Origin of the sequence: Methylobacterium sp. GXS13 (genome assembly GCF_001455965.1) — a bacterium.
Lineage (GTDB): Bacteria > Pseudomonadota > Alphaproteobacteria > Rhizobiales > Beijerinckiaceae > Methylobacterium.
Genome location: NZ_LKKO01000027.1, coordinates 1 through 57671, shown reverse-complemented (window position 1 = coordinate 57671; position 57671 = coordinate 1). Strand labels below are relative to the sequence as shown.

44 protein-coding genes, 1 tRNA gene and 6 pseudogenes (1 of these 51 running past the window's edge) are annotated in these 57671 nt (G+C 66.5%); 26 read left to right on the top strand and 25 right to left on the bottom strand.

The features are described 5' to 3' along the window. The 4 genes from AO398_RS28260 to AO398_RS10220 all read right to left on the bottom strand — a co-directional run. On the bottom strand, window positions 1-2017 hold the 5' portion of the coding sequence (locus AO398_RS28260) for an alpha-1,2-fucosyltransferase (RefSeq protein ID WP_152997480.1). It extends 119 nt beyond the left edge of the window; 2017 of the gene's 2136 nt are visible here — the first part of the coding sequence; the start codon lies at window positions 2015-2017; its stop codon lies beyond the left edge, outside the window. Between the two features lie 275 nt (window positions 2018-2292). Continuing rightward, window positions 2293-3945, bottom strand: a complete 1653-nt coding sequence (locus AO398_RS10230; RefSeq protein ID WP_058191952.1) for an SGNH/GDSL hydrolase family protein — start codon at window positions 3943-3945, stop codon at window positions 2293-2295. Window positions 3946-4006: 61 nt separating this feature from the next. Further along, the gene (locus AO398_RS10225) at window positions 4007-5251 is read right to left on the bottom strand and encodes a discoidin domain-containing protein (RefSeq protein ID WP_058191951.1); all 1245 of its coding nucleotides are present in this window, start codon (window positions 5249-5251) and stop codon (window positions 4007-4009) included. A gap of 271 nt (window positions 5252-5522) precedes the next feature. Next, the gene (locus AO398_RS10220; RefSeq protein WP_058191950.1) at window positions 5523-6866 is read right to left on the bottom strand and encodes a hypothetical protein; all 1344 of its coding nucleotides are present in this window, start codon (window positions 6864-6866) and stop codon (window positions 5523-5525) included. A 381-nt stretch (window positions 6867-7247) separates the two neighbouring features. Between AO398_RS10220 and AO398_RS10215 the strand changes: the two genes are divergently transcribed. From AO398_RS10215 to AO398_RS10190, 7 genes are all read left to right on the top strand, one after another. After that, window positions 7248-8219: an ABC transporter substrate-binding protein gene (locus AO398_RS10215; RefSeq protein WP_058191949.1), complete on the top strand. Its 972-nt coding sequence runs from the start codon at window positions 7248-7250 to the stop codon at window positions 8217-8219. A 207-nt stretch (window positions 8220-8426) separates the two neighbouring features. Then, entirely contained in the window at window positions 8427-8666 is a 240-nt protein-coding gene (locus tag AO398_RS10210; RefSeq protein ID WP_058191948.1) for a DUF4926 domain-containing protein, read from the top strand. 83 nt (window positions 8667-8749) lie between these two features. Further along, complete coding sequence (locus AO398_RS10205; RefSeq protein WP_058191947.1) at window positions 8750-9010, top strand: DUF6883 domain-containing protein; 261 nt, start codon at window positions 8750-8752, stop codon at window positions 9008-9010. 302 nt (window positions 9011-9312) lie between these two features. Further along, on the top strand, window positions 9313-11580 hold the full coding sequence (glgX, locus tag AO398_RS10200; RefSeq protein WP_058191946.1) for a glycogen debranching protein GlgX: 2268 nt from the start codon (window positions 9313-9315) through the stop codon (window positions 11578-11580). Window positions 11581-11716: 136 nt separating this feature from the next. Continuing rightward, window positions 11717-11806 (top strand) — tRNA-Ser (locus AO398_RS10195). A 135-nt stretch (window positions 11807-11941) separates the two neighbouring features. Beyond that, window positions 11942-12106: a hypothetical protein gene (locus AO398_RS28810; protein ID WP_160329325.1), complete on the top strand. Its 165-nt coding sequence runs from the start codon at window positions 11942-11944 to the stop codon at window positions 12104-12106. A gap of 404 nt (window positions 12107-12510) precedes the next feature. After that, window positions 12511-13230 (top strand): hypothetical protein, encoded by a 720-nt coding sequence (locus AO398_RS10190; protein WP_058191945.1) that lies wholly within the window; start codon window positions 12511-12513, stop codon window positions 13228-13230. 21 nt (window positions 13231-13251) lie between these two features. Here the strand turns inward: AO398_RS10190 and AO398_RS10185 are convergent, their stop codons facing one another. The 4 genes from AO398_RS10185 to AO398_RS10170 form a co-directional block, all read right to left on the bottom strand. Next, window positions 13252-15102 carry an ABC transporter ATP-binding protein gene (locus tag AO398_RS10185; protein WP_058191963.1) on the bottom strand — a complete coding sequence of 617 codons (1851 nt, stop codon included), beginning with the start codon at window positions 15100-15102 and terminating at the stop codon, window positions 13252-13254. A 318-nt stretch (window positions 15103-15420) separates the two neighbouring features. Next, the gene (locus AO398_RS10180; protein WP_058191944.1) at window positions 15421-16353 is read right to left on the bottom strand and encodes an ABC transporter permease; all 933 of its coding nucleotides are present in this window, start codon (window positions 16351-16353) and stop codon (window positions 15421-15423) included. Beyond that, a complete protein-coding gene (locus tag AO398_RS10175; RefSeq protein WP_058191943.1) occupies window positions 16319-17278 on the bottom strand; it encodes an ABC transporter permease in 960 nt (319 codons plus the stop codon). The genes AO398_RS10180 and AO398_RS10175 overlap by 35 nt, the downstream gene beginning before the upstream one ends. 16 nt (window positions 17279-17294) lie before the next feature. Then, window positions 17295-19085, bottom strand: coding sequence for a peptide ABC transporter substrate-binding protein (locus tag AO398_RS10170; protein WP_058191942.1), 1791 nt, complete (start codon window positions 19083-19085; stop codon window positions 17295-17297). A 220-nt stretch (window positions 19086-19305) separates the two neighbouring features. Between AO398_RS10170 and AO398_RS10165 the strand changes: the two are divergent. From AO398_RS10165 to rpsI, 5 genes and pseudogenes are all read left to right on the top strand, one after another. Beyond that, window positions 19306-20718, top strand: a pseudogene (locus AO398_RS10165) (M20 family metallopeptidase); the annotation flags it as partial. Between the two features lie 415 nt (window positions 20719-21133). After that, on the top strand, window positions 21134-22438 hold the full coding sequence (locus AO398_RS10160) for a nucleotide sugar dehydrogenase (protein WP_058191941.1): 1305 nt from the start codon (window positions 21134-21136) through the stop codon (window positions 22436-22438). 226 nt (window positions 22439-22664) lie between these two features. Next, window positions 22665-23267, top strand: a complete 603-nt coding sequence (locus AO398_RS10155; protein ID WP_058191940.1) for a CoA-binding protein — start codon at window positions 22665-22667, stop codon at window positions 23265-23267. A gap of 217 nt (window positions 23268-23484) precedes the next feature. Then, the gene (gene rplM, locus AO398_RS10150; protein ID WP_007565855.1) at window positions 23485-23946 is read left to right on the top strand and encodes a 50S ribosomal protein L13; all 462 of its coding nucleotides are present in this window, start codon (window positions 23485-23487) and stop codon (window positions 23944-23946) included. Window positions 23947-23948: 2 nt separating this feature from the next. Then, on the top strand, window positions 23949-24434 hold the full coding sequence (rpsI, locus tag AO398_RS10145; protein ID WP_058191939.1) for a 30S ribosomal protein S9: 486 nt from the start codon (window positions 23949-23951) through the stop codon (window positions 24432-24434). Window positions 24435-24840: 406 nt separating this feature from the next. Here rpsI and AO398_RS10140 read toward each other — a convergent pair whose 3' ends face one another. After that, complete coding sequence (locus AO398_RS10140; RefSeq protein ID WP_058191938.1) at window positions 24841-26247, bottom strand: amidase; 1407 nt, start codon at window positions 26245-26247, stop codon at window positions 24841-24843. 125 nt (window positions 26248-26372) lie between these two features. On the opposite strand from AO398_RS10140, the gene AO398_RS10135 reads away from it, so the two are divergent. Next, the gene (locus AO398_RS10135; protein WP_058191937.1) at window positions 26373-26936 is read left to right on the top strand and encodes a TetR/AcrR family transcriptional regulator; all 564 of its coding nucleotides are present in this window, start codon (window positions 26373-26375) and stop codon (window positions 26934-26936) included. Between the two features lie 33 nt (window positions 26937-26969). Here the strand turns inward: AO398_RS10135 and AO398_RS29040 are convergent, their stop codons facing one another. Then, window positions 26970-27206, bottom strand: coding sequence for a hypothetical protein (locus AO398_RS29040; RefSeq protein WP_058191936.1), 237 nt, complete (start codon window positions 27204-27206; stop codon window positions 26970-26972). Window positions 27207-27703: 497 nt separating this feature from the next. Here AO398_RS29040 and AO398_RS10125 point away from each other — a divergent pair, with 497 nt between their 5' ends. The 9 genes from AO398_RS10125 to AO398_RS10085 all read left to right on the top strand — a co-directional run bounded on the left by AO398_RS10125 (window position 27704) and on the right by AO398_RS10085 (window position 35147). Continuing rightward, on the top strand, window positions 27704-29164 hold the full coding sequence (locus tag AO398_RS10125) for a helix-turn-helix transcriptional regulator (protein WP_058191935.1): 1461 nt from the start codon (window positions 27704-27706) through the stop codon (window positions 29162-29164). A 311-nt stretch (window positions 29165-29475) separates the two neighbouring features. Continuing rightward, window positions 29476-29820, top strand: coding sequence for a CsbD family protein (locus tag AO398_RS10120; protein ID WP_058191934.1), 345 nt, complete (start codon window positions 29476-29478; stop codon window positions 29818-29820). A 40-nt stretch (window positions 29821-29860) separates the two neighbouring features. Further along, complete coding sequence (locus tag AO398_RS10115) at window positions 29861-30781, top strand: hypothetical protein (protein WP_058191933.1); 921 nt, start codon at window positions 29861-29863, stop codon at window positions 30779-30781. Between the two features lie 290 nt (window positions 30782-31071). Beyond that, complete coding sequence (locus AO398_RS10110; RefSeq protein WP_058191932.1) at window positions 31072-31560, top strand: YidB family protein; 489 nt, start codon at window positions 31072-31074, stop codon at window positions 31558-31560. 78 nt (window positions 31561-31638) lie between these two features. After that, window positions 31639-32589: an N-acetyl-gamma-glutamyl-phosphate reductase gene (argC, locus tag AO398_RS10105; protein WP_058191931.1), complete on the top strand. Its 951-nt coding sequence runs from the start codon at window positions 31639-31641 to the stop codon at window positions 32587-32589. A gap of 177 nt (window positions 32590-32766) precedes the next feature. Then, on the top strand, window positions 32767-33309 hold the full coding sequence (locus AO398_RS10100; protein ID WP_058191930.1) for a sigma-70 family RNA polymerase sigma factor: 543 nt from the start codon (window positions 32767-32769) through the stop codon (window positions 33307-33309). After that, entirely contained in the window at window positions 33306-34073 is a 768-nt protein-coding gene (locus tag AO398_RS10095; protein WP_058191929.1) for an anti-sigma factor, read from the top strand. Before AO398_RS10100 ends, AO398_RS10095 begins: the two co-directional genes overlap by 4 nt. 85 nt (window positions 34074-34158) lie before the next feature. After that, the gene (locus tag AO398_RS10090; protein ID WP_058191928.1) at window positions 34159-34836 is read left to right on the top strand and encodes a helix-turn-helix transcriptional regulator; all 678 of its coding nucleotides are present in this window, start codon (window positions 34159-34161) and stop codon (window positions 34834-34836) included. Window positions 34837-34919: 83 nt separating this feature from the next. Next, complete coding sequence (locus AO398_RS10085) at window positions 34920-35147, top strand: hypothetical protein (RefSeq protein ID WP_058191927.1); 228 nt, start codon at window positions 34920-34922, stop codon at window positions 35145-35147. A 43-nt stretch (window positions 35148-35190) separates the two neighbouring features. On the opposite strand, the gene AO398_RS10080 is transcribed toward AO398_RS10085, so the two are convergent. Together AO398_RS10080 and AO398_RS10075 are read right to left on the bottom strand one after the other, a co-directional pair. Beyond that, window positions 35191-35856 (bottom strand): NUDIX hydrolase, encoded by a 666-nt coding sequence (locus AO398_RS10080; protein WP_244498721.1) that lies wholly within the window; start codon window positions 35854-35856, stop codon window positions 35191-35193. 31 nt (window positions 35857-35887) lie between these two features. Next, window positions 35888-36772, bottom strand: coding sequence for a PhzF family phenazine biosynthesis protein (locus AO398_RS10075; RefSeq protein ID WP_058191925.1), 885 nt, complete (start codon window positions 36770-36772; stop codon window positions 35888-35890). Between the two features lie 154 nt (window positions 36773-36926). On the opposite strand from AO398_RS10075, the gene AO398_RS10070 reads away from it, so the two are divergent. Continuing rightward, window positions 36927-37406, top strand: a complete 480-nt coding sequence (locus AO398_RS10070) for an OsmC family protein (protein ID WP_058191924.1) — start codon at window positions 36927-36929, stop codon at window positions 37404-37406. 27 nt (window positions 37407-37433) lie between these two features. Here the strand turns inward: AO398_RS10070 and pdxY are convergent, their stop codons facing one another. Then, entirely contained in the window at window positions 37434-38282 is an 849-nt protein-coding gene (gene pdxY, locus AO398_RS10065) for a pyridoxal kinase PdxY (protein WP_058191923.1), read from the bottom strand. Between the two features lie 166 nt (window positions 38283-38448). On the opposite strand from pdxY, the pseudogene AO398_RS10055 reads away from it, so the two are divergent. Then, window positions 38449-39528 (top strand): annotated as a pseudogene (locus AO398_RS10055) (IS3 family transposase); the annotation flags it as partial. A 179-nt stretch (window positions 39529-39707) separates the two neighbouring features. Here AO398_RS10055 and AO398_RS28805 read toward each other — a convergent pair. Together AO398_RS28805 and AO398_RS10050 are read right to left on the bottom strand one after the other, a co-directional pair. Further along, window positions 39708-39881, bottom strand: coding sequence for a hypothetical protein (locus tag AO398_RS28805; RefSeq protein ID WP_160329324.1), 174 nt, complete (start codon window positions 39879-39881; stop codon window positions 39708-39710). Window positions 39882-40502: 621 nt separating this feature from the next. Further along, on the bottom strand, window positions 40503-41111 hold the full coding sequence (locus AO398_RS10050; protein ID WP_058191921.1) for a PAS domain-containing protein: 609 nt from the start codon (window positions 41109-41111) through the stop codon (window positions 40503-40505). Window positions 41112-41629: 518 nt separating this feature from the next. Here AO398_RS10050 and AO398_RS10045 point away from each other — a divergent pair. After that, window positions 41630-41842 carry a hypothetical protein gene (locus AO398_RS10045; RefSeq protein WP_058191920.1) on the top strand — a complete coding sequence of 71 codons (213 nt, stop codon included), beginning with the start codon at window positions 41630-41632 and terminating at the stop codon, window positions 41840-41842. 344 nt (window positions 41843-42186) lie between these two features. Here the strand turns inward: AO398_RS10045 and AO398_RS10040 are convergent. The 9 genes and pseudogenes from AO398_RS10040 to AO398_RS10000 form a co-directional block, all read right to left on the bottom strand. Next, window positions 42187-43680: pseudogene (locus AO398_RS10040) on the bottom strand (IS1182 family transposase). Window positions 43681-43956: 276 nt separating this feature from the next. Further along, window positions 43957-46071: a PAS domain S-box protein gene (locus tag AO398_RS29340; protein ID WP_058191919.1), complete on the bottom strand. Its 2115-nt coding sequence runs from the start codon at window positions 46069-46071 to the stop codon at window positions 43957-43959. Between the two features lie 453 nt (window positions 46072-46524). Further along, window positions 46525-47596 (bottom strand): annotated as a pseudogene (locus AO398_RS10030) (IS630 family transposase). A 426-nt stretch (window positions 47597-48022) separates the two neighbouring features. Beyond that, window positions 48023-49087 carry a hypothetical protein gene (locus AO398_RS10025; RefSeq protein ID WP_244498720.1) on the bottom strand — a complete coding sequence of 355 codons (1065 nt, stop codon included), beginning with the start codon at window positions 49085-49087 and terminating at the stop codon, window positions 48023-48025. A gap of 104 nt (window positions 49088-49191) precedes the next feature. Continuing rightward, a complete protein-coding gene (locus AO398_RS10020) occupies window positions 49192-50148 on the bottom strand; it encodes an antibiotic biosynthesis monooxygenase (protein WP_058191918.1) in 957 nt (318 codons plus the stop codon). Then, a complete protein-coding gene (locus tag AO398_RS10015; protein ID WP_058191917.1) occupies window positions 50145-52853 on the bottom strand; it encodes a molybdopterin cofactor-binding domain-containing protein in 2709 nt (902 codons plus the stop codon). The genes AO398_RS10020 and AO398_RS10015 overlap by 4 nt, the downstream gene beginning before the upstream one ends. Beyond that, a complete protein-coding gene (locus AO398_RS10010; protein ID WP_058191916.1) occupies window positions 52850-53665 on the bottom strand; it encodes an FAD binding domain-containing protein in 816 nt (271 codons plus the stop codon). Before AO398_RS10010 ends, AO398_RS10015 begins: the two co-directional genes overlap by 4 nt. A gap of 987 nt (window positions 53666-54652) precedes the next feature. Next, a complete protein-coding gene (locus AO398_RS10005; RefSeq protein ID WP_058191915.1) occupies window positions 54653-55618 on the bottom strand; it encodes a helix-turn-helix domain-containing protein in 966 nt (321 codons plus the stop codon). Between the two features lie 92 nt (window positions 55619-55710). Then, complete coding sequence (locus tag AO398_RS10000; protein WP_058191914.1) at window positions 55711-55968, bottom strand: hypothetical protein; 258 nt, start codon at window positions 55966-55968, stop codon at window positions 55711-55713. A gap of 283 nt (window positions 55969-56251) precedes the next feature. On the opposite strand from AO398_RS10000, the pseudogene AO398_RS09995 reads away from it, so the two are divergent. Then, a pseudogene (locus AO398_RS09995) lies at window positions 56252-56590 on the top strand (transposase); the annotation flags it as partial. Between the two features lie 271 nt (window positions 56591-56861). Here the strand turns inward: AO398_RS09995 and AO398_RS09990 are convergent. Further along, window positions 56862-57671: pseudogene (locus AO398_RS09990) on the bottom strand (IS110 family transposase); the annotation flags it as partial.

Genomic DNA, 57671 nt, shown 5'->3' with positions numbered 1-57671 from the left:
CCGATCCAAGGTACGCACTCCACCATGAGAAGCTCGAGTTACTTATAGCAATTCTTCGAGATCGAGATAGCATATAGAAATCCATAAGGGGGTCATTGGTGTCCATCATCACAATTCTTCTCTTCAGCCCAGTTTTCCGGAAGAGTTCCGAAACAAAATCTCTTTTGTCAGTCGCGACAAAAAGTGGAATCGTGTCATTGAGGCGCTGGATGGCGGCAATAAAATATTCTTCCGGCAGTCGTTCCATATCTCCGAAGCCGATATCGCGGGTAGGATGTAAATAATTTCTAACGTGCAAAGCATCGAATATTCTGCAGTCGTATTTTTCAATAAATTTATCTAACCGAATCTTTATCTCTTCGGGTTCTGAAAACAAATCTTTGATTTGAGCTCGCGCGTGAAAGAAGTATTTTTCGGATTGAAAGCTTCCCTGAAGATCTACATGATCTTTGTATGGTATATCGTTGTAAGCATAGTTTTTTTCATAAAAAGGCTCAGCAAGCGGTTGCTGCCCATAGTATGCTTGAACTTTCGGAAATTTGGCCCCGTGATCCTGTTCACTCATCACGCAGTGCCAGCGCGGAAGAATGACTTGTGAGCCATACTTTTTTGCGTAACCGAAAACCGCCGCAATTTGGAAGAGCTGATTACCAAATTGCCCCCAGCGACCGAGGATGCTACATGATATCGTTCCGCCGCTTAGAATGTCCTTATTGTCTATAGATTGAATTAAGTTTTCTTGGCCGTGAGCAATTGCTTCGGTTCGATTGCCGGCTCGAAATGCTAAGCTTGCGCCATACCTTTTCACAAGCGACTCTAAGTGGGGGGGGCGAAAACCTGAGAAATTGCAAATCATGTCTCCGTCGGACCAAATTTTACCCTCCAGCACTGTTGAAGAAAGGCCTTTTTCTCGCGGCTCGCTATTGAATTTCTTTGAATCTTTTTCGATATTTACTTTTCGGCGTACGCAATCATATTTATTCAGCAAATAATTCAGTGCGTCTTCCTCCGATCCTATAGCGGCGGCATGACGTTGGAGTAGCCACATTAAATTTAATATAATCTTCGAATCAGCGCAGTTTTTGACTGCGAATACTGTCAGATCTACGCCAAGCTCATTCTCCGTAACTACGAAGCATGCTTTGTTTGATTCAAACGAGCCGGTCAAAGATTCGATGCGTTTATTAAGATTAGTAAACATTGCTGAGGAGGCTACAAAAAATACCGTTTCGAAGCCTTGGTTGAGCAGCGAAAAAATCAGCGAAATTTTGTTAGATGAAGGATTAGTAAGCTGATGGATGGGCTGTTGATTTTGGAGATAGTAAGCGTATCCATGATTTTGCGCATAATTTTTATGACTCTCCAGGCAAAGCTCAACCTGTCGTCGATCTTCCTCATTAGAAATTGTCGAGATGATTGCAGTATTGTTGTTAACTTTTTGAATGACGAGTGTGGGCCTCACTAGTTCAATGCAGCGCTCGAATTGATAAGCATTGTCAATTTTATTATTCTCTAGATTCTTGCCGAATGCATTAATATAAGCATCGATTAGCGGGTCGGACTGGATAGAAATTGTCGAGATGGTTCGAAGGGCGGCATCTTGAGTGCGGCTAAGCGTATCGATCTTCGAGAAAATCTCATTCATAGTTGAGCGAATAGCATAACTCATTTGCAGATTTTCATTCTGAATGTGTCGTGAGTCATGAAGTATGCTTCTAGTGTCTCTTTGGATTGTCTGCATTTCTGAGAATATAGCAACGGCATTGCCCAAATGATTGGCGTCGCCAAAATGATTTGTTTCAGTTTTTTGAGTTTTTTCTGGTTCATTGTCAATTTTAAATCCGACGTGGTTTGGCATGTCCTCAATAATAAACAAAATTTTTGCTAGATGAGAATGCAGACTATTATTGATTCGATGAATTGCAAATAAAATTGCGGCCGCAAACACAACTAATTGTAAAATGACTGCGCTCATACAGAAAATGATCAATTCGCCTGAAATATTTGGTGAGTTCATTTGGAGATGCCTTAATCTATACTGAATTTATTAGGGCTTCGATGTTGCAAGATTGTTGGTATGCCAGAGGGGCTTCTACACTGGTTGGAGCAATAGCTCCAAAACACGTGAAAGACAATCGCCCAATGTGATGGCCTCTTTGTAATAGCAATCTTTGGTGGCTCGGATCGACGAAAAGCAACATTCATATGCAGTCGGCATTTAGACACCAAGTTGCATTACCGTGTCGAAGCCGCATTCATTATTTGCAAAAATAATTGTACGGCTTGGTCAACTTAGTGTCGCAGACCCCATAGCAGCTGCTTTAGCCGCGCGAACGGCGTGCGGGGCCGGTCGAGCACCTTCGCCACCTCGGCGGCCAGTCGCGCGGCGACGATCTCGCGGGCCGGATCGTCATAGTGGACGATGTCGTAGAAGGTCCCCGCCTCCCGGTCGCGGAAGATGCCGCTGAGGTCGAGCGCCGTGAAGGTGCTGCGGTAGGGCCGCCGCGCTGCGAGTTCGGCGGTGAACGCCTCCAGCTTGCCGTACTGGCGGTCGAGATAGGCCAGGAACGCCCCCGAGGCGACGTTGCGCTCCACCTCGGTGAGGTGGCGTTTGCGCAGCACCGTCGGCTGCAGGACGCTCACGATCGGCACGGCATGGTCGTGGGACAGCTTGGTGAGGCGGTGCGCGGCGAGCCGGTAGTGGTGGACGATCGCGCTCTCCCAGCCGGGGGTCTGCCAGCCCACCTCCGCGCGCAGGCGCTTCAACTCTTCGTAAATCAGGGTGACCAGCGCGTCGTAGGACAGGCCGTCCTCGCGCGCCCGGGGATCGTGCGTGTCGAAGAAGTGGTCGTAGAGACGCTCGGTGATGAAGGCGTTGTACGGGTAGCCGGGCCGCGGATCGTAGGTCCAGGGCTGGAACAGGTCGGTGCTGCCGCTGACCACCACGATGGCGTCGGGCTGGTAGCCCACGAGCTTCGACCAGATCAGGTGGGTCATCTGCGTGAGGCAGCTCGACATCACGCCGAAATTGTAGACCCGCACGGCCGCAAGCCCGTCCGCCCGCAGGATCCGCTCCAGGCGCCCCGGCAGGGTGTTGGCCAGCGTGCCGCCGTCGATGGTGGTCGAGTCGCCGACGACGAAGATCCGGGTCTCGCCGGGGGGCTTGTGTGCGGTGATGGCGGTGGCGTTGAGGAAGCCCTGGGCATCGAACGGGACGCCGTAATGGCTCGCCCCCGGCTTGCCGGCGAACTGGATGTAGGGGCTCGGGTGGCGGGTGTTCGAGTCCAGATAGCCGAAATGGTGCAGGAACTTGCGCCGCCGCGCCGCGTCCTCGCTCTCCGGCGGCGGCCAGATCTGGTCGACGCCGAGCGCGGTGAGCGCCGCCAGCATCGCGGCCTGGAGTGCGGCGTTGCCGGCGGCGTTGAGGCTCACGCCGTCGTCGCTGAATTCGGGCTTGAGCCCGCCCGCCGCGGTCGCCAGGACGCGGTCGTGGTCGATGAAGCCGGCGCCATATTCGTGGACGTGGTCGCGCAGCCACGCATTCACCTGCGCGATCAATTCCAGGGGGCGCCCGGCAACGGCCGGTGAGGCCGGGTCGACCGGCGGGATCGAGCCGACCCAGCTGCGCACGTACAAGTCGCGCGTGTCGCTGAGCATCGCCCGGATGTCGGCCACGATGCCGTCGAGCGACACGCCCGGGGCGCCGTCCAGGATAATGTCGCGGCCGCAGATCAAATGCAGGCCTCGGGCGCCGTAGAGGGCGATCTCGGAGCGGAGCCGGCGCGCCATGTCCCGGGTCGTCTGGCCGGCGATCCCGCGCGCCACGGTCTGCGGCCCGGAGAAGGCGCCCGGCATCTGTGCCGTCCAGGACGCGGTCACCGAATCGCCGAAGAACAGGATCGGCCCGAACGGGAAGAGCGGCCTGTCGCCGGCCGGCGCGCTCATGCGGTCGCCTTCGTCATGCGTGTCGTGGTCCGTGATGCGGGGTATCCTCCGGCACGCCCATTCAGCCGGCCGCGAAGATCTCGATCCCGTCGAGATGCAGGACCTGCTCCTCGTCGAGATCGACCTTCAGGTAGCGGAACCGGGTAGTGTCGAAGCGGAGATGGAGCGGGAGGCCGGGATGCCAGTCGGCATCCACCGCGTCGAAGACGAGGCGGTAATCGGCTTCCGCTTCGCCGAGCCAGACCCGCATCATCTGGGCACGCTCGCTGAGCTGCCCCCAGCGGTTGTAGAGCCGGATCTCCGAGATCCGCTCGACCGCGCCGAGATCGATCACGAACCAGGGATTCGGCTCCAGCGCCGTGTGGAAGAAGAACGACGGGTCGCCGGTGGTCCGCTCGCCGTAGACGCCGCTCGTCCCGGACCAGGGCGAGGCGGAGCTGGCGCGCCAGGTCTTGCCCAGCGCGAGGTTCTCGGACGGCCGGACCGAGACCAGGGTGTCCATCTCCAATTCGCCGATCAGCGTCTTGATCTTCTTCGAGGCCTCCCGCAGGGGCGGGATCTCCAGGTCGAGCTTGTAGATCAGATTCGACAGGATGCTCTGGTCGAAGCGGTGGTCGATGAACCCGTCGAAATCGGCTAAGCCCATCTGGTTGGGGATGTCGGTGACGACCCGCTCGTCGCCGGCATAGCGCAGCCACTCGGCGACGAGGTGGCGGGTCTCGGGGCTGACCATGAAGGCGATCCAGGTCGCCTGGATCTGGTCGGCGTTCCAGTAGCGCTCGGTGTCGCAGTCCATGAGCACGAAGCAGTCGCGCTTGGTCCAGACCCGCTGCGGCTTCCCGTGCAGCACGCCCACCGCGACCCGGCGTCCGGACCCGACGAGCCAGGTCAGGAGCGGGGTGACCGGCGGCAGCGGATCGTCGTCGATCGCCTGCATGCCGGTATCGGTGAACACGATGAAGTCGCCGTCGCGGCTCTGCGCGAGCGCCTCGGCGATGATGTAGGGCTTCCAGGCCCAGTTCCCGGCGCCCCGCGACCGGTCGAGGATCTGCCTGTGCGCCGCGTAGAACGGTGTCCCGCGCAGCCGATCGGGCGACCAGCTCTCGATCGTGTCGAAATCCCCGGTGGCGGCGGCCGCGGCGACGAGACGGCGCTGGCTGACCACGTAGTGGTACTTCGCGGCGAAGCTGACCAGCGTCTTGCGGCGGTCGCGCAGGCGCCGCCGCTGCTGCATCAGGATCTCGGCCCGGTGCAACGGGAAGGCGTTGACCCTCAGGGCTTCCGAGGGCTGGACAGCGCTGGCCAAATCGATCCTCCCGGACGGCTGAACCCGCTGGCGATCCGCATAGCCGCAAGTCCGGATTCCCAAAGGGCTGAGCCCTGTGGCGGGGCTCGGGGCAAGGCCTCTAGGACTTGGCCCACGAGCATCGGGCGAGGCCCAACACCAGGGCTCCGCCCTGGACCCGCAAAAGGTCACGGACCTTTTGAATCCAGGATTCTTTTCGGCGTGCAGGACCGACTCAAGGTTTTCTCGGGCGCTTGTCACCGAGTTTCCCGCCTTCGGCAAGGGCGGCGGTTCAGGCATCGTCGAAGGCGAGGTTCTCGATCGGGTAGTCGAGCATCAGCGCGCGCCGCTCGGGCGAGTTGTCCCACTCGCCGACCTTCGTGTAGCCGCCGGCCACATCCAGCACCTCGACCACCGTGCCGATGGTCGGGATGCTCTTGAAGTGCTGCGGCCAGCCGGAGGCGAAGTAGAACACCTGCTCGACCCGGTCCGAGAGCTGACACACCCCGGGCCCGAACGTGCCCAGCCCGAACACGAGGTAGCGCCCGTTCATCAGCGCTGCGACGTCGTCCGTCAGCGCGCCGCTCTGGGTGGAGAACGGTATGCCGCGCGCCGCGATCCAGGCTTCGAGCGCCGGGATCACCGGGTTGAGTCGGTTCTCGAACACCAGCTTGATCGAGGCGATCCTGCCCTCCGCCAGCAGCCGGTCGATGACCATGCGGTAGAAGGCCAGCGGCGGCTGCGGGTATTGCGGCGCGACCCAGGTGCCGAAGATGTCGCCCGAGCGGATATGGATCAGGAGCTCGTCGTCGGGCTTGGCCGGGATCTGCGCCGGCAGCCGGTTGAACAGCGGCCGGATATAGGTGCGCACGATCTCCCGCGTCTCCTCCGGGCCCAGCGTGCCGGCGAGCTGCTGGATCCCGAGGTCGAAATACATACCCGACAGGTAGGACCCGTCCGGCGGCAGCGGCTCTGACCCGGGGATGAAGGTGATGCCGCCGAGCGTCACCGGCCCGGACAGGGCGATCACCGCGCTGCGGTCGGCAGCCGGGAGCTTGATCGTCTTGAGTTTGAGGTTGCGGGCGATGCCGATGGCCAGCAGGCACTGGATCAGGCAATTGCCGAAGGCGCCGCATTCGTAGAGCGCGAGCCCGACGAGCGCGCGCCGCCGGGGCCGCGCGGCGCTGACGAGGCTGTAGGTGACGTAGGGGTTGGTCCCGGGCCTCTCGCCGGCCATGTCGAAGGATGCGCCCAGCACGTGCCGCAGGGTGATCAGGTCGAATGCCGCGCGATCGCACCAGATCTGCACCGCCTGGACGTCGCACCCGACGGGACGGTTTAGGCGGACGTAGCGCGCCCAGGCGCCCTCCCCGGGCTCGACCAGCACGGGACCCTGACCCTCCGGACGCGCCTTGAGGGTGGGTTCCGACCAGACCTGCCCGTCATCCGAGACCGCCAAGCCTGGGAATTCTCCGGCGCCCGAGACGGCATGGATCGGGACGCGCAGTCCGAGATCGACCTGCAGCCGGGCAACCCCGGTGGGGTCGGGGCGTCGCGCCTCTATATCCAGACGGTGCCAGGGCCGTCCCGCCGCCAGATCGATCAGCTCGTCCGTCCCGCCGAGTGCCGCGCCCATAACCCTTGGATCCTTCCGACCGCCGGGGGATCCTCTACCGGAGCCGGTGGCGATCGTCCCGCGCTACGCGAGCCGATCCCGATCGCGTTGCCCGGCGTGACACGACACGGGCTCGCCGGGTCCTGATTGGCGTCCTTCCAACCCAATCCCCGCCTCCCGAGGCGTTCGCCTCGCTCCGTCGCCTCAAGATGCGGGGATGGGACGGGCGCCCCGCCGCAACGAGGCCGAACTTCTCGCAGCGGCCGCTCGCGCGAAGCACTCTCACCCGAAGCGCCCACAATACAGATCACCGTTTCCTTGTACGCCGACGGCGCTTCCATAGACTTGGGCCCTCCGCTGGACCGCTCGCGCAGGCTGCGCCGAGCCCTACCGACAGGCCCCATGCCCATCCGCTCCCACGCCCCCCGCCTCACCCGCCGGCGCGCGGCCGCCGGGCTCGCCGCCCTGATGCTGGCGGCGGCCGTCCCGGCGCGCGCGGCTGAGCCGGTGGTGCTGCGGGTCGGCGACCAGAAGGGCGGCAACCGCTCGCTGCTCGAGATTTCCGACTACGGGAAGGACCTGCCCTACACCATCGCCTGGTCGGAATTCCCCGCCGCCGCGCCGATCCTGGAGGCGCTCAATGCCGGCGCCCTCGATGTCGGCTATACCGGCGACCTGTCGCTGCTTACCGCCTACGCGGCCGGTGCCCCGATCAAGGCGATCGGCGGCACCCGGTCGGACTCGAAGACGCAGGCGATCCTGGTGCGCCAGGATTCGCCGATCCGCTCGGCCGCCGACCTCAGGGGCAAGCGCCTGGCCGGCACCCGGGGCGGTTGGGGCCAGTTCCTGATCAACGCGACCCTGGAGAAAGCGGGGATCAATCTGGAGGACGCCACCTTCGCAGCCCTCAACCCCGTGGACGCCAAGGTCGCCCTGGTCGCCGGCTCGGTGGATGCCTGGGCGGTGTGGGAGCCCTACGTCTCCTTCGCGACCCTCAGGGACAAGGCCCGGGTGATCGGCGATGGCGAGGGCCTGACGCCGACCCTCACGTTCATCGTCGCCTCCGACAGCGCCATCGCCGAGAAGCGCGTCGCCGTGCAGGACCTGCTGGACCGCCTGAACAAGGCCCGGCTGTGGTCCCTCGACCACCTCGACACCTACGCTCGGAGCACCGCCGCGCTGACCCGGCTGCCCGAGGACGTGCTCCGCGCGGCCTACAGCGCGCAGCGATCCAGCCCGATCGGCATCGACGACGGCGTGGTGCAGGAAACCCAGGCGGCGGCCGACCGCGCCACGCGCTACGGGATCCTGAGCAAGCGGCTCGATGTGACCCGGGTGCTCGACCGCAGCTTCACGGCGGCGGCCGCGAATTAAGCGGCCTGCTTTCGGCATGGACGGACCCGTCGGAAGCGGGCGGACGTAGCACGCTTGATGCGCGTCCGGACGTGCCGGCGGGATGCTTTCACCCGCGGCTTCCCATGACTTTGAAGCCGGGTTGCCATCCCTCTGCACCGGCAAAACTCTGCGCTCGTCGGGGGCGGGCGGCTTGCGGACAACCCGGCTGTACGCCAGATTTGGCTCATGTCCTTCGAGACGATGCACACGTTGCGCCGCGACCCCGAGGTTACGCCGCTCTTCCCAGAGCTGAGCGTGGTCGTAACCCTGTGTGACACGGTGACGGACGATGGGCTTTCCGTTGCCGCCGGATCGCGTGGAACGATCGTTGAGGTCTATGCCGGTGGCGAGGCCTATGAGGTCGAGTTCGCACGACCGGTCATCGGCAACGCGACGATTCGAGCCGAAGCTCTCAAGGCAGCCTGACCCGATGCCACGTCCGGGCGGCCGGGTGCCGGTACCCTGCATCCCGGACGTCAAGATCGGCGGCTATCTCCTCGACGTGGGTCATGCCGAAGGGGGGGCCAAAAGCCGCGTTTTTTCTCGCCCGCGGTTTTGCACGCGAGGATCCCCGCCCCTTCATCGCTGCGCTTCTCGATCACGGCCGAAGCGACAATTTTTCCCGTGCAGCCGAGAATAGGTTTGTCACCAAATACATCTACGAAGGGGCGATGCAGATGCCCGACGGATCGAGTCATCGTATCAGATCCGTCTGGAAGCTTGTCGACGATGGTGCCTTCATGGCGCTCGTGACCGCATACCCGATCTGAGCTCGCCCGATCTGAGCTTGCGACTTCGAGGCTGAGCGGAATTCCATCGTTATCCGTGCACCGTCCAGGACGGACCGCTCATGAACAGGCCTACGAGATCGAGGATTCCCTACGCCTGATCCCGCTGCTCACCCGCGCCCGCCGCGACGAAGGCGGCTTCACTCAGCGAAGCGGCATGAGCCCCACAGGACGAAGACGGCAGCGATTTTTGCGGCACCGCGGGAGCTTCGCCGTTGCCAGCACGTTCACTGGACGCTCCCCGCACCGGCACGTGGCCGTGCGGGTCGCGTTCCGGAGTGTCCATGTCTGATTCCCGACGTCCTGCTTCACAGGCCCGCGCGACCCGCACGCGCATCCAGGAAGGCCAGCCCTATCCCCTCGGCGCCACCTGGGATGGTCTGGGCGTCAACTTCGCCCTGTTCTCGGCCCACGCCACCAAGGTCGAGCTCTGCCTGTTCGACGACCAGGGCGAGCAGGAGATCGAGCGGATCGAGCTCCCCGAATACACCGACGAGATCTGGCACGGTTACCTGCCGGATGCCCGCCCCGGCACGATCTACGGCTACCGGGTCCACGGCCCGTACGAGCCCAAGGCCGGCCACCGGTTTAACCACAACAAGCTGCTGATCGACCCCTACGCCAAGGGTCTCGTCGGCTCGATCACCTGGAATCCGGCCCTGTTCGGCTACCAGATGGAATCGGGCGACGACCTGACCTTCGACGAGCGCGACAGCGCCCCGTTCAACCGCCGCTCGCGGGTGATCGACCCGGCCTTCACCTGGGGCCGGCACCGCAAGCCCAGCGTGCCGTGGGAGAAGACGATCTTCTACGAGGCCCACGTGAAGGGCATGACCAAGCTCGACCCGCGGGTGCCGGAGAAGCTGCGCGGCACCTATGCCGGGCTCGGCACCCCGGACGTGCTCGACTACATCAAGAGCCTCGGCGTCACCTCGGTGGAGCTGCTGCCGGTGCATTCCTTCGTGCAGGACGATTACCTGCAGCAGAAGAACCTGGTGAATTACTGGGGCTACAACACGATCTCGTTCTTCACCCCCGCCCGGCGCTACGCGGCGGTGCCGGACTTCGCCTTCTCTGAGTTCAAGGAGATGGTCTCGCGCTTCCACGGCGCCGGCCTCGAGGTGATCCTCGACGTGGTCTACAACCACACCGCCGAGGGCAACGAGAAGGGCCCGACCCTGTCGTTCAAGGGCGTCGACAACGCCTCCTACTACCGGCTGATGCCGGGCGAGCCGCGCTACTACATCAACGACACGGGCACCGGGAACACCTTCAACCTGTCGCATCCGCGGGTGCTGCAGCTCGTGACCGATAGCTTGCGCTACTGGGCCACCGAGATGCGGGTCGACGGCTTCCGGTTCGACCTCGCCACCATCCTCGGCCGCGAGCCCTACGGCTTCGACGAGGGCGGCGGCTTCCTCGATACCTGTCGGCAGGACCCGGTGCTCAACAACGTCAAGCTCATCGCCGAGCCGTGGGATTGCGGCCCGGGCGGCTATCAAGTCGGCGGCTTCCCGCCCGGCTGGGCCGAGTGGAACGACCGGTTCCGCGACGACGTGCGCGCCTATTGGCGGGGCGATCCCGGCCTGCTGCCGGACCTCGCCGCCCGGGTCTCGGGCTCGGCCGACAAGTTCAACAAGCGTGGCCGCAAGCCCTGGGCCTCGGTGAACTTCCTCACCGCTCATGACGGCTTCACCCTGCACGACACGGTGGCCTACAACGAGAAGCACAACGAGGCGAACGGCGAGGGCAATCGCGACGGCCACTCGCACAACCTCTCGTACAATTACGGCGTCGAGGGCCCGACCGAGGATCCGGAGATCAAGGCGGTGCGGCTGCGCCAGATGCGCAACATGCTGGCGACCCTGTTCCTGTCCCGCGGCACCCCGATGCTGCTGGCCGGCGACGAGTTCGCCCGCACCCAGAACGGCAACAACAACGCCTATTGCCAGGACAACGAAGTCTCCTGGCTGGACTGGGGGGCGATCGGCGACGAGCAGCGTGACCTTGCCGAGTTCACCCAGCGGCTGGTCATCCTGCGCAACGCCCTGCCGATCCTCAGCCGCGGGCGCTTCCTCACTGGCCAGTACGACGAGGAGCTCGGCGTCAAGGACGTGACGTGGCTGCGCCCGGATGGGGGCGAGATGGCCAGCGAAAACTGGTCCGAGGGGGAAGCGAAGGCCTTCGCGGTCCAGCTCGACGGGCGTGCCCAGGCCACCGGCCTGCATCGCCGCGGCGGCGACGCCACGCTGCTGATCATGCTCAACGCCCACCACGACCTGGTGACGTTCACCCTGCCGGAATCGCCCAACGGCATCGCCTGGACCCGGCTCCTCGACACCAACTTGCCCGACAGCCAGGACGTGGAGAGCTTCAAGTTCGGCACCGGCTACGACGTGACCGGGCGCTCGCTCCTGATGTTCGTGCTGAAGCCCGAGGACACCCCGGGCGACGACGCCACCGAGATGGAGCGCTCCTACCAGCACGTGATGCAGGCCTTCGAGCGGGCCAATGTCGAGAGCGTGCACTTCCACCTCGACCCCGAGGCGTAAAACACCCGGGCGGGACGGTTTTCGTCCCGCCCGGGTACCATTGCCTTGCGCCGGGCGACGCACCCGGCTAACAGCACCCCACCGCGCGGCTCTGGTCGCGCCCGGCGCCTTGCGCCCGGGCGCCCAGTCCGCGGCCGGAGGGGTGGCCGAGTGGTTGAAGGCGCACGCCTGGAAAGTGTGTATACGGGAAACCGTATCGCGGGTTCGAATCCCGCTCCCTCCGCCATCTGACCGGCCAATCGCGAGATCCATCAGCAGGTTCGCGCAGCCGCGCGCCACCCTGCCCGGGATACGACCGGCGCGCTGCCTGTTCGGGATGCGCGGGCGGCCCCCGCGGCATCCTCGCCCCGAGGAGGATGCCTTGGTCTACGTAATCATCAGCATGCTGGCCGGATCCGGCTCCGCGATCGGCTCCGTCGCGTTCAACACCAAGGATGCCTGCGAGACGGCCGCCAAGGCGATCGCCAAGGCCGACCGCCCCTATGCCGGCGCCTCTGCCATCAGCGTATGCGTGGCCAAGGGATAGGCTTGCACGGCCTGCGCCGGGATGGTCACGCGTCTGAGCGTCTGGTCCCAGGCCCTTCCGGAAAGGCGCCGCCTCCCGCTGCCCCTCTCCCACATGCCTGAGGCCGACGCACGCTGCGTTCGGCACCGCATGCCCGACGGGTTAGGGCCGCACGGAGTGGCGAAGGGAACACGCCAGACGCGTATGCCACAGCCCGACGTCGGCCTCGTCAGTGTCGCGACCCTCGATGATCCGATCGTCACGCGACAATTAAGCTCGACGAACCGGCAGGCATGCGAATGAATAGTGCAGGCCTGCCCTATAATTGCATTTGACCTTCGGCGATAATTCGTATCTACTCAATATTATCGAAAAATTACACTTGTTATAAAACGTGAAGTGTTCTACTCGATAGAGGCGCTTCCATGAATTTCATCAACAGAGACCCATCCGGGACGATGGCGGCCGCACTGGCGGCGCAAATCAATGCGAATGGTTACGCCGTGATCGACGATTACGTCGATCCGGATCTCTTATGCGCTGCACAAGCCTTCGTCGCGGATGCCATTACAGCCAACAACGGCGAGTATATCGGATTCACGGGGACGGAACAACTCGGCGGAACATTCCTGGCCAGCTTGCCCAAGGATCCGAACTTTGTGTCTCTCTGCCGCCGTATCTATGAGAGCGAGGTCGGCAAGCCTGCCCCGGAGAGCGGCTTCTACCAGGTCCTGCGCTGCCTTTCCGGACGTGGCGTCCAGAAGCACTCGATGCGCTTCCATTTCGACTCCTATGTCCTGACGGCGCTGATCCCCATTGCGGTTCCCGAGCACGGCAATCCGGGCCGGCTGATCATCCACCCCAACACCCGCGGCCTGCGCCGGACCTATCTCGGCAACCTCCTCGACAAGGTGCTGGTCGACAACCGGGTCTCGCAGGCGCTGCTGAACGCAGCCTATCGCCGGGGCAGCCGGCGTATGATCCGGCTCTCGCTCAAGCCCGGGAGCCTGTATTTTTTCTGGGGCTACCGCTCGCTGCACACCAACGAGCCGTGTGACGCCGACGCGATCCGCGCCACGGCGCTGCTGCACTATGCCGACCCGCATGCGGACAGCCGGGTCAAGCGAGCGCTGCGCCGGCACTGAGCCCTCAGACGGCGGCCCCCGTCACGCCGCCGCGACCCGCGTCGTCGCGGCCTCCCAGTCGGCGCCCCATTCCTGCACGATGTGGCCCGGGGAGACCTCCCGGTAGAGGCGCTCGGGCGCGACGTAGTCCGGCGGCCGGATCGGGCTGCGGATCTCGTCGTCCGGCAGGGCGTGGCGGTCCCGGCGGCGGGCCGGGTCGGGGACCGGGACGGCGGCGAGCAGCTTCTTCGTGTAGGGATGCTGCGGGTCACCGAACACGGCGGCGCGCGGGCCGATCTCCACGATCTCGCCGAGATACATCACCGCCACCCGGTGGCTCACCCGCTCGACCACGGCCATGTCGTGGGAGATGAACAGGTAGGCGAGCCCCATCTCGGCCTGCAGGTCGAGCATCAGGTTCACCACCTGCGCCTTCACCGAGACGTCGAGCGCCGAGACCGCCTCGTCGGCGACGATCAGGCGGGGGCGCAAAGCCAGCGCCCGGGCGATGCAGATGCGCTGGCGCTGGCCGCCGGAGAATTCGTGCGGGAAGCGCCCGGCGGCCTCGGCCGGCAGCCCGACGCGGGTCAGCAGCGCCTCGGCGCGCGCGCGCGCCTCACGGGCCGTGGCGAGGCGGTTGATCAGCAGCGGCTCGGCCACCGCGGCGCCGACGCTCATGCGCGGGTCGAGGCTGGCGAACGGGTCCTGGAAGATCATCTGCATCCGCTGGCGGCGCGTGCGCAGGGCTTTGGGGTCGAGGCCCGCAATGTCCTCGCCGTCGAGCAGGACCGAGCCGGCAAGCGGCTCGACCAGGCGCAGGATCGAGCGGCCGGTGGTGGACTTGCCGCAGCCGGATTCGCCGACCAGCGCCAGGGTCTCCCCGGCCGCCAGGCTGAACGAGACCCGCTCCACCGCGTGGACCCGGCCCGTGACCCGGGCGAACAGGCCGGAGCGGATCTCGAACCGCGTGGTCAGGTCGCGGACCTCCAGGACCGGGCGCTCGGCGGCCTTGACGGTGTCGGGGGTCTCGGGCGTCGGCTCCGCCACGCCGGTGGCGCGATCGATCACGGGAAAGCGCATCGGCCGGGCGCGGCCCGCCATGGCGCCGAGCCGCGGCACGGCGGCGAGCAGGGCCCGGGTGTAGGGATCCTCGGGCGCGGCAAAGATCCGGGCTGTGGGGCCGGCCTCCACGGCGCGGCCGCGATACATCACCACCGTGCGGTCGGCGATCTCGGCGACCACGCCCATGTCGTGAGTGATGAACAGGACCGACATGCCCTCCTCGTCCTGGAGGCTCTTGATCAGGTCGAGGATCTGGGCCTGGATCGTCACGTCGAGCGCCGTGGTCGGCTCGTCGGCGATCAGGAGTTTTGGCCGGCAGGCGAGCGCCATGGCGATCATCACCCGCTGGCGCATACCGCCGGAGAACAGGTGCGGATATTGATGGATCCGCGACCGGGCGCCCGGGATCCGCACCTTGTCGAGCAGCCGGACCACCTCGGCCTCGGCGGCGGCCCGCGACAGGCCCCGGTGCCGGATCAGCGCCTCGGCGATCTGGAAGCCCACAGTCAGGACCGGGTTCAGGGAGGTCATCGGCTCCTGGAAGATCATGGCGATGGCATCGCCCCGGACCCGCCGCATCTCGGCCTCGGAGGCGGTGAGCAACTCCCGCCCCTCGAAGCGCACGCTGCCGCCGATGCGGCTCGCGTCCCGGGCGAGCAGGCGCATGATCGACATTGCGCTGACGCTCTTGCCGGAGCCGGATTCGCCCACCAGCGCCACGGTCTCCCGGGGGCCGATGTCGAATGAGACGCCGTGCACGACCTCCCGCCAGCGCCCGTCGGAGCGGAAGGCAGCGGTGAGGTCGCGCACCGACAGGATCGGATCCGTCACGGGGGTCACTCCTCACCCATCCAGGTTTCAAGCTGCCAGCACCGTTGCGGGCTGGGGTGGACGGGTGACCACCCGCGCCTCTCCCTCCCCCCTCTGCGGGGGAGGGTGGGCCGGCCGTCAGGCCGGGTCGGGCCGGGACGAAGTCCCGCAAGAGGGGAACCCGGGTTCAGGACAAGGCGCGACCGGCATGACGGGCGAAGCCCTATCCTGCACCGTCGCTCCCCTCTCCCGACCCCCTTCGGGGGCCACCCTCCCCCGCAGAGGGGGGAGGAAAGCCGCGCGGCTTTCTGGCCGCGATCAGATCCGTGCAGCCCCACGTCAAAAAACCCGGCGCGGGTCGAGGGCGTCGCGCAGGCCGTCGCCGATGAAGTTAATCGACAGCACGGTCAAAAAAATCGCGCCGCCGGGGAACAGCGCCCAGTGCGGGGCGACGTCGAGATGGTCCTTGGCGTCGAACAGCAGGCGGCCCCAGGTCGGGATGTCCGGGGGGAAGCCGAGGCCGAGGAACGAGAGGGTCGATTCCGCGATGATCGCCGCCGAGACCTCGATGGAGGCGGCCACGATCACCGGCCCCAGCGCGTTCGGCAGGATGTGGCGGCGCACGAGGTGCCCGGTAGTGGCACCCTGCGAGCGCGCCGCCTCCACGAACTCCTTCTCGCGCAGCGTCAGGAACTGCGCCCGCACCAGCCGGGCGACCGGCATCCAGCGCAGGCCCCCGATCACCGCGACGATCATGAAAAAGACGCCGCCCTGGACCCCGAACATGGCCTTCAGGCTGTCGCGGAACAGGTAGATCACCAGCAGCAGCAAGGGCAGCTGCGGCAGGGACAGGAATAGGTCGGTCAGCCACATCAGGGCGGGGTCGAGTAGCCGACGCGACATGCCGGCCAGCGCCCCGACCACGACCCCGATCAGACTCGCCACCGCCATGGCGGCGAAGCGGACCGCCAGCGAGATCCGGCCGCCGTAGATCATCCGGGCTAGCAGGTCCTGGCCGAGATCGTCGGTGCCGAACGGGTGCGCCCAGGACGGGCCCTGGAGCTGGGCCGAGAAGTCGATGTCGTCGATGGCGAGCGGCCAGATCAGGCCGCCGAACAGCACGCCGCCGACCAGCACCGCCAGCACGGCGACGCTGGCCAGAGCCAGCCGGTGCCGGCGGAAGCGCCGCCAGGTCTCCCGCCCGGGCGAGGCCGGTGCGCGCGGGCGGGGGGGCGCCTCAACGGAGGGCGATGCGAGGGTCGAGCCAGCCATAGAGCAGGTCCGCGACGAGGTTGAACAGGACGACGAGGCCGGCGAACACGAAGGTCACGGCCATCACCACCGGGGTGTCGTTGGCCAGCATCGCGTCGATCAGCAGGGAGCCGATGCCGGGGATCCGGAAGATCTGCTCGGTGACGATGGCGCCGCCGAACACCGCCGGGATCTGGAGGGCGACGAGCGTCACCACCGGGATCAGGGCGTTGCGGGCGATATGCCGGCGCGTCACCGTGCCCTCGGTGAGCCCCTTGGCCCGGGCGGTGGTGACGTAGTCGAGGCGGGCGACGTCCAGCGCCGAGGCACGCACGTAGCGGGTGTAGGAGGCGGCTTGGAAGAAGCCCAGCACCGCCACCGGCATGATGGCCTGCCGGATGTTCTCCCAGGCCCAGGCGAGGCCAGTGCCGGGGAGATTGGCTTGGTAGACGAAGGGCAGCCAGCCGAGCTTGATCGAGAACAGCAGGATGAACAGCAGGCCGGTGAAGAAAGTCGGCAGCGAGAAGCCCACGAAGGCCAGGGTGTTGGCGACCTGGTCTGCCAGCGAGTAGGGCCGGCGGGCGGCGTAGAGGCCGACCGGCACCGCCACCAGCAGGGCCAGGACCTGCGAGGAGCCGACCACGAAAAGGGTGGTGGGCAGCCGCTGCAGGATCAGTGTGTCGACGTTCACCCGGCTGGCGAAGGAGAAGCCCCAATCCCCGTGCAGCATGGCCCAGAGCCAGCGCAGGTAGCGGGTGAAGATCGGGTCATCGAGCCCGAACTTGACCCGCAGCGCCGCGCGCACCTCCGGGGGCACGTTGGGATTGGCGGCGAGCTCGCCGAAGGGATCGCCCGGCGCGAGTGCCAGGACGACGAACAGGATCAGGCTGATCCCGAGCAGGCTCGGGATCGCGATCAGGAGCCTGCGCAGGATGTAGGCGCCCATGGCGCGCGGCTCCCGCTCAGGCCTCCCGGCTCCATTCGGGCAGGAACGACAGGTCGTTGTCCCAGCCGCTGCGCGGCGCCACGAGCTTGGCGGAGACCCCCGAGACCTCGGCCCGGTGGATCAACGGCAGGATATTCTCCGAGACCGCGAGATCGTTGGTCTTGATCAGGAGGGCGGCGCGCTTGACCGGGTCGAGCTCGGCTTGGGCTGCCTTGTAGGCGGCGTCGTAATCGGCGTTGCGCCAGCGGGCGATGTTGCGGCCTTGCCACTTGTTCTCCTTGGTGGCGACCTCCCACGAGACGTATTGGAGCAGCCAGATCGAGGGATCGGCCTGGGTCATGCTGAACGCGTACATCTCCATATCCGCGTAGAAATGCGGGAACGTGTCCGGGTTGGCGGTGTCGGAGGAGAAGAACACCGAGCCGGTGATCGATTTCAGCTCGATCTCGATGCCGGCCTTGGCGGCGGCCTGCTTGATGATCGCCTGGGTCTTCTGGCGCGGGGCGTTGATCGAGGTCTGGAACAGCAGCTTTAAGCGCTTGCCGTCCTTGGCCCGCACGCCGTCCGAGCCCTTCGCCCAGCCGGCCTCGTCGAGGAGCGCGTTGGCCTTGGCCGGATCGAACGCGAAGCGGGTGTTCTTCGAGACGAAGCGCTCCGGGCCGTTCACCGAATTGGCCGTGGCCCGGCCGGTGCGGCCGTAGATGTAGTCCTGGATCGACTTGCGATCGACCAGCAGGCTCATCGCGTGGCAGACCTTCGGGTCGGAGAAGGCCGGGTGCTTGGTCTTGAGCGAGGAGCGCTCGCCGTCGACCTCGACGTTCGGGTCCGTGGTGTTGAGCAGCAGGAACTCGAGCTTGCCGCCGTAGACGACGTCGACCCGGCCCTTGCCGCCGGTCTCCAGGCGCTTGAGCACCTCGTCCTCGACGAGCAGGTTCCAGGCGTAGTCGTACTCGCCGGTCTGGAGCACGGCCCGGGCCGCCGAGACCGCGTCGCCGCCGCCCTTCATCTCGACGCTGTCGAAATAGGGACGGTTGGGCAGGTGATAAGTCGGGTTGCGCTCGCCCCGGACGATGTCGCCGGGCCGGAATTCGAGGAACCGGTACGGGCCGGTGCCTACGGGGGCCAGGTTCTGCGGCGCCTCCCGGGACTTGGCGCCGGTATAGGCGGAAAACAGGTGTTTCGGGATCACCATGCCGACCGTGCCCACGAAGGCATCGCTCCAGTACGGCGTCGGCTTGTCGAACAGGATCCGGATGCTGAGGTCGTCGATCTTCTCGACGGTGCAATCCTTGTAGGAGCCGATCGTCACCGCCGCGGTGGCGGGGTCGCGGGCGTATTCCCAGGTGAAGACGAGATCGTCGGCGGTGAGCGGCTTGCCGTCGTGCCAGAGCACCCCGGGCTTGATCTTCCAGACCACCGAGCGGCCGTCCGCGGCCAGCCCGCCATTGTCCTTGGACGGGATCTCGGCGGCGAGAACGGGGACGAGGTTGCCGTCCGGGTCCCAGGCGGCCAGCGGCTCGTAGAAGATCCGCGACGCCTCCTGGTCCTTGGTGCCGATGGCGAAATGCGGGTTGATCAGGGTCGGCGCCTGCCACCAGAGCAGGCGCAGCGCCCCGCCGCCCCCGGCCTTGGCCGGCTTGTAGGCGGCGCGGATGTCGGCGGCCATCGCCACCCCATTCCCGGCCAGCATCAGCCCGGCCAGCGGCGCGGAGAGGCCGACCGCCAGCATCCGCTGCACGAAGCTGCGCCGTGACAGGTCCCCGGACTTCACCCGCCCGATGAGCCCGCGCAGATCCCGCTCGTCCATGCATCGACCCCTGATTGCCGCCACGACCCACTCAGCTTCCTTCTGGGTGCGGCTTTGGCAAGGCTCTTGGCAAGGGGCGCGCCAGTTACGCTTGGGGCGAAACGTCGTCGCCGGGGCTCGGCAGCCTGGCCCCGGGCCTGCATGACGGGCCCGATACGCGAAGCGCCGCACCCGTTCTGGCGGTGCGGCACCGCCCGGCGGCACGCCTGGAGATGACCTGATGGACAACCGCAACACCGTGTGGCGCCACGTGGATGCGCAGAAGGCGCGGCTGATCGCCCTCTCCGAGCGCGTCTGGGGCATGCCGGAGGTCTGCTACACGGAGGTCCGCTCCTGCGCCGAGCACGCGGCGGAGCTGCGCCACCAGGGCTTTCGCGTCACCGAGCAGGTCGCCGGCATCCCCACCGCGGTGATGGGCGAGGCCGGAGAGGGCGGCCCGGTCATCGCCTTCCTGGGCGAGTACGACGCGCTGCCGGGCCTGTCGCAGGAGGCGGGCGTCGCCGAGCACCCGCCGGTGGAGGCCGGCGGCCACGGCCATGGCTGCGGCCACAACCTCCTCGGCGCGGCGGCTCTGCTGGCCGCCACCGCCGTGAAGGACTGGCTCGCCGAGACCGGCACCCCCGGCCGCGTGCGCTACTACGGCTGCCCGGCCGAGGAGGGCGGCGCCGCCAAGGCGTTCCTGGTCCGGGCGGGCGCCTTCGCGGATGCCGACATCGCGATCTCCTGGCACCCGGGCAGCTTCTGGGAGGTGGCCGCCCCGGTGGCGCTCGCCAACACCCGGGCGGACTTCATCTTCACCGGTCGGACCGCCCACGCGGCCGCCGCGCCGCATCTCGGCCGCTCGGCGCTCGATGCGGTGGAGCTGATGAGCGTCGGCGTGAACTACATGCGCGAGCACATGCCCTCCGACGCCCGGGTGCACTACGCCTATCTCGATGCCGGTGGCATCGCCCCCAACGTCGTCCAGGCGAGCGCGAAGGTGCGCTACTCGATCCGGGCGCGGGACCTGCCGGGGATGCTCGCCCTGGTCGAGCGGGTGAAGAAGGTCGCCGAGGGCGCCGCGCTGATGACCGAGACCCACGTCGAGGTGCGGATCGTCAGCGCCGTCTCGAACCTGCTGGGCAACGACCCGCTGGAGCGGGCGCTCCACGGGGTGATGGAGGAGCTCGGGCCCCCGCATTTCGACGAGGCCGACCGGGCCTTCGCCGGCGCGATCCGGTCCACGCTCAGCGATGGCGACATCGATGCCGTGTTCCGCGCCATCGGGCTGCCGCGCACCGAGGCGCCGCTCGCCGATTTCCTGGTGCCGCTCGACGCCCCGCGCAACCCGGCGGTGGGCTCCACCGATGTCGGCGACGTGAGCTGGGTGGTGCCGACCGTGCAGGCCCACGCGCCCACGGTGGCGGTGGGCACGCCGTTCCACACCTGGCAGGTGGTCGCCCAGGGCCGCAGCCCGGCCGCCCACAAAGCGATGGTCCAGGTCGCCAAGGCCATGGCCGCCACCGGCGCCCTGGCCCTCACCGATCCGGCCCTGCGCGAGGCCGCCAAGGCCGACCTCGCCCGCCGGGTCGGCGCCGCCGGCTACGTCTCGCCCCTGCCCCCGGGGGTGTCGCCGCCGCTGCGGATGTCGGTGGGGTGGGGGGGGGGGGGGCGCACACCCCTGATGATGCGGGCTGCAGCCGGTGACACGCATCTCTCCCGCCCCCTTGTGGGCTAGCGGATTCACACAACAGGGTTGTTTCGAAGCAGGGTTCTGAAACGCAACACGTTTTCCCCTCCCCCTTGCGGCGAGGGGTAGGGGTGGGGGTGGTGCAGGATAGGGCGCAACCGTTCCTTCTGCGCCACCCCCACCTCCAACTCCTCCCCGCAAGGGGGAGGAGAGCGCGTCGCGTCCAACACAAACCGCTATCTGAACGTCGTAGCCCCTGCGGGGGAAGGACGGACACGAGAATGTCAGGCGATGTGGCCCCCTCGCTCCCGCATACCGAAACCCGCCGCGAGCGGGTATGACCCAATCCAGGCGGCATGCGCCCCGCACGGCATCACCGATGGACGTCCCCCCCTCCGAAACGACCTGCGTGGCCATCGTCGGCCTGGGCTATGTCGGGCTTCCGCTCGCTTTGGCGTTCGGCCAGGGCCTGCGCACGATCGGCTACGAGCGCGCCCCCGCCAAGGTCGCGGCCTATCGGGACGGGATCGACCCGGCCGGGGAGATCGACCCGGCTTCGTTCCGGGCCGCGACCCGCCTGGCGATCACCGACGACCCGGCCGCCCTGTCGGAGGCCGACGTGATCATCGTCACGGTGCCGACCCCGGTGGACGACGCCCAGAGCCCGGATTTCAGCCTGCTCACCGAGGCCTCGGCGCTGGTCGGGCGGCACATGCGGGACGGGGCGATCGTGGTGTTCGAATCCACGGTCTATCCCGGCGCCACCGAGGAGGTCTGCGTCCCCGTGCTGGAGCAGCATTCCGGCCTGCGCTGGAAGGCGGGTTTCTGGGTCGGCTACTCGCCCGAGCGGATCAATCCCGGCGACCGGGAGCACAGCCTCAGTAAGGTCGTGAAGATCGTGGCCGGCGACACCCCGGAGACCCTGGCGCGGCTCACCGCGCTCTACGGGACGATCATCGCGGCCGGGATCCACGCGACCTCGTCGATCCGGGTCGCGGAGGCCGCCAAGGTCATCGAGAACACCCAGCGCGACCTGAACATCGCGCTGATGAACGAGCTGTCGCAGATCTTCGACAAGCTCGACCTCGACACCCAGGAGGTCCTGCAGGCCGCCGGCACCAAGTGGAACTTCCTGCCGTTCCGCCCGGGGCTGGTCGGGGGCCACTGCATCGGGGTCGATCCCTATTACCTGACCCACAAGGCCGCGATGGTCGGCCACCATCCGCAGGTGATCCTGGCCGGGCGGCGGATCAACGACAGCATGGCCGCCCATGTCGCCCGCAAGACCGTCAAGCTGATCGTCCAGCACGGTGGCAGCGCCGGGGGGGCGAAGGTCATCGTGCTCGGCCTGACCTTCAAGGAGAATTGCGCGGACCTGCGCAATTCCAAGGTGGCCGACCTCGTGCGGGAGCTGGCGGAGTTCGGCTGCGCCGTCTCGGTCCACGATCCCCGGGCCCGCAAGGACGAGGCCCGGGCCGAGTACGGCATCGACCTCGTCGACTGGGCCGACCTGCCCGACGCAGCCGACGCGGTGGTGGTGGCGGTGCCGCACCGGGACTATGCCGCGCTGACCCCGGAAGAAATCGCCGCCCGGCTCAGGCCTGGGGGCCTGATCGTGGACGTGAAGTCGCTGTTCGACGCCGAGGCGTTCCGGGCGCTGGGGCATACGGTCTGGCGGCTCTAACAACCCCCTTCCGCGCGAACCATGGCCCTGCGATGATGCGGCGTCCCGTTGATAGCGCGCTGCACTCTCACCGTCATTGCGAGCGCAGCGAAGCAACCTAGGGCCGCGCGGCGATCCCTGACCGTAGCGTGTCCCTGGGTCGCTTCGCTACGCTCGCGATGACGGCGCGGGTCGAAAGGCCGAGCACGTGAGCGGGAAACCGTATGGTACGGCGGGAGCGGCGGGCATGCACCAGACCAATGACAGCCGAGGGACGCTGCCCCCGGACGCGCCGGATCCCGACTTCGCCGCCCGGCACGCGCGCTATCCCGAGGCGCAGATCCGAAAAATCCTGAACGACACGCGCACGATCGCCCTGGTCGGCGCCTCCGCGAACCCGGCCCGCCCGAGCTGGATCGTGCTCAAATACCTGCTCGACCGGGGCTATGCGGTGGTTCCGGTCAATCCGGGCCTCGCCGGGCAGGATCTGCTCGGGCGGCGGGTGGTGGCCACCCTCGCGGAGATCCCGGAGCCGATCGACATGGTCGAGATCTTCCGCAATTCCGCCGCCGCCGGCCCCCTGGTGGACGAGGCGCTCGCCCTCGACCCGCTGCCGAAGGTGATCTGGATGCAGCTCGGCGTGCGCGACGACGCGGCGGCCGCCCGGGCCGAGGCGCGCGGGCTCACGGTGATCATGAACCGCTGCCCGAAGATCGAGTACGGCCGGCTCTCGGGCGAGATCGGCTGGACCGGGGTGAACTCGCGCATCCTGACCTCGCGCAAGCCGGTTCTGGCCGGCCGGGGCGTCCAGCGGCTCACCATCGCCGAGCGGGGCAAGCGCCCGGGGTGAGCGGCGCGGTATCATGATACCGCTAACGCGAAGTCATTCCAGAACATGACGTTTTCGGGATTTCGATTTTATCGGTTGACGGGCCGGGTATCCCCGGCTATCCACCGGCCGTCGCCGCCGCGTGCTCCCCACGCGGCGGCTCGTTTTTCGGCACCCCGAGGCTGTCCGCGTCCCGATCCGTCGGGGTTCCGGCGCGTCGGAACCCTGGGATCTCACCATGAAGACCACCTCGCTAAAGCCCGCCGAGGTCGACAAGAAGTGGATCGTGATCGACGCGGAGGGCCTCGTCGTCGGCCGCCTCGCCTCGATCGTCGCCATGCGCCTGCGCGGCAAGCACAAGGCCGCCTACACGCCCCACGTCGATTGCGGTGACCACGTGATCGTCGTCAACGCGGACAAGGTGAAGTTCACCGGCCGCAAGTACGTCCAGAAGCGCTACTACTACCACACCGGCTACCCGGGCGGGATCAAGGAGCGCACGGCCAAGTTCATTCTCGAAGGGCGCTTCCCCGAGCGCGTCGTCGAGAAGGCCGTCGAGCGCATGCTGCCCCGCGGCCCGCTCTTCCGGCAGATCCTCGGCAACCTCCGCGTCTACAAGGGCGCCGAGCACCCGCACGTCGCCCAGCAGCCGCAGGCGCTCGACGTCGGCGCCCTCAACCGCAAGAACGTGAGCGCTTGATCATGGCGACCCTCCAGTCCCTCGCCGACCTCAACCGGGCGAATACCGGCGCGGTCGACCCCGCCAACGAGGCCCCGGTCCACATCCAGAAGCTGGATGCGCAGGGCCGCGCCTACGCCACCGGCAAGCGCAAGGACGCGGTCGCCCGCGTCTGGATCAAGCCCGGCAACGGCACGGTCACGATCAACAAGCGCCCGGTCGAGGTCTACTTCGCCCGTCCGGTGCTGCGCATGATCCTGCGCCAGCCGCTGGAGATCGCTGGCCGCGTCGACCAGTACGACATCAACGTCACGGTCGCCGGCGGCGGTCTCTCGGGTCAGGCCGGCGCCGTGCGCCACGGTCTCTCGAAGGCGCTGACCTACTACGAGCCGGAGCTGCGCGCGCCGCTGAAGCGCGAAGGCTTCCTCACCCGCGACGCCCGCGTGGTCGAGCGCAAGAAGTACGGCCGCAAGAAGGCCCGCCGCAGCTTCCAGTTCTCGAAGCGCTGATCCCCGGTTTTATCGACGATTTGCGAAAGGGCGGTTCCTGCGGGAGCCGCCCTTTTTCGTGTTCGGGTGCGGCGAAGCAGACCGAGGTCTGAACGCAACCGGAGCAGCTGTCACAATGTCCGCGGTGGGTGGTTTCTTGCCAGTCTGCTTTAGGGCGGCGAAACCTGAAAAGCCGACGATCAACCCGAGCGAACGGCCGACAGCTTTGCGCCATCAGACGACCTTCGGGCGAACCCACTTGAAGGGCCGCTTGAAGCCCGACTGCTGCCGTTGAGATGGAATGGTCGGTCACGCGGCCACAACGTCCGTGGGTCGATGCCGCCCGTCACGCCATAGACAGCCGCCGTACGACCTTACCATCTCAGGGGTCCGGGGCCGGACAGATCTCCGGCCTCGATCGCACCCGTCAGAGGCTCGGATGTAGCCCGCGGACCGGGCTCACGGCCTCCAGCACCGAGGCAGCGTGCAGGAGAGTCGTCTCCGCCTGCCAGCTTCCCACCAACTGCACGTTGATCGGCAGGCCCTCGCGGCTCGTCCCGAACCGCATCGACAGTCCTGGCAAACCCGTCACATTCAGGGGCACGGTCGCGCCCTGCAGGTAGGTCAGGTCAACTGTCTCGCCGTTAACGACGAGTTCCTGGATGCCGTGTTTGTGCGCGGGAATGGGCAGCACCGGGGTCATGAGCACGTCGAAGTCCCGGAAGTAGGCCGCGTAGCCGTCTCGGAGCCGCTCTGCCGCCTGCTCTGCCGCGACGTAGTCCTTCATCGAGGTGTCGGGCAGCGACAGCATGGTCTTGGCCATCTTGTACATCTGGTTCTTGTGCCCGGCGGTCGCCTCGCGGAAGGCGGGTTTCATCTCCATGACGTGGAGCTTGTTAAAGACGTCGAGAGCAAAATCGCGCTCAAGAGCCGGGATACGCACCTCCTCGACGTGGTGCCCCTCACCCCTGAGGGCCTCGGCCGCCGCCTTTACGGTCGCCGCGACCTGCGTGTCGATGGGGCCGAAGCCCGGACCGACCATCCAGCCGACCCGCAGCTTCCGGTCGGACGCGGCGCCGAGACCGGCGTCGAACGGGACGGTGCTGCTCGCGAACGCGTCCTGCCCGTCGGGGCCGGCGAGTTGCGAGAAGGCGAGCGCGAGATCGCGGATTGAGCGGGCCATCGGGCCGACGTGCCAGAAGCGGCGCGGTGCGCGCGGCCAGATGCCGGTCATCGGCACGCGCCCGTGGGTGGCTTTCAGCGAGACGATACCGGTCTGAGCAGCCGGGCCGCGGACCGAGATAGCCAGGTCGGTGCCCAGGCCCAACGGCGACATGCCCGCCGCGATGGCCGCCGACTCGCCGCCGCTGGAGCCGCCGGGCGTGCGGTCGAGGTCCCAGGGGTTGTTGGAGCGGCCGGAGAGCAGGTTGTCGCTCTCAATCCAGTAGGAGAACTCGGGCAGGTTGGTCTTGGCGAGTAGGATGCCGCCGGCTTTCTTCATCCGGGCGACGCTGGTGGCGTCGGCGTCCGGTACCCGGCCCTTGAAGATCGGCGAGCCCCGCTGGGTCATTACGCCTGCAGTGTCGATGGAGTCCTTCACGGTGAACGGCACCCCGTGGAGCGGCCCGAGCGCCTTGCCGGCCATGACCGCGGCCTCGGCGGCCCGGGCGGCGGCGAGCGCGCCTTCCGCGACGGTGACGATGGCGTTGACCTTGGGGTCGATGGCCTCGATGCGGTCGAGGTGCGCTTGGACGACCTCGACGACCGAGAGCTGCTTGGTCCGGATTAGCTCGGCGAGCCCGGTCGCGTCGGAGAAGATGATGTCCTGAGTCATATCCGTGTCCCTGCCCTATGGTTTGCCTACCTGTCGTTAGGCAGGGCTGGAGTTAGGTCTGGATTTTTGGTTCGTCAATCCCTAACTAACGATCGGTAGGTTTTGAGTTTGAACGCGGAGTCAGGGTGAGCACGAACGCGAAGGAAACGATCCTGGCCGCCGCGCGGAAGACCGCGCAGGCGCACGGCTACGGCGGCTTAAGCTACCGCGACCTCGCCGCCGAGGTCGGCATCAAGGCCGCGAGTATCTACCACCACTTCGCCAGCAAGGCGGACCTCGGCGCGGCCGTAGCACGGCGCTACTGGGAGGACATCGCGGTCGAGCTCGACGCCATGCTGGAGAAGACCGGCGACCCACTGGAATGCCTACGGCTCTACCCGAGCACCTTCCGGCGCTCGCTGGAGGACGGGAACAGGCTTTGCCTATGCAGCTTCATGTCGGCCGAGTACGCCAACCTGCCGGAGACGGTGCAGCGGGAAGCGCGGGGCTTCGCCGACGTCAACGTCGCGTGGCTCGCAAAGGTGCTGGTCATGGCCGGGGCGGTGAAGCCTAAGGAGAGCGAGGCGCGGGCGCGGGCGATCTTCGCCGCGGTGTCCGGCGCCCAACTCTACGCGCGGAGCCGCTCGGACGTCGCGCAATTCGACAGCCTGATCGAGAGCTACCAGGCCTCGGGGCTTCTACCAGCCTAGGGCCCGCCGTTACGGGCGCCGGCTGGCCATTCCCTAGGCCCTCGCAGCTTGCGTCGGGAGGCGGACGCCGCGGGGCAGGCGACCGAAGCCGGTGACGGCCTTGCCCTCGACCAGCGGCTTGCCATCGGGCCCCTGATTGTGAGGCAACACGCTAAGGGCGTGGCAGATAAGGGTAACGGGTTTGCCGACCTGGAGCGTGGTCTCGATGAACTTGAGCGAGGCTGGGCGGCGGAAAGTTCGCAACGGGTCATTTGCGTCGTCGAGTTTCACCCCAGCCTATGTCCGCTTTCGTGCGGCCCTCGTAGCTGCTTGTACGACTGTGTTGGGTCGCAAGCAGCCGCACAATCCAAAGCTGATGGGGCTCACACCACGGGAGATCCGTCGCGTTCGGGAAACGCGCTCCACGCGGTCGTTTCATAGCCCTCGCCCGATACCGGGAACGACCCCCCTCTTGACCACTTCGGCGAGGGCAGCGTCGCGCCAAGCCAGTGGCGCTTCGGGGGATCGGACAGGGCCGTGAGCGCAGCCAGGAGCTTCTCGTTGGATGGCGGCGGGTTTTGGAGCCGGGCGACGACCCGCGCGAAAACCCGCATCGAAAGGTTCAAAACCTCGGCTGCCCGCACTTCCGTTGCACCACGACGGCCGATTACGATCCTAAGTAAAATATACCAGCACATTGGTTGCGCACAACGGAACAACCGGGTCCGCCGCCTGTTACCCGCCGCCGATCCAGTCCGGATCGCATCAGGCGAGGCAGACGAACCACCGTGACCGCGGGCGTCGACAGACATGAGCTGAGGCAGATCATCGCCGGCCTGACCGAGGGCGTGATCCTGGTCGAGCCGGACCAGACGATCACCTGGGCCAACGACGCCGCCCTGGCCATGCATGGGGCCGGCAGCCTGGAGGAACTGGGCGAGACCGTCGACGCCTACCGGGGCCGGTTCTCGGTCCGCTACCGCAACAACCGGCCGCCCGAGCATTACCCGATCGAGCGGGTGGTCCGGGGCGAGACGTTCCACGACGTCATCGTCGAGGTGGTGCGCACCGATCAGCCGGACGTCGCCTTCGTCCATTCCCTGCGCAGCCTGGTCGCCACCGACCACGCGGGGCAGCCGAGCTGCCTGGCGCTGATCCTCCAGAACGTCACGCCGCAATTCGAGGCCGAGGAGCGGTTCGAGAAGACCTTCAACGCCAACCCGGCGCCGGCCGTGATCACCCGGCTGTCCGACCTGCGCCACGTCCGGGTCAATGCCGGCTTCCTGGAGATGACCGGCCACACCCGCGACGCGGTGATCGGGCGCAGCGTCTACGAGGTCGACGTGCTGGCCGATGCCAAGCAGCGCGAGCTGGCCGTAACGCGGCTCAATGCGGGCGCGACCATCCCCCAGATGGAGGCCTGCCTGCACCTGCCGGATGGCGGCACCCGCTTCGTCATCGTGGCCGGACAGCCGATCGAGATGGGCGATGAGCCGTGCATGCTCTTCACCTTCGCGGATCTGGAGCTGCGAAAGAAGGCCGAGACCTCCCTGCGCCAGAGCGAGGCGCGCTTTGCCACCGCGTTCCGGATGACGCCGGTGCCGACGCTGCTCGCCCGGGCCGACGGCTTCGCCGTCACGGCCATCAACGAGGCCTTCCCGCGGATCTTCGGCTACGGCCAGGACAAGACCGTCGGACGCTCCGCCGAGGAGATGGGTCTGTGGGTGTCGAATTCCGCCCGCGCCAAGTTCGAGGCGACGGTCCGGCGCACGGGCTACGTGCTCGGCCTCGAGACCTGCATGCGCCACGAGGACGGGACCGAGATCGACTGCCTCGTGTCGGCCGAGCGGGTGGTGATCGGCGAGGACGACTACGTGCTCGCGGTGCTGCAGGACATCACCGAGCGCAAGCGGTCCGAGCGCGAGCTGTTCACCGCGATCGAGACCGTGATGGCCGATACCTCGTGGTTCAGCCGCGGCCTGATCGAGAAGCTCGCCGGCCTCCGGCATCCCGGCCGCGACAGCGCCGACGAGGGCGTCCAGAGCCTCACGGTCCGGGAGCGCCAGATCCTCGGGCTGGTCTGCGCCGGCCTCTCGGACGAGGCCATCGCCAAGCGGCTGAACCTGTCGCGCAACACCGTGCGCAACCACGCCGCCTCGCTCTACCGCAAGCTCGGCGTCCACAAGCGCACCGAGGTGATCGTGTGGGGCCGGGACAACGGCTTCACCACCAGGGAGGCCAGTACATAAGTCGGAGAATACCGGTATGAATTCACTATTGATCTGAGCAAATCAGGCCCCACCTGCGGTCTTCGTTGAATCCACCGCGCGGGACACGCCAATTTCGAAGTCGAGACGAACATGCCGGCAACTCCCGGTCCGATCTCGGGTTCACTGATCGGAGCCATCGGCCCGGAGGCGCGGCATCGCCGCGACGGGCCGGGCTCCACACGCTTCGTAGAAGTCCGACGCGAAACCCGGAAGGCCGCGCCACGCGCCATCCGGGTCGAGCGGCGCACACCAGACACCCCAGACCTCAACGCACAAACAGGAGAGACATCATGGTTGATACCGATCGCGTGACCGGCGCCGCCAAGGAATTCGTCGGCAAGGCCCAGGGCGCCGTGGGCGACCTCACCGGCTCGAAGGGCGACTCGGTCGAGGGGCGCTTCCGCGAGGCACAGGGCTCGGCTGAGAACCTCTACGGCCAGGCCAAGGACACGGCCCGCACCGTCGCCAACGAGGCCGGCCACTACGCCGAGGACGCCTACCAGCATGCCGGCGACTACGCCCGCCGGGGCACCCGCGCCGTGGCCCAGCAGGTCGAGGAGAGCCCGCTCGTCGCGCTGCTGATCGCCGGCGCCGTCGGCTACGGCCTCGCCCTCCTCATGCACGCCCGCCGCTGAGCGCGAGCGCCCTTCTCGACCCGACGACCAGGAGTACACAGTGACAGCATCCCCCAACCTCTCGACCGCGCCGCTCGCTCATACGAGCGACGCGCGCACCGTCCTTCTCCACCAGGTGTCGTGGGGTGCGATCTTCGCCGGCGCCACCACGGCGCTGGTCGCCCAGGTGATCCTGAACATGCTCGGTGTCGGCATCGGCCTGTCGAGCGTCGGCATGAATGCCGCCGACAACCCCGCCGCCTCGACCCTGTCGATGAGCGCCGGCATCTGGTTCGTGGCCTCGGGCATCGTCGCCTCGCTGATCGGCGGCTTTATGGCCGGGCGGCTCTCGGGCAAGCCGGTGGGCGGCGCGGCCGGCCTGCACGGCCTGGTGTCCTGGTCGGTGACCACCCTGGTCGTCCTCTACCTGCTGACCTCGGCGGTGGGCGGGATCGTCGGCGGCGCCTTCAACGGCGTGGCCACCACGCTCAGCGGTGCCGGCAACCTGGTCGGCGGCACCGTGCAGACGGCGGCCCAGGCCGCGGCACCCTCGCTGTCCAAGATCTCGAACCCGCTCGACGGGATCGAGAGCACCGTGCGCCAGCAGGCGTCCGGCCAGGATCCGCAGGCGGCGCGTGACGCGGCCGTGGCGGCGGTCCGCGCGGTTCTGACCGGTGACCCGGCCCAGAAGCAGCAGGCCGAGACCCGTGCGGCCGACGCACTCGCCAAGGCGCAGGGCATCCCGGTCGATCAGGCCAAGCAGCAGATCCAGGACTACGAGAAGCAGTACGACCAGGCGGTCGCCACGGCCAAGCAGAAGGCTGAGGCCGCGGCCGTCGCCGCCAAGTCGGCGGCTACCCAGGGCGCCTTCTACGCCGCCCTCGCCCTGATCCTCGGCGCGTTGGCCGCTTTCCTGGGCGGCCGCCTCGGCGCCCCGAAGACCGAGACCCTGGTCGATTCCTACGGCACCCGCCGCGCCTGAGACCCGCGATCCCCGCGCACCGCGCGGCGATCTCCCGACCGGCGGCCGGACTCCGATCCGGCCGCCGACGCCCTCACTGCCCCCGTCGCCCCCACGGAGAACCCCGATGATCCGCAAGCTCCTCACCATCTTCGTCCTGCCGAAGCTGATCGCCTATGTCGGCCGCCGCTTCGCCGGCCGGTCGGCCGCCCCGTCGCGCCGCCCCCACTGAGCCCCTTCGCGGGCCCCGGAATCCGCCGACCGGGGCCCGTCAGCGAACCGAATTCGGTGGACACCCGAGAGGACACGCCATGAGCAAGGGTTACCCCTCGATGACCGCGCTGCTGGGCCTTCTGGCCGTGGCCGGCTACCAGAATCGCGACAAGCTCGCCGAGCTGTTGAAGGGCCACGAACACGGGACCAGCTCGTCCCCCGTCCCGTCCGTGCCGAATCCCGCCCACACGAGCGGGACAGGCAGCAGCGATACCTTTTCCCGCCTCGGCGGCTTGCTCGGCGGTGCCGGGACGGCGGGGGTCGGCGGCCTGATCGCCAGCGGCCTCAGCGAGTTGGTCGACCACTTCACCAAGGGCGGGCACGGCGAGACTGCGACCTCTTGGATCAATCACGGCACCAACCGCGCCATCCCCGAGACCGACCTCGAGCGCGCCATCGGGCCCGAGACCCTCGACCACCTGACCCAGCAGACCGGGCTCAGCCGGGCCGCCCTGCTGGCCCGCCTGTCTCGCGAGCTGCCCTCGGCGATCGACCGCTACTCGCCCGACGGCCGCCTGCCGACCTGACGGCGTTGACAGGGGCGTCCGCAGGCCTCACCCCCGGACCGTAACGGCCGGGTGTGATTCTGGCCTGCGAGACGGATCATGGCGAGCGAAGCAGCCACACGGCCCATCGTGTTCATCGACGGCGAGGCCGGCACTACCGGCCTCGGCATCCGCGAGCGCCTGGAGCGCGACGGACGCGTCACCCTGCGCAGCATCGCAGCCGAGCACCGGAAGGACCCGGCGGCCAAGCGCGCGCTGCTTGCCGAGGTCGACCTCGCCGTCCTGTGCCTTCCGGACGACGCCGCCAAGGAGACGGTGGCGCTCGCCGACAGCCTGCCGGGCGGCGGCCCGCGCATCCTCGATGCCAGCACCGCCCACCGGGTCGCCCCCGGCTGGACCTATGGCTTCCCGGAGATGACCCGGGAGCAGGGCGCAGCCGTGTCCGGCGCCCGGCGGGTGGCCAATCCCGGCTGCTACCCGACCGGCGGCATCGCGCTCCTGCGCCCCCTGGTCGAAGCCGGCCTGATCCCGGCGGATCTCCCCATCAGCGTCAACGCGGTCAGCGGCTATAGCGGCGGCGGCAAGGGCATGATCGAGGAATACGAGCGGGGCAGCGCGGCGCCGTTCCTGCTCTACGGCCTCGGCTTCGCCCACAAGCACGTGCCGGAACTCCAACTGTACAGCGGGCTCACCCGGCGGCCGATCTTCGTGCCGTCGGTGGGCAATTTCCGTCAGGGCATGCTGGTGAGCGTCCCGCTCCACCTCGACGCGCTGCCGGGCAAGCCCGCGGCCGGCGACCTGGAGGCGGCCCTGCGCGACTGGTACGCCGGCCAGCCCCTGGTCCAGGTGACGACCGGCGCCGAGACCGGCGCCCACCGCGAGAAGATCACGCCCGAGGATCTCAACGACACCGACCGGCTGGAGCTGCGGGTGTTCGGCTCGTCCGAGCACGGGCAGGCGGTGCTGGTGGCGCGCCTCGACAATCTCGGCAAGGGCGCCTCCGGGGCGGCGGTGCAGAATCTCGGGCTGATGCTGGGGCTCGACGCCTGATTTTTCGAAGCTCTGATTGTGCATCATCGTTATCTGAAAGCCGGCAACCACCGTTCGGGATGATGCTCATGCCCCCGGGAATAACCGGGGCGGCCCGACGGTTCTCAGTCCGGGGGCGGAGCTTCGGGGTGGGCGGCCGATGGCGGCGCGAGCGAGCGATCCGAGGGGCGGCGGCGCGTGACGACGCTCGCCCGTGCGCGCTTCAGCCAATTGGTCCTGCCCCGCCTCGATGAGGGCTACCGGCTCGCGCACTGGCTCACCGGCAACGCCACCGACGCCGAGGACGTGATGCAGGAGGCGTGTCTGCGCGCCTACCGGGCGATCGAGACCTTCGCGGAGGGGAACGCGAGGGCGTGGTTCCTGACCATCGTCCGCAACACCGGCTATTCCTGGCTGCAGCGGCACCGGCCCCGGGCGGTGATCTTCGCCGAGGACCTCGCCCCGGAGGCCCGGGCCGCCCTGGATGCCGGTAGCGGTCTCGCCGAGGCGCCGGAGACCCCCGAGGCCACGCTCATCGCCCGCGACGAGGCCGGGCGGCTCGGCCGGGCGAGCGCGGCGCTGCCGGTCCCGTTCCGGGAGGCGCTGGTCCTGCGCGAGTATCACGGCCTCGGCTACCGGGAGATCGCCGAGGTGACGGGCGTGCCGATCGGGACCGTGATGTCGCGCCTGGCGCGGGCGCGCCAGCACCTGCTCGAACGGCTCGCGAAGGACGGGCGATGACCGGCGACGACGAAACCCTCCTGCTGCTGAGCGCCTACGCCGACGGTGAATTGTCGCCCGGCGAAGTGCTGGCCATGGAGTGCCGCCTCGCGGCCGAGCCGGACCTGCGCGCGCGGGCCGCGCGCCTGCGCGGCCTCTCGGGCGCCGTGCGCGCGACCCTCGCGGAGGTGCCGGCCCCCGAGACCTTGCGGGGGCGGATCGTCCGGCAGATCGGGTTCGCCGACCCGGAGCCCCGCCGCTCCCGGCTCGGCGCCCGGCCGGCACTGGCCGCGACGCTGGTGGCCGGGATCGCCATCGGCGCGTCGCTCGGCGGGATCGTTCCCCTCGGAACCGCCGAGGCCCCGTCCCCGGTGGGCGAGGCCGTGCTGGCCGGCCATCTGCGGGGCCTGGCCGCGCCGCAGCCCTTCGACATCGCCTCCGCCGACGGGCACGTGGTCAAGCCCTGGTTCAACGGCCGCACCACCATCGCGCCCGACGCCCCCGACCTGTCCGACCGGGGCTACCCCCTGGTCGGCGGCCGGATCGACATCGTCGACGGCCAGCCGGTGCCGACCCTGGTCTACCGCCACGACCGGCACGTAATCAGCGTCACGGTGGTCCCGGCGACCGGCGGCGCGCAGGCCGGCGAGGCCCGCCGGGACGGGACGTTCCTCGAGCGCTGGGAGGCGGGCGACCTCACCTACTGGGCGGTGTCGGACCTCAACGCCCGGGACCTGCGCGGCTTCGTCGAGCTGTACCGCGCCCGGACCGCCCGGCCACGCTGACGATTTCGCGCCCGGCCCGGGAATAACTGCGCGGGGACCCGGGTTCTGCATCCCGTCATCCGCATCGATCCGACGAGGGCCGCGCGTGATTGCGATTTTGGACCGAGACGCGCGCCCGGCCTGCGGGTCCGGCGCCCCACGACTTGACCCGGTCCCGGTAGAGACCGCGCTGCACCGTCTGATCGAGCATTTCGAGGAGGGGGTGGCGATCATCGACCGCTCCGGACGCACGCTTTTCCTGAACCGTGCCGCCCAGGCCCTGATCCGCCGGGGTCTGCTGCGCCTCCGGAACGGATGCCTGTGCAGCGGATCGCCCGAGCACGGCGCGGCGATCGGCCGGCTCATCGCCCGCTGCGCCATCGGCGCCGGCTGCTCCGTCCGGCTCGCGGGCGAGACCGGCACCCTCCTGATCGCCGCCTGCGCGATCCCCGGCAACGCCGTGCTCCTGCGCGTCGTCGATCCCGACGCCGCGCCGCTGCCGGACCCGGCCGTGCTGCAGGACCAGTTCGGCTTCACCCCCGCCGAGGCGGCGATCGCCACTGACATCCTGGCCGGGCACGACCTCGCGGCGAGCGCGGCCCGGCGCCGGGTCACCCTGCATACCGCCCGCGCGCATCTGCGCCGCCTGTTCGAGAAGACCGGCACCCGCCGGCAGGCCGAGCTGATGCGCCTCCTGCTGCTCTGCCCGCTGCCGATCCCGGCCGCCGACCCCATCTGTGCGGGACCGGTCGACCTCCCATCCCGCCCTCGTTCAAATGCGTGATGCGGGACGTTTGAAACAGAGCCACGCTCCACCGTGTCGATGCGCGACGCGAAATCCGTATTCGCCGGGTCGGAGAGCGAGATATGATTGTGGCGATCCTGAAATCCATCCAGGCTCGACGGTCGGCGGCGCGGAATTACCGTCTCCTCTCGGCGCTCGACGACGATGTGCTGTGCGATGTCGGCCTGGACCGGCGCACCCTGCGGGCCTTCTGCGACACCGGCTGCGCCCAGCACGCCGCCATCGGCGGCAAGGCGTCCCCGGGGCCGGCGGTCCCGATGCCGGGGGGCCTGACGCCCGCGGTGCGGTGAGACCGATGGGGCCCGGGCTTCGTCGCAGCCGGCCTTCGACAGGCTACGCCCCGAACGCATCCGCCAGATAGGCCCGCACGAAGCCCGGCATCCGGGCCGCCTCGGGGCCGTCCGCGGCCCGGGCCAGATGGATCCCGGCGAGTTCCGGCTCGGCCTCCTGGCGGCGATGCGCCTCGATGCGCGCGCACAGGGCCTCCGCCGGCTCCGGGAACCGCACCGGCCGCAGGAAGGCGAGCTGCCCCTCCCCTTCGAGCATCACCCAGCCGGTCGCCGCATCCTCCGGCAGGACGAGGCCGGTCTCCTCGGCGAGCTCCCGGGCGGCGCTGCCGGCGAGGTCGACGGTGGCGCCGCACACGTCGTCGAGGTCCGGGGTGCCGCAGGGGAAGTAGAGCTGGCCGGCATTGGCCGTGTGGGCGCCCATCGCGCCCAGCAGGACGGCGCCGTCGGCGCTCCAGGGCACGATCGACGCGAAGGCGTTGACCACCCCGCCCTCCTCCCGCCCCCGGTCCCGGTAGGCGATGAAGCTCGAATAGGTTGCCGCGAACAGATCGACCCGGGCGATCCCGGCCGCGACCGCGCAGGCGCTGCCGAGCAGCACGGTGCCGTCGAACATCCCGGGGCTGCGGGCGAGCCGCGCCTGCCAATGGGCGGCGATGGCGTCCGCGTCGTCCCGGGGAAACGGCCAGTCGTGGGCGACGAGCCGGGCCATGACGCCGGCGAGCCGGGTGATCCGGAAGCCGTCAGACACGTAAACGTCCGTCCGACACGATCACGGCCGCGCCGCCGATCTCCACCGAGCGCAGGGCGCCGGCCGCGATCGTAAGCTGGAGCGCGATGTCGCTCGGCCGGCCCATGGCCTCGCCCTGGCGGATCGCCACGTCGTGGGTGCCCGCCCCCAGGGTCTCGAACTGCATCAGCACCCCCGCGAAGGCGGCGGCCGCCGAGCCGGTGGCCGGGTCCTCCGCGACGCCGAGATGGGGCGCGAACATCCGCACGCGCCAGCTCTGGCCTTTACCCTCGGGATCGGAGGCGTAGAGATAGAGCCCGTCGGCGGCCTCGGGCCCCTGGGCGGGTTTTGCGGCGTCGAGCGCCGCCACCGTGGCGATGGGCACGCAGGTGAAGCTCGGCCCGACCCCGTGGCGGCTCGGGACGTGACGGCCGGTGCCGATATCGCCGGGCGCCAGCCCGAGGAGCGGCGCCAGCACCGCCGGATCCGGCCCCTCCCCCAGGAATTCCGGCAGGGCCGGCAGCTTGAACCGCGCCCGCCCGCCGCTGCCGTCGGCAAACGGCTCGACCACGCAGGGCACGATCCCGATCCGCTCCTCCAGGCCGAAGGCCCGGGCATCCCCCTGCGACGGCCCCTCCAGCGCCAGCAGCACGGCCGCGCCCACGGTGGGATGGCCGGCAAACGGCAACTCGTGCAGCGGCGTAAAAATCCGCAGCCGCGCCCGGTGGCGGGCCTCGCTCGGCGGCAGCACGAACACCGTCTCGGACAGGTTGAACTCCCCGGCGATGGCCTGCATCGCGGCCGTGTCGAGCCCCTCGGAGTCGAGCACCACGGCCAGCGGGTTGCCGGCGAGCTTTTGCTCGGTGAACACGTCGAGGGTGACGAAGCGGCGTGCCATCGTATCTTTACTCCAGGCGGCGCCCGCGGCTGGCTGGCGGCGGCGGCCCGCTTTGCTAAGCTATGCGGCCGCGCGACGCGATACGAGCGGCGCGGTCTGGGAAGCCTAGCCGAGTGCGGCACCGCTTCCCAGACGGTCCAGCCGGAAGGGCGTCATGTCCGAGACAGAGCACAGTTACCCGGTCACGGTGACCTGGACCGGCAACCGGGGCACCGGCACCCAGACCTATCGTGGCTACGACCGGGCCTTCGCGGCGGAGGCCCCGGGCAAGCCCCCGATCCCGGGTTCGGCGGACCCAGCCTTTCGAGGCGACCCGGCCCGGTGGAACCCTGAAGACCTGCTGGTCGCCTCGCTCTGCGCTTGCCACAAGCTCTGGTATCTCGGCCTCTGCGCCCAGGCCGGGATCGTGGTGACGTCCTACACGGATACCGCCGAGGGCCGCATGACCGAGGAGGCCGACGGTGCCGGCCAGTTCACCGCCGTCACCCTGCGCCCCCGCGTGACGATCACCGCCGAGTCGGACGCCGCCGAGGCCCGGGCGCTGCACCACCGGGCGCATGCGATGTGCTTCATCGCCCGATCGGTGAATTTTGCCGTGACCCACGAGCCGACGATCGTGCGGGCGGGGGATTGAAGGAGCGGCGCGCTTGATCTTGGCCCCTCATACCGCCTCCACCGCAAACGTCTCACTTGGGTTCACATACTCGTCCTGCGCGGCCACGGTGAGGATCTCCCGGGAGCCGGCCGCTGCGGTGCGCTTCAAGAGGCCGTAGACCGAGGCGGCGGCGGCGCCCAGCGCTGCGGCGGCCGAACCGGTACGGGCGTAGTGAACCAGGAACATGGCCGCGATGCAGTCGCCCGCACCGTTAACCGCGATGGCAAGCCGCGGGGTGCGGACCCGGAACAGTTGCCCCCCCGCCCCCCCCCCCAGGTCGATGCGGTCGGCCGGCGTGTCCGCGCAGAGCGTCGAGGTGACCAGCACCACCCGGGGCCCCCGGGCCTGAAGCGCCGCGATCGCCGCCCCGGCCTCGGTCCGGGTGCGGCTTGGCAGGCCGGTGAGCCGATCGAGCTCGAACTGGTTGGGGGTGAGGATGTCGGCTGCCGGCACGGCCTGCTCGCGTAAAAACGCCTCGATCCCCGGACGCACGTAGACGCCCTCCGCGACGTCGCCGATCACCGGATCGCAGCAATAGAGAGCCTGGGGGTTGGCTGCCCGCACGGAGGCCACCGCGTCCAGGATCGCTGTCCCGATCTCGGCCGAGCCCATATAGCCCGACAGTACCGCGTCGCATGCGGGAAACACCCCACGCTCACCGATGCCCCGCACCACCTCGCGGATCATCGCCGCTTCGAAGACCGGGCCGCGCCACGCCCCGTAGCCGGTGTGGTTGGAGAACTGCACTGTGTGGACTGGCCAGACCTCGACCCCGAGCCGCTGCATTGGGAACACCGCCGACGCATTGCCGACATGGCCGTAGGCGACGTGGGACTGGATCGACAGGACGTTCAACGCGGGTGATCCCCGGTTCCGTTGCGAGAGCCGAAGCTGTCGGCGATCCGGGGCGTGGGTGCAAGCGCGGGGGCGGGTGGCTCAGATTTGATGGTTGGTGTGACCTGACCGGCTGGCTTTGGACCGGACTGATTGAGAGGATCAGTTTGGACCGGAGGAGCTGGGGATGAAGCGAGGACAGAGGCCGAGCGCAGAGCAGGTCGTGCTGATGCTGCGCCAGATTGAGGTACAGATGGCACAAGGCAAGAGTATCGCCGTCGCCTGTAAGGGGGTAGATGTCTCTGAACAGAACTCTTACCGCTGGCGTAAGGAGTATGGCGGTCTGAAGGTCGATCAGGCTAGGAAGATGAAGGATCTGGAGCGTGATAACGCTCTGCTTCGCCGCCTGGTGGCGGATCTGTCTTTGGAAAAGCAGGTGCTGGCGGACGTCGCCTCGGGAAACTCGTAGCCCCTGAGCGGATCGTCGGCCAGCATCGGGGTACGCAGCGCTACGTTTCCACGTTGCCGGCCGACGAGGATGCGCTGACCCGTGCCATCATCGCCCTGGCGTCCGAGTACGGACGCTACGGCTACCGCCGCATCACCGCGCGCGCTGCTGCAGGCAGCGGGGTGGCAGGTGGGCAAGGATCCGGGCCAGCGGATCTGGCGTCGTGAGGGGCTCGAGGTCCCGCAGAAGTACCGACCGCGCAGAAGCCTATGGCTGAACGATGGATCCTGCGTGCGGCTGCGCCCGCTCCATCGCAACCACATCTGGAGCTTCGATTTCATCCAGGCTCGGAGCTGCGACGGATGCTCGCTTCGGGTCCTGACGCTGATCGACGATCATAGCCGAGCTTACCCGACGCTGAGGGTGGCGCGACGCATCAACAGCGTGGGCGTGATCGAGGCGCTGGCCGACGCCATGTGCCTGCACGGCATCCCGGAGAACATCCGCTGCGACAAGGGCCCGGAAATGATCTCGAAGGCGTTGCGCAAATGGGCCACCAAAGCCGGCTCGCAGATCCAGTACATCGCTCCCGGATCGCCGTGGGAGAATGGTAACTGCGAGAGCTTCAACGGCAAGCTGCGCGACGAGTGCCTACGCCAGGAGATCTTCTGCTCGCTGAAGGAGGCGCAGACCGTGATCGGTCTATGGCAAACCAGGTACAATTGCGTCCGACCGCATTCGTCGCTGGGCTATCGGCCCCCCGCCCCCGTCAGCTACCCGGGGCTGGCCTTCCGGCTACCCATGGCCGCGACCATGCAGGAGCCTGTCATTTGGCTCGGTCCAAAAAAATACCGGTCAGGTCAGTGGGGGAGCCGCCTGTCATGATGGTTGAAGATTGATCCGAGATGATACAGGTCTTAATGAAGAGCACCCCGATTGCCCCGCTGGATAGCGTGGACGTGGCGATTGAGGTCGATTAAGCGATACCTGTTCCGTCGCTAATCCTCTGCAAGAGCGTCGTCGTAGGCGTCGAACAGCCACGCAAGGAGATTGGTGCCTACATCATCGCCGAGATTGCCCTTAAGCCTTTCCAGCGGCTTCTGCGGGGACTGGAGCCGTACTTCGGCGTACAACTCGCGCGCCAACCGATCCAAAGCGTCGTCTGGCAGCACTCGCTCTCGATTTACAAGCATGACTGCACCCTACGATGGCGGACAACTTGCTCGGTCCCGCCGCCCGATCTGATCACGGGCTGGCGGGGCTCGGCGCCGTTCCCCACGGCGATGGGCCAAGTACGCATGTGGCCGAGTTACAGGATGCCAAAGCGTCGTTAGCCGGGCCTCAACGGCATCCTCCAGTAGGGTCCCGGATCGGGATGCCAGTCGGTAGTGCCAGTTAGCGATGCTGGGATTGAAGAGGGCAAGCTATGACGATGTAGCTGCCCAGGCAATCGAGCAGTTGTCTCGAATGGGAGCGGGCTGCCCTCCCCGATCACGAAGCAGGCCGCCGTCCGGTGTCCCTATGAGGCTTACCGGTCGGATCCAGTCTGGGGGGGAGGGCTTGGCCGGGCCGATGGGTATCCGTGCGCGGACGCGCTATGGTGCCGTGGAGCGGCCCAAAAGTCGAAACCGGAACGAGCAAGGCCCGCCCATGGGGACCGGGTGGGCCTAGATATCTACAGGCAGCAGCGCCCATTAAGTCGAATGGGGTTAAGTCGTCGCCGCCAATACTGATCGGGGATAGACGTGACTTCTATCGCCGCAGCAGCCGCACCTCGACACGATGGAGACCCGTCAATGCAAACGAGCGAGACGAGCGCGCACTTCCGCCCGGGCGAGGCTGCGACCGAGCTCCTTCAGTAGCGTGTCCGCCAACGCCAAGGCCTGTGGCTCTTCAGCCTCCTGAAGTGACCTGTAACCAGCTAAAATGAGGTCCGTCGCGCGTTCCAGCGGCATCGTGGCCTGATCCACACTCGTCATCACAAGGGGCCCGTCCCCCTCCTCGCTGTGTGTGATGTCCACCACGATGCCGCGGCCCGAGACCACGGTACCGGTTTCATTTTTTTCGAATTTTCCCCGAGCCAGGATCCGACGTGTTTGACCGTCCGCCGAGCAGACGCGATGCTCTGCGATGAACCACCCCCCGTCGGCTGCGCATCGCCAGATTTGCTCCATGACGTGCGCGCGATCATCCGGGTGTACGCCGGCGTTGAACGTGTCGAACGGGATGCCCTCCTCGGCAAACATTGGGGTGAAGCCGAACAGGAAGGCGATCATGGCGTCGCCGGTCACAAGGTTCTTACGAACGTCGACCTGCCAGCGACCGACCGCATCTGCGTCCTCGAGGACGGCTTGCAACTCGTCGCGCCATGGATCGAGGCCCGCGCCGTCCGATGTTCGCATTCTTCTACACCCTTCTTGGTTTCATCACAACTGTAGATAGCACGTAACTGAACTGAGGTAAATCAAGCAACGTGTAAGGCTGCCGTTACGAGGTGCCAGGGATGGGCGTCGCAGTCTTTAGAGATAACCTCATGGAAGCTGGCATGTTTCTAATTGCCGCCTATGGGCAAGTTTGCCTATTTATGATTATGTAATGCTTATTATACTAAAAATGATTAGATTCATAATGCAGCGTTACGTTTGAACTATCGTTATTATCGACTATCTTGTGCAGAATTTAGCGGAACAGCAAGCAATTATGAAAATATCTCAAATTATAAGTTGTACAAATGATGATATATGGTGTTGCCCGATTATCGCCGTCCAGAAGGTTTTAATCTCTAAGGTGTTTTGCTGCTGAGTTTAGATGCTTGTGCGAACGCACACCTCGAACGCGCAGCTAAGCAGTTTGACACCAGCCGATTGCAGTCGACAAGCGTTACTTAAGCGAGAACGATCGCGCACAATCAATTCTGGATATGACCGACAACACGGCCCGCCTCACCGAGATCGCCAGCGCCATAGGCGTCCCGGTCGAGACTTTCACTCAGCCCGCTCTTCGGGCAAGCGAGCGCACCGAACGCCTCACAGAGATCATGAAGCTCATCCAGGCCTTTGAGACGATCGAGGATGCCCCGGCCCGGCGTCGCTGCATCACGTTTGTAGAGACCACGGCTGGCGCGCTCAGGTAGGTGTCCGCCTGGAACGGAGCGCATTCATCGCCGAGGCTGCTATGGCGCCATACGTGATGCCGCAAACCATAGTAGAATAGGCAGTTTCATCGAACCAGGTTCTGCACTGTTCCTGCATCCGACGGATAGTTAACTCCGCTCCCGCGCGTTGAGCGGCCGACTGTATCGAGCCGAAAGCCTCCGGTCCGCTTCGGACCAAGGCTGCCGGAAAAGCGGACAACCTGCTACCGACCCAAGTCGGCTATGCGGGCAACCAACGGAGTTTCCCGAAAGCCGACATTTGTCGACTGTCCGGCAAGGTCGGATCAGGGTCGAGGCCGTGTGAGAACGCAGATCCCTCAGGTTCAAGGCGAAGGTCCTGAGAGTGTCGCAGAGCAGAGGGGTGGCCTTGAGGCCCGGAGCGCCGCCATCAGCGGACCGACCCCAAAGATCTGGATCATCCGCTTCATGTTGTAGGCCAGAACCTGCAGGCTCATCTCTGTTCTGAGCTTGGCCAAGGTCCGGGTCAGGAAGTGGGTCGCTCCCATCCAGGCCTTTAGTGTGCCGAATGGGTACTCGACGGTCTGGCGAGGGATCTTCATCGCGTCCGGCATCCGGTTGAGCCGCGCCTGCATCCCGTCGTGGACGCCCGCGTGCACCCAGCGTTTGACACGGCGCGTCTCCGCCGGCGTGCAGCGGGGCTTGAGCGCGCAATCGAGACAGGCCGTCAGGTTGCGGTAGTGGTCCATCTCGTCGCCCTCGGCCCGGCGATCGGACCGGGCCGGCCCCTTGGTCAGGTGCTGGCCGGCGGGACAGGTGTAGTGATCCTGTTCGGCGTCGTAGACGAAGTCCTGGCCCGTGAAGCGGCCACGCTTGGCATGGCCCGAGGTCAGGGTCTTTGGCACGCAGGGCAGCACGCCTGTGTTTTCGAAGGCCGGGACCTGCTCGCCGTTGAGGTAGCCCCGGTCGGCCAGCACCGTGAGCGTGTCGTACCCCGTCGCCGCCTGCGCCAGAAGCCCCATCGGCGCGAGTTGCGCCCGGTCGCTCCCGAAGTTGGTCACGTCATGTGCCACGATCAGGTGATGCTCGGCATCCACGGCCGCCTGGACGTTGTAGCCGACCATGCCGGTGCCCTTGCCGCGGGTCGCCATGGAGCGCGCATCGGGATCGGTCAGCGAGACCTGGCCGTCAACTGCGGCCTCGACCTGCCGGCCTCGCGCCCGGAGAACCTGCATCTACTCGCGCAGGCCCGCGATCTTCTGCCTGAGCCGCGTCGTGCGCGCCTCGGCGATGTCGTTCGGCTCGCGGTCGGCCCGGTCCAGCGTCGCAAGATAACGGCCGATGCTCGCCTCGACCTGCGCCAAGCGCGCCTCGACCTTGGCGGTGCTGAAGTTCGTGTCGCGGTTATTGACCGCCTTGAACTTGCTGCCGTCGATGGCGACGACGGCGTTGCTGAACAGGTTCAGCCGAGGGCAAAGCACCACGAACTGTGCGCAGGCGGCCTGGATTGCCGGACCGTTGTCCTTGCGGAAGTCGGCCAGCGTCTTGAAGTCGGGCATCAGCCGACCGGTCAGCCAGATCGGCTCAATGTTGCGCTGGCTCTCGCGTTCGAGGCGCCGGCTCGATGGGACGCGGTTGAGGTAGCCGTAGAGATAGATCTTGAGCAGGGTCGCCGGATGGTAGGCAGGACGGCCCGTTGCCTCCGGCACGGCGCCCGCGAAGGGAAGCGTTGTCAGATCGAGCCCATCGGCGAACACTTCGACGAGGCGAACCGGATTGTCGCCGGTGATATAGTCGTCCAGGCAATCGGGAAGCAGCGTGATCTGCTGACGGTCCTCACCTGCGATGAAGCGCTTCATCCCGACCTTCGAGATCGGAATTTGCCCTATCAGATGAGCACGTTTTCACATGGCCCAGGCTACAACCGAACTTTGGCTTTTGATCTGAGAACAGGCGTTCCATTTCTGCCTCGTTCGTTGTAGCATTAGGTCAGGCAAAATTCATGAATCGGTTATGAAACATGCCCTGTTTGGTCGGTTTTACCCGGAATTGGTCGAAGAACCGGCCCGAAGACAGATACATATTGCTATAGATCAAGATGATGCTAGCAATCGCAGCCCCAGCTTGCGTTCCGCTTACGCCGCCTTTGTGCCAAGCGCAGTCAAAGACTGAGCGAGAACCTCAATCCGGGTTCGGCTCTCGGACACGAGGCCGGCAATGTCGCCTGAGGCAGTCGACGAGCGGCCTGCCAGCGCCTTCACCTCCTGCGCGACAACGGCGAACCCCCGTCCTGCCTCGCCCGCACGCGCGGCCTCAATCGTCGCGTTCAAGGCGAGCAGATTGGTTTGGCCGGCGATCGCCGCAATAGAACTGGTAATTTCGTTGATCTTCCTGGAGGAGGCGAGCACATCTGCGAGAGCCGCGTGCGTTTGCTCCATGGTGCGCTTGCGAGGAGTTATATCGACCGCGCACATCAAAATTTTCTCAGGACGGCCTTCCACATCGGGAAGGACCGAGAGGATTGCGTCGAGCCACACGCCGAAGCCATCTTGCGACGACCATTGGATCTCGCAGTGCACCTGATGGCCGGACTGGAGGCGTTCGCGATCCGGTTGCGAAATCAAAGCCTCTGCGTGCGCCTTTCCGTTTTCCAGCATGACACCGAGCCCGCGCAGGTAACCATTGGCAGCCAGAAGCTGTCCAGACAGCGACCACTCGCAGATTGCATTGGAGGTGCTGATTGCGTCGAGTTGGATGCCGCGCTGCACGGAAGCCTGTTTGGTCTGCGTAACGTTCGCCTGGATCGAGATAAATCGTTCAATCTGGCCGGATCGGCCGCGGACCGGGTTGATGGCCAAAGAGATCCAGTAGGGCTTGCCCGCCTTGGTATAATTCAGGATTTCATCGTAGAACGGCTCATGCCGTGTCAGACGCTCGCGGATCAATGCGCGCGTCGCTGCACTCGTTGCTGGTCCCTGGAGCAGATCCCCTGGCTTGCGGCCGGTTACCTCGGCAGCCGTGTAGCCGGTCATACGCTCGAAGCCCGGGTTGACGTATTCGATGCGGCCCTGCCCATCGGTGATGACTACAGAGTTATCGGTCTCGTCGGCCACGAGCGAGAGCAGCTGAAACTGTCGACGGCGCGCTACGTCGGCAGTTATGTCAGTGGCGAACTTGACGATCTTGAGGGGCCTGCCCGTCATTGGATCGAGGATGGGGTTGTAGGTGGCTTGCAGCCAGATCTCGCGTCCGTCCTTGCCGACGCGCTGGTACTCGCCCGCTTGATAAGCCCCGTTGCCCAGATGGTCCCAGAAACTGCGATATGCAGCACTCTCGCGCTCGCCGGGCTCGACGAACAAACGATGGTGCCGGCCGGCAATCTCTGGCAGCGTGTAGCCTACAGCGGTCAGGAAGTTAGCGTTGGCGGTCAAGATCGTGCCGTCGGGCGCGAACTCGATCACCGCCTGCGCCTTGTCGATCGCTGCGATCTTGCCGGCGAAATCAATCGACTGCAGCTTGTCGGCAGTGATGTCGCTTGCGAATTTCACGACCTTCATCGGCCGGCCCGAGGGATCGCGGACCGGATTGTAGGTGGCCTGCAGCCAGATCTCGCGTCCGTCCTTGCCGACGCGCCGGTACTCACCCTGCTGGAAAGCGCCGCTGCCGAGGGTTGTCCAGAAATCTCGGTATGCCGCGCTCTCTCGCTCGGCGGGCTCCACGAAGATGCGATGGTGCAAGCCGCGGATTTCGGCGACATCGTAACCCACAACTGCGAGGAAGTTCGCGTTGGCGTCGAGGATCGTGCCGTCGAGGGCGAACTCGATGACGGCCTGCGAGACATCGAGGGCGGCCACCTTGCCCTCGAAATCGGCGTTGCGCAGCTTCTGCGCTGTGATGTCCGTGGCGAACTTGACGATCCGGATCGGTTGACCCGCCGCATTCAGGATCGGGTTGTAAGTCGCCTGGATCCAGATCTCCCGCCCGCCCTTGGCAACACGCTTGTATTCGGCCTGCTGGAACTTGCCGGCACCCAAGTCCGCCCAAAACTGCTTGTATTCTGCCCCATCGCGTTCGGCTGGATCCAAGAAGAGGGCATGGTGCCGTCCCTTGATTTCATCGAGTCTATACCCGACAGCAGCAAGGAAATTGGCGTTGGCACCTAAGATCGTGCCGTCGAGCTTGAACTCGATGACCGCCTGCGACCGATCGAGTGCGGCGAGCTTGGCGGCAGCAGAGCGGTCGAACAGCATTGGTGTCCCACTAGGCACGTGCTCTGCGGCCTATCAGCCGCTGACTGGTGTCAAATCTTGACACCGAGGATCTCAAATGAAATCTAAATATCTGTTAAACTATGATAGTCCTATATGCGACAAAATCACACCTCGAACTATGCAACCATAGGTAAGTGACTGTTACCGCAGACAACAACTTTTGTAGAAAATGGACTTTGCTTATATCTGCCAACAGATGTGAGCGAGCGCGATGGCAACGTCTGCATCATTGATGGAACAGAGTGAAAGCGGACCAACCGAACCCACCCAACCCAATCGTAGGCCATCGCCAGCCGAGTTGCCCGGGATCGTGTGTCGCACCGTCGAAGGCATTGATAACCAAGGCGCCGCCGAGTCCCGTCCAGACCAAGCACACGCCGGCGATGCCCCCCAACGGTGGTGGACAGCTTCGCGTCCCCCTAGTGCACTGACTCAGACGGATGGTTCATGGGAGCGGCTGACGGCGGCGAGGATGTCGGTAGCCGGCTTGGTCCAGACGAAGGGTTTGGCGCTCCGGTTGTGGTCGGCGATGTAGCGTTTGAGCGTCGCCTGCAGGTCGACGACGCCGGTGAATGAGCCTCGCCGCAACCGACGCCGGGTGAGTGCTGAGAAGAAGCCCTCGACCGCGTTGAGCCACGAAGCCCGAGGTCGGGGTGAAGTGGAACGTCCAGCGCCGATGCCGGGCGAGCCAGGCGCGTACCTTCGGATGCTTGTGGGTGGCGACGTTGTCGAGGATCGCGTGGATCGCCTTGCCGGGCGGGACGGTGGCCTCGACGGCGTCGAGGAACCGGACGAACTCACCGTTCCGGTGGCGCTGCATGCAGCGGCCGAGCCCGGTACCCGCCAGGACGTCGAGGGCGGCAAACAGCGTCGTGGTGCCGTGACGGGTGTAGTCGTGGGTCTGGGCGGCGGGATGGCCGGAGGCGAGCGGACGGTCGGGGCGGGTTCGCTCCAGCACCTGGATCTGGCCCTTCTCATCGAGGGACAGCACCACCGCATGGGCCGGCGGATCCATGTACAGGCCGACCACATACTCGACCTTGGCGGCGAAGGCGGGATCGCGCGAGCGCTTGAACGTGCGCAGGCGGTGCGGCTGGAGGCGGTGAGCGTCCCAGATCCGCTGCACGGCGCGCAACGAGATCTCGACAGCGTGGGCCACGGCCCGGCCGGTCCAGTGCGTGACCTCGCCCGGCGGCTCCGAGCCGGTCAGCGCCAGCACCTCGGCGACCGTCTCGGTCGAATGGGGTGGTGTCCCGGGCGGACGCGTCTTGTCACGCAGCAGACCTTCAGCGCCCGCCTCGGCGTAGCGCCGCTGCCAGCGCCACACGGCCGGGCGGCTGACGCCCGCCCGCCGGGCCACATCTTGGACGCTCAGGCGCTCGGCCGAGAGTAAGCCGATGCGGGCGCGCTGGGTATGCTTGAGCGGACGGGAGCGGTCGCTGGCGATCGCAGCCAGCCGTGCCGCGCCGGTCGCATCGAAGAGTACGCATACCGTCTGAGCCATCGCACAGACTCGCAGGTCTCACCGTGTGCGTGAATCCTCCGTCCGCGTCATTGCACTAGGCGGAGGATGCCCAGTACCTTCAGGCTGAGCGGCGCTGGGGCAGACGCGCCATCGCCGGGTAGGTCGGGCGACACCTCACCCGTCAACACAACGATCCGTTGATTTGACGTTGAATAAAGGGTCATGCGAAAAAGCACTAACGCGTCATTGCCGCCAGCCGAAGAACCGGGCGAAGAAGCAGAAGGGAACGAAAGCCGGGCGCTTTGATCCTGTTTCAGGCAGTTTTGTTTGGTAGGAGATCGGGGAGAAACAAATTTGCGACAATGAGATGTTGACGATATTAAGATGGACTGCTGTGCGCCCTATCGGGTGACGATTGGTAGCGTCTGAGTGCCATCGTAAGCTCCAGAACTCCGGCGGGCATTCTTACTTGAGGTGGTAGGCGATGCCGGCGATCAGCGCCTTTTCCTCGGTGTTAAGTGTCTTCCGCGGATCGCCGCCGAACTTGTTGTGCCAGTATTGGAACCCCGCGAAGACCTCCACGCGGTTGGGCGCGTTGTCGAGCAACTGGCCAATATCGAGGACCAGGTTGGTCTGCGAGACGAATTCAACCTGCGTTTGGTTATCATTGGTGAAGCCGTAGCGTCCCTTAGGCAGGATCAGGGTGTTGAAGCCGGCCAGTGCCAGGGGCAGGCCAGTGAATGCCAGTGGGATAGTGTAGGTCAGCTCGAATTCCGGCGTCATCTTGTACTCGACGCTGCGGAAATGTGAGTAATCGAAGCCCGGTTTCTGATCTCGTTGGATGGGGCTTCCGGCGAGACCGTTGCGGGAGAACTCCTTGTAACCCTGGATCTTTAGGTTCACGAACCCGGCCGGCACGTCAAACGCGAAGCTGACCCCGAAGGTGCCGGCGCGCTTCTCGGAATCAAAGGTCGTGTCCTTGGTGTTGATGTCGGCCCCGAACGATAGCCCGATATCCTTCACAAGACCCGGGATGGCGAAGACGTCGGTGTCGAAGATCTTGTTCGGACTCAAAACGCCCCGGTAAATCAGGTAGACCTCGGTCGCGCCGAAGCCCTTGTCCGTGTTCGCCTTGTCACCCGCCGGGTCCTGTGAGCCCGATCGCAGAAGATCGAGGGAGATCAGGTTGGTGCCGTAGGCCCAGGAATTGGCGTGGAACAGGTTGACCACGTTCTTGGGCACCTCAACAGGCTCCCTGCGGCCGCCGGGGCGTTCTCGGAAGATGCCGGGCTCCGCGGACGGTCCCTGGAAGCGGTAGCTGACCACCGTGTCGGAGAACGAGAAGAACGACGGCGGCGGGGCGGCCATCACGGTCGCGGCGGCGACCGGAACCCCGGCTTCCTGCCGGTTCGGCCCGGTCGAGGCCCATTGCGTCGTGTTGAGCGTTTGGTTGAGGGCTTGGGCGACCCGTGTCTGCGCGGGCGTGCCCGCCTCGGTATCTGACCGGGCAGCGCCGATGCCGAGCAGCACGGACGCTGCGACAAGGAAACCCGTCCCGGGAAGGCCCATGCGCATCGGGCCTCTCCCCGCCGGGCCGGTAGGTCGTACCTGAGCGATCCGTCCGATTGGGTTCGTCACAGCACTTTCCAGAAGACCAGGATCATCACCGCATAGGCTGCAGCCAGCAGGCCCGCGCCCTTCAGGTCGACGGCGGCCTGCTCGTCCCCGGCGGGCGCCAACCACCAGCCAAGCTTCTGGGCGGCGAACGGCACGAGGCGCGCGGTGATCAGCACGCTGACGACGTTGCCGATGAACAGCGCCAGGGGGAAATCCAGCTTGAGAGTCCCAGCCAGGAACGGCGTGCCAATCAGCAATCCCCAGAGGAACACCGTCGGGTACAGCGTCAGGAGGACGATCATGTTCATCTTCCACGCCGGCGGCGACGGGACGCCCTCCGGCGTGGCATTCCGGAACCATTGCTCAAAGCCGCTCTGGACCATCCGGGCGTGGAATTCTGCAGTCAGCGGCGCCGCTTCTTCGACCAGGGCCTGGCGCTCCGGAGAGTTCAGCCAGGCTTGCAGGTTGGCGTCGCTGTCGAACCGCAGGATCGCGACAAAATCCTCCTGGACTCCTGGCACGGCCGGCTCAAGCCGGTAGCCCTGCAGGCCGCGCGCGCGCGACTGGGCGGCCGCGACCTTCCGCTCCCAGCGAAGATATTCGGCCTCCATCCCGGGCTTCACCCGGGTGCTGATCACCGCCGAGACCGGCGCGGTACGGGCCGCGCTGGCATCGTCGGTGACGATGTGGACGTCGTCGCGGCCGACCAGCATCGGGGCAGCGCCCTCAATGCGGGATTGCCGCTCCGGCGAGCCCAGCCAGCGCCGGGCATGGTCCAGGCTGTCGAAGCGCTGCAGGATCACCCAATCGACCTGCAGCGGCGGGTGCGGAGGCATCAGCCGCTGCTCGATGAAGCCCGGAAACGTCGCCACCACCGTGCTGGTGTCGCCCTGCCACCGGGCGAAGGCGTCGGCGCTCTCCGGCCGGACGGTCGTCTGGGTGACGATGCTGACGCTCGCCGCTGACGTGCTCATGCGCCGGCAAGCTTTTCGAACAGGCGGTCGGGGGTGAACGGCAGATGGGCGAACCGCACCCCGGTGGCGTCGGCCAGCGCGTTCGAGACGGCCGGGGCCACCGGGTTGATGCCGCATTCGCCCTGCGACTTGGCCCCGAGCGGGCCGATCTTGTCGACCGTGTCGGCGAAGAAGATGTCGGTGTGGGGCGTGTCCGCGAAAGTCGGGATCCGGCAATTTCGCAATTGCGGGTTGACCATGCGGCCGTCGCCATCGTGCACCATGGTCTCGACCAGCGCCCAGCCGTAGCCCATGCCGACGGCGCCATCGAGCTGGCCCCGACACTGCATTGGGTTGATCGCCTTGCCGATATCGGCGGCGTGGACGCTGTGCAGGATCCGGATCTCGCCGGTCACCCGGTGCACTGCCAAGCGGACACCTTGTACATTGAACGCGATGGTGCGCGGCGACAGATAGGACTTCCGGCTGACCATGAACCGGTGGTCGACCTTGGTGCCCTCGGCGTGGAGCTGGGTAAGGGTCAGGCGCCGGTTGCCGCAGACCACGCCGCCATCCGTATCGAGTCGGCACTGCTCCACAGGCACCCCGGTGAGCCGGCTGGCGAAGTCGAGGATGTCTTCAGCCATGGCCTCTGCGGCCAGGTGGACCGCCTTGCCGCCGACCACGGTGCCGGTGCTGGCGAACGTGCCGGTGTCGTAGGGGGTGCGGTCGGTGTCGGCGTTGATGATCGCGACATCGTCGGCGCGCGCGCCCAGGATCGCGGCCGCGATCTGCTTGTGCGCCGTGGTGATGCCGTTGCCCATCTCGGTCGAGCCGCAGGCGAGATGGTAGGTCCCGTCCGGGCGCAGGTGCATTGCGGCGCCGGAGCGATGCTCGGTCGGCGGCCCGCATTCCAGCATGGCGAGCGCCACGCCGGTACCCTCGGCCCAGTCCGCGCCCTCGGGCTTGGCGACGCCGTTGCCCTTTTCGAGCTCGCGCTCGACGATGTCGAGGCACTCGCCGATGCCGTAGCTGCCGAAGCTGGCGTCGCTCGGCTCCTTCCAGATCGACTCGATGTTGTCGCCGGGCTGCACGACGTTCAAACGCCGCATCGCGAACGGATCTATGCCGAGCTGGCGGGCCAGGGCGTCGATCGCGCATTCGATCGCGAAGGTGGTCTGCGAGGCGCCGTAGCCGCGAAAGCCTCCGGCGGGCACCATGTTGGTGTAGACGGCGTGGCCGATACCCTTCTTGTTGAGGCAGCGATACGCCGCGATCGGGCTGGCCATCGCGGCCCCCAGGGTCTCGCCGCCATGGCCGCCATAGGCCCCGGTGTTGGAGACCACTTCCACGTCGAGCGCCGTCAGCGTGCCGTCGCGGCGGGCGCCGATCTTCACCCGAGTGGTCATTGGATGCCGCGTCGTGGCGCCGATGAACTCCTCCTCCCGGGTCCATTCCCACTTCACCGGGCGCCCGAGCTTCATCGTGGCGAACAGGACGAGGTCTTCCGAGACCATCTCCTGCTTGCCGCCGAAGCCACCGCCGACCCGCTCGGTGAACACGTGGATGTCCCGGTGCGGGATACCCATCAGGTAGGCGAGCTTCTGCCGGACCGCGAACGGCGCCTGCGAACTGGTACGGACGTGCCAGCGCTGGTCCTCGCCCTGCCACGCGATCGAGCCGTGCGTCTCCAGATGCGTGTGCTGGACCCGGGTGGTCGAGTAGGTCTGCTCGTGGATCACGTCGGCCTCGGCGAAGCCGGTGGCCACGTCGCCGATCTCGCCCTGGAGCGTGCAGAAGATGTTACTGTCCCCGGTAACCTGATCCTTGTGGTGCAGCAGCGGCGCGCCGGGCTGCATGGCGGCGACCGGATCGAACACCGCCGGCAGGATCTCGTACTCGACCCGCACGGCCCGGCATCCCGCCTCGGCCGCCGCCTGGGTCTCGGCGACCACGGCCACGACCCGCTGGCCGGCGAAGCGCGCGACGTTGTCGAGCAACAGGATGTCGTCGGGATCGACCAAATGGTCCTCGTGCAGGGCCGAACTGAACCGGCGCTTCGGCACGTCCTGCCAAGTATAGACGGCGACCACCCCGGGCAAAGCCCGGGCGGCGGCATCGTCGATCGCCACGATGCGTGCATGGGCGTGGGGCGAGCGCAGCACCTTCAGGTGCAGCAGGCCCTCGACTGCAACATCCATGGTGTAGCGGGCTTTGCCGGTGAGGATGGAATCCGTGAACGGGTTGGGCAGGCTGGCGCCGAGCGCCCGGCCGGGCAGGTCCGCCTCGATGTTGCAGCGGCCATGCAGCGCGTCGTTGATCGAGCGGTAACCGGTGCAGCGGCACAAATTGCCCTTCAGGGCGTGCGGCAAGTCGGCCTTCTGCGCATCGGTCAGCGTCACCGCGGTCATGATCATGCCGGCGGTGCAGTAGCCGCATTGGAACGCCTGCGCGTCCCGGAAGGCCTGCTGCATGGGATGCAGGTCGTTACCGCATCCGGACAGACCCTCGAGGGTGGTGACCGCGCGGCCCTCGGCCCGGAACGCCGGGACCAGGCAGGAATGGAACGGCTTTCCGTCGATATGGACAGTGCAGGCGCCGCAATCGCCGGCGTCGCAGCCCTTCTTGACGCCGAACACGTCGAGGTCGCGCAGGAAGGTCCGCAGGCACTGGCCGGGGGCGGGTTCGGCGGCGTAGTCGCGGCCGTTGATCGAATACTGGGTCACGCGAGCTCCGTCCGGATCTGTTCAGCGAGGTATTGCGTGACGTGACGCTTGTACGGAGCCGAGCCGTGGACGTCGGCGAAGTAGGCCTCCGGCGGCAGGCGCGCGTCGAGGGCGGCGCGCAGGTCGTTGGCGGATGGGCAGGCGGGGAAGCGCAGCTGCACCGGCCGGGGCGTCGCCGCCGTCACCGTCAGCAGGAAGTCGGTGCCGTCCTGGCCGAGCGTGCCGATGATCAGCGCAGCCGAGCGCCCGAACTTGGTCAGCGAGACCTGCCGCATAGCCGTCCGCTTCGCCAAAGCGGTGGCGGGTAGGTGGATGCTGCGCAGCAATTCGCCCGGCTGCAGCACGTTCGCGTGGTTGCCGGTGACGAATTCGGCCACCGGGACCATGCGCGGCGCGCCGTCCCGCGGCCACAGCGTGCAAACGCCTTCGAGCGCCGCCGTCAGCGAGATCATCGCGCCGGCGGGCAGCGACATGCAGAGGTTGCCGCCGATGGTGGCGGCGTTCCAGATCTTGAACGACATCAGGAACGCGTCGATGCAGTGCCGGAACAACGGCACCGCCCGCCAGTCCGCCGGCCCGGCGAAGTCGTGCACCTCCACGATCCGACAGGTCGCGGCGATCTCAAGCCCGGAGTCGGTCACCGTCAGCGGTGCCCAGCCCAGCCGCTCGAGATCGATCAACGTGTTGACCGCTACCTGCGGCTCGGAGAACAGCCAGGTGCCGCCGGCGAGCCACGAACATCCGTCATGCCAGCCCTGGACCTCGTCGAGTGAGGTCGGCCGCTTGACGTCGACAATCGTTGAGATGTTCATCGCCAGACCTCAAGGCTCATAGTCGTGAGATTTACGCATATCATGAGAGTAGCATCATCCATCGTGAGTAAATAAATTAATTGTAAGCTATTAAAATCACAATTGGTTCACAAAGTACGAATATATGGATCCTAATGTACAGTATTTTTCGATGACTTTGACGCAGAATGCGCCAGCACTTTGCTAACAACACATAATTGCTCAAGCCGTCCGCGCGGTCACACCGCGGCGGAGGTGCCGATCGTGGCGTTCGCAAGATCCCCGGCTCGCGGATCTCGCTGGATTTTCAATATCTGTTCGAACTCGTCAAGAAGTAAACATATGAGGGTTACACGCGTCAATACAGCTTATCTAGACTCCAATATATAAACTGTAACTGTTCAGAGGTTCATTCAAATATTGATTAGTTCAGGGTAATGTCAGTAAAACGAGCGGGAATATTTGCTGTTGAAGTGCTATATCGACATTAATGTCCTGCTGTGCCGGATGGCGGCCGACGTCCGTGAGATGGAGCGACAAAAAAAATCGTTGCACCGGGCACTAGTCAGCGGCTGCCCAGCTGCGCAGCTGACGCGGTACCCTTTCACGGGCCCGGCTTGGTGTAGGAGAAAGGATCGCGGATCCATATTGACCTAGCTGGCGTCATCGCCGGCGTATCGCGCAACCTCGACACGAATGGAGCAGGTCATCGTACAAAACCCGGCCGTCCGAGACCGTTCAAGGCCGGGCTGCCGCTGTCCCTAACTAGCTTTAACACCGTCGTCCTGCTCAACGGACGCTACGGATACTGCACCAAGAACAACACAAAGTTGAAGTTCGTCTCGCAGAGCAACCTGGTCCTCAGTGCCGGGAAGCTGATCGCTAACGCTCTCAACGGCGTGCAGGTCTTAGCGGGGCTTCAGTACTGGCACAACAAGTTCGGTGGCGTTCCGCGGAAGACGCACGAAACCGAGGAGAAGGCACTCATCGCAGGCGCTGCCTAACGCCTCAAATAGGGATGCCCGAGCCAGCGCGTAGCTCGCGCGGCGACAAGCCAAAGCGCTGGCGGAACGCACGGTTGAAACTCGGGACGTCGGTGAAACCGCAGGCATATACGATCGTGGCAATCAGCATCCCATCGGCGCGCGGCGTCGCTAGGCGGCGATGGGCAAGATCGAGGCGGGTGTCGCGGAGCGCGGCCGCGACGCCGCCGGTGCCCGCGAAAGCCCGGTATAGCTGGGTGCGGGAGATGCCGAGCGCCGCCTGGATCTCCGCCGGCCCGAGGCGCGGATCGTGTAGCCGGCGCACGATATAAGCCCAGGCAACGGAAGCCACCGCCTCGCAGGATAGCAGGTAGCCCGGCCGCGCTTCCGGATCCCGGACGCGGTTGCCCAGCAGGTGCAGCAAGCCCTCAAACGCCGCCTGCGCCTCGTCCTGCGACATCCAGGCGGCGGTGGCGGCGAACCTCCTTAGCGCGGCCTTGAACTCGGCGAGCGCCGGATCGCCGACGATGCAGCGGCCCGCAAAGGCGTCGACCGGGCCGATCCAGGCCTCGAAGGTGGTGCGCGGCAGGGCCAGCCGGATCTCGGCGTAGTCGCTCTGGGTGCCGGCTACGAGGGGCCGGTGGCGCGACAGGAAGCTGATGTCGCCGGCCCCGAGGCGGCCGCCGCGCTCGCCCTGCTGCTGATAGCCGATCCCGTCGAGGCCCACGCCGATCACCACCGTCTCGGGACCGTTCCGGTCGAGCTGGCGGGGCCCGATGGTCAGGCCGACCGGGCTGCTAACCGTATGGATCAGGCCCCAGCCCGCCCCCGACACGACGAGGCGCTTGGCCCGGAACGCGTCGCGGGGATGCACGTTCCTGATATCGCCGAAGGGCGCCAGCGCGGTGGCTCGCCAAAACTCGAAGGCGTGCTTCGGCTGGACGTGCGAGGTCGTCTCGATGTTGCTGGGAACAAGCGCCGGACGAGACACGAGGCGGGCTCCGGCGCGGACCGATCCCGCTTCTAACCTTCGATTGCCGGACCTCCCGGCAAAATCAAGGGCCGTCCGCCCACACCGGACGACTATTCGGCCCGGTGCGGGCGGGCACGGTGGTGATGGAGCAACCGCGTCTCGACGTCGGATCCGCGCGCGCCTGGCGGGACGCCGACCACGTCGCCGTTCCGGACGGCCTCGCGGATGTTGTGACGCGCGCCCCGCCCCTCGGTGCCGCCGGGCTGGGTGATCGCCGAGTCGCCGGATGGGACCAGCACGGTCTGGGCCTGCGCCGCATCTGCGAGGCCGATCGACAGGGCGGCGGCCAGGATCCGTAGAAAGAGCACGAGGGGAATCCTTTCGGCAGCGCAGTCCATATCGCTGCCTTTCTGAGATAGGGCCCCGAGCGCCGCGCGGTTAGCCCCACCAGGCGGACGCGCTAGTACGTCACCGGCTTGCCGGAGCGGCCACGCGGACCGCCGAGCACGAGGGTGCCGCTGGCAACCAGGGTGACGGTGAGCAGGTCGAAGAGCGCTTAGACCCCGTGTCCCACGTCAGCACCTGTGGGACAGATTGAGGGTCTTCACGAGCGAAGGATGGCTGGTTCATCGTAGCCCCTGAGGGGCGAAGATGAAGCAGGCATCCGGACCGGCCAAGAAGCCGGCAGAAGCGGTGATCCAAGACATCCGTCGGGCCACAAGTCGGCAGTTCTCGTCCGAGGAGAAGATCCGTGTGATGCTGGAAAGCTTGCGTGGCGAGGACAGCATCGCCGAATTGTGCCGACGTGAGGGGATCGCCGCCTCGATGGACTACGGCTGGTCCAAGGAGTTCCTAGAGGCTGGCGAGAAGCGCCTGTCCGGCGACATGTCTCGTGCGGCCACCACGGATGAGATGCGCGATCTGCGCCGCGAGACGGGGACGCTCAAAGAGGTCGTGGCTGATCTCGTCCTGGAAAACCGTCTGCTTAAAACGTATGGCCCGCCCCGTTTGCAAGGTCGTCGATGAAGGTGCGTGTGACCTGGCTGCACAAACGTATCCGGCATATCGGCACGGTGGCCGCCGCCAAGATGGAGAGCCGCACGTCCCGGGCCTCATAAGCAATTCGGCCTCGGGGGCCGCTTTTTTGCCAGGCTTCCGGAACGCCGCTCCACCGTCAGGCCATCTTCACTGTCCTTCCGCAGACCTCGTGGACCCGCGCCGAGCGATCGTGCTCCGCCTCAGGTCAACCTCTTTTGATGCCCTATGCGAGGGCCGGCTCCGGCCGCCCCTCGAAGCTCACTTGTTTGCGCAGCGTCGCCCAGGCGATCCGCGCGAGCTTGGCTGCCAGCGCGACGACCACGACGTTGTAGTGGGCTCGCGCCAGAAGTCCGTGCAGCCACCGTCCGGTCGCGTCCTCGGCCTTCGACAGCGAGGCCAGGGCCGCACGCCCCATGGATGAAGAGGTTGCGCAGATAGGTGTTGCCCCGCTTGCTGATGCCGAGCAGCTTCGACTTGCCGCCGGTCGTATGCTGTCGGGACACGAGGCCAAGCCAGGCCGGCAGGTCGCGCGCGGACGTGAAGGCGTTTCCGTCGTCGACGGCCGCGCGCAGGGCCGTGGCCGTCATCGGCCCGACGCCGGGGATCGACACCAGGCGACATGCCGCCTCGTCGGCGCGGACATGCGCCACGGACGCCCGGTCGAGCGCGTCGATGCGGCCGTCGAGCCTTGCCCACTCCCCACGGAACTCGGCGACGAGAGCTGGATACGCGGGCCAATCTGCGCCTGGGGAGCCCTCACGAGAATGGCGACCGTCGTCTCGAACTTGCGGCGGCCCTGGGGGAAGGCGAGACCGCGCTCCAACAGGATCGCGCGCAACTGGTTCATGAGCATGGTGCGCATGCCGACCAGCCGCGACCGGACCCGGTGCAGGCTCTGCATGTCGTGTTGCTCCTGCGCCTTCAAGGCCACGAAGCGCATGGTCGGGCGCGTGGCGGCCTCGGCGATCGCCTCGGCATCGCGGTCGTCGTTCTTCTGCGCCTTGACGTAGGGGCGGACGTACTCGGGCGACAT

What these genes read in the sequence shown, in the direction of transcription:
- AO398_RS10020 (WP_058191918.1), bottom strand. Translation starts at nt 50,148, where the DNA reads ATGAGCACGTCAGCGGCGAGCGTCAGCATCGTCACCCAGACGACCGTC.
- AO398_RS10190 (WP_058191945.1), top strand. Translation starts at nt 12,511, where the DNA reads ATGAATTTCATCAACAGAGACCCATCCGGGACGATGGCGGCCGCACTG.
- AO398_RS10180 (WP_058191944.1), bottom strand. Translation starts at nt 16,353, where the DNA reads ATGGCTGGCTCGACCCTCGCATCGCCCTCCGTTGAGGCGCCCCCCCGC.
- AO398_RS10175 (WP_058191943.1), bottom strand. Translation starts at nt 17,278, where the DNA reads ATGGGCGCCTACATCCTGCGCAGGCTCCTGATCGCGATCCCGAGCCTG.
- AO398_RS10070 (WP_058191924.1), top strand. Translation starts at nt 36,927, where the DNA reads ATGTCCGAGACAGAGCACAGTTACCCGGTCACGGTGACCTGGACCGGC.
- AO398_RS10140 (WP_058191938.1), bottom strand. Translation starts at nt 26,247, where the DNA reads ATGACTCAGGACATCATCTTCTCCGACGCGACCGGGCTCGCCGAGCTA.
- AO398_RS10160 (WP_058191941.1), top strand. Translation starts at nt 21,134, where the DNA reads ATGGACGTCCCCCCCTCCGAAACGACCTGCGTGGCCATCGTCGGCCTG.
- AO398_RS10205 (WP_058191947.1), top strand. Translation starts at nt 8,750, where the DNA reads ATGCCGAAGGGGGGGCCAAAAGCCGCGTTTTTTCTCGCCCGCGGTTTT.
- AO398_RS10045 (WP_058191920.1), top strand. Translation starts at nt 41,630, where the DNA reads ATGACCGACAACACGGCCCGCCTCACCGAGATCGCCAGCGCCATAGGC.
- rplM (WP_007565855.1), top strand. Translation starts at nt 23,485, where the DNA reads ATGAAGACCACCTCGCTAAAGCCCGCCGAGGTCGACAAGAAGTGGATC.
- AO398_RS10215 (WP_058191949.1), top strand. Translation starts at nt 7,248, where the DNA reads ATGCCCATCCGCTCCCACGCCCCCCGCCTCACCCGCCGGCGCGCGGCC.
- AO398_RS10230 (WP_058191952.1), bottom strand. Translation starts at nt 3,945, where the DNA reads ATGAGCGCGCCGGCCGGCGACAGGCCGCTCTTCCCGTTCGGGCCGATC.
- AO398_RS10010 (WP_058191916.1), bottom strand. Translation starts at nt 53,665, where the DNA reads ATGAACATCTCAACGATTGTCGACGTCAAGCGGCCGACCTCACTCGAC.
- AO398_RS10110 (WP_058191932.1), top strand. Translation starts at nt 31,072, where the DNA reads ATGAGCAAGGGTTACCCCTCGATGACCGCGCTGCTGGGCCTTCTGGCC.
- AO398_RS10075 (WP_058191925.1), bottom strand. Translation starts at nt 36,772, where the DNA reads ATGGCACGCCGCTTCGTCACCCTCGACGTGTTCACCGAGCAAAAGCTC.
- AO398_RS10095 (WP_058191929.1), top strand. Translation starts at nt 33,306, where the DNA reads ATGACCGGCGACGACGAAACCCTCCTGCTGCTGAGCGCCTACGCCGAC.
- AO398_RS10155 (WP_058191940.1), top strand. Translation starts at nt 22,665, where the DNA reads ATGCACCAGACCAATGACAGCCGAGGGACGCTGCCCCCGGACGCGCCG.
- AO398_RS10170 (WP_058191942.1), bottom strand. Translation starts at nt 19,085, where the DNA reads ATGGACGAGCGGGATCTGCGCGGGCTCATCGGGCGGGTGAAGTCCGGG.
- AO398_RS10080 (WP_244498721.1), bottom strand. Translation starts at nt 35,856, where the DNA reads ATGGCCCGGCTCGTCGCCCACGACTGGCCGTTTCCCCGGGACGACGCG.
- glgX (WP_058191946.1), top strand. Translation starts at nt 9,313, where the DNA reads ATGTCTGATTCCCGACGTCCTGCTTCACAGGCCCGCGCGACCCGCACG.
- rpsI (WP_058191939.1), top strand. Translation starts at nt 23,949, where the DNA reads ATGGCGACCCTCCAGTCCCTCGCCGACCTCAACCGGGCGAATACCGGC.
- argC (WP_058191931.1), top strand. Translation starts at nt 31,639, where the DNA reads ATGGCGAGCGAAGCAGCCACACGGCCCATCGTGTTCATCGACGGCGAG.
- AO398_RS10120 (WP_058191934.1), top strand. Translation starts at nt 29,476, where the DNA reads ATGGTTGATACCGATCGCGTGACCGGCGCCGCCAAGGAATTCGTCGGC.
- AO398_RS10085 (WP_058191927.1), top strand. Translation starts at nt 34,920, where the DNA reads ATGATTGTGGCGATCCTGAAATCCATCCAGGCTCGACGGTCGGCGGCG.
- AO398_RS10050 (WP_058191921.1), bottom strand. Translation starts at nt 41,111, where the DNA reads ATGCGAACATCGGACGGCGCGGGCCTCGATCCATGGCGCGACGAGTTG.
- AO398_RS29340 (WP_058191919.1), bottom strand. Translation starts at nt 46,071, where the DNA reads ATGCTGTTCGACCGCTCTGCTGCCGCCAAGCTCGCCGCACTCGATCGG.
- AO398_RS10220 (WP_058191950.1), bottom strand. Translation starts at nt 6,866, where the DNA reads ATGGGCGCGGCACTCGGCGGGACGGACGAGCTGATCGATCTGGCGGCG.
- AO398_RS10210 (WP_058191948.1), top strand. Translation starts at nt 8,427, where the DNA reads ATGTCCTTCGAGACGATGCACACGTTGCGCCGCGACCCCGAGGTTACG.